This window comes from Afifella aestuarii (genome assembly GCF_004023665.1).
GTDB classification, from domain to species: domain Bacteria; phylum Pseudomonadota; class Alphaproteobacteria; order Rhizobiales; family Afifellaceae; genus Afifella; species Afifella aestuarii.
Genome location: NZ_SAUF01000005.1, coordinates 519,045 through 576,070, shown reverse-complemented (window position 1 = coordinate 576,070; position 57,026 = coordinate 519,045). Strand labels below are relative to the sequence as shown.

The 57,026-nt window shown below is 62.0% G+C and carries 56 protein-coding genes and 1 tRNA gene (2 of these 57 cut by a window edge); 26 read left to right on the top strand and 31 right to left on the bottom strand.

Annotation, left to right across the window (positions count from 1 at the left end; translation table 11 throughout):
* Both EO094_RS16830 and EO094_RS16825 read left to right on the top strand, forming a co-directional pair.
* Positions 1-30, top strand: partial view of a polysaccharide biosynthesis/export family protein gene (locus EO094_RS16830; RefSeq protein ID WP_128294033.1) — the 3' portion only. It extends 531 nt beyond the left edge of the window; 30 of the gene's 561 nt are visible here — the last part of the coding sequence; its start codon lies off the left edge, out of view; its stop codon occupies positions 28-30.
* Between the two features lie 92 nt (positions 31-122).
* Positions 123-1,643: an undecaprenyl-phosphate glucose phosphotransferase gene (locus tag EO094_RS16825; RefSeq protein WP_128294032.1), complete on the top strand. Its 1,521-nt coding sequence runs from the start codon at positions 123-125 to the stop codon at positions 1,641-1,643.
* A gap of 199 nt (positions 1,644-1,842) precedes the next feature.
* Here the strand turns inward: EO094_RS16825 and EO094_RS16820 are convergent, their stop codons facing one another.
* Positions 1,843-3,129, bottom strand: a complete 1,287-nt coding sequence (locus EO094_RS16820) for an O-antigen ligase family protein (protein WP_164879706.1) — start codon at positions 3,127-3,129, stop codon at positions 1,843-1,845.
* A gap of 197 nt (positions 3,130-3,326) precedes the next feature.
* On the opposite strand from EO094_RS16820, the gene EO094_RS16815 reads away from it, so the two are divergent.
* Positions 3,327-3,403 (top strand) — tRNA-Pro (locus tag EO094_RS16815).
* A gap of 78 nt (positions 3,404-3,481) precedes the next feature.
* Here EO094_RS16815 and EO094_RS16810 read toward each other — a convergent pair.
* The 6 genes from EO094_RS16810 to EO094_RS16785 form a co-directional block, all read right to left on the bottom strand.
* Positions 3,482-4,006 carry a MerR family transcriptional regulator gene (locus EO094_RS16810; protein WP_425455914.1) on the bottom strand — a complete coding sequence of 175 codons (525 nt, stop codon included), beginning with the start codon at positions 4,004-4,006 and terminating at the stop codon, positions 3,482-3,484.
* Between the two features lie 2 nt (positions 4,007-4,008).
* Positions 4,009-4,425: an integration host factor subunit alpha gene (locus tag EO094_RS16805; protein WP_128294325.1), complete on the bottom strand. Its 417-nt coding sequence runs from the start codon at positions 4,423-4,425 to the stop codon at positions 4,009-4,011.
* A gap of 83 nt (positions 4,426-4,508) precedes the next feature.
* Complete coding sequence (locus tag EO094_RS16800) at positions 4,509-5,480, bottom strand: beta-ketoacyl-ACP synthase III (RefSeq protein ID WP_128294029.1); 972 nt, start codon at positions 5,478-5,480, stop codon at positions 4,509-4,511.
* The gene (gene plsX / locus EO094_RS16795; RefSeq protein WP_128294028.1) at positions 5,477-6,550 is read right to left on the bottom strand and encodes a phosphate acyltransferase PlsX; all 1,074 of its coding nucleotides are present in this window, start codon (positions 6,548-6,550) and stop codon (positions 5,477-5,479) included. The genes EO094_RS16800 and plsX overlap by 4 nt, the downstream gene beginning before the upstream one ends.
* A gap of 91 nt (positions 6,551-6,641) precedes the next feature.
* Entirely contained in the window at positions 6,642-7,100 is a 459-nt protein-coding gene (locus EO094_RS16790) for a YceD family protein (protein ID WP_164879705.1), read from the bottom strand.
* Between the two features lie 100 nt (positions 7,101-7,200).
* Positions 7,201-7,749 (bottom strand): ubiquinol-cytochrome C chaperone family protein, encoded by a 549-nt coding sequence (locus EO094_RS16785; protein WP_128294026.1) that lies wholly within the window; start codon positions 7,747-7,749, stop codon positions 7,201-7,203.
* A gap of 109 nt (positions 7,750-7,858) precedes the next feature.
* Here EO094_RS16785 and EO094_RS16780 point away from each other — a divergent pair, with 109 nt between their 5' ends.
* Entirely contained in the window at positions 7,859-8,299 is a 441-nt protein-coding gene (locus tag EO094_RS16780) for an outer membrane protein assembly factor BamE (RefSeq protein ID WP_128294025.1), read from the top strand.
* A gap of 408 nt (positions 8,300-8,707) precedes the next feature.
* On the opposite strand, the gene EO094_RS16775 is transcribed toward EO094_RS16780, so the two are convergent.
* The 15 genes from EO094_RS16775 to EO094_RS16705 form a co-directional block, all read right to left on the bottom strand.
* Positions 8,708-10,822, bottom strand: a complete 2,115-nt coding sequence (locus tag EO094_RS16775) for a sodium-translocating pyrophosphatase (RefSeq protein ID WP_128294024.1) — start codon at positions 10,820-10,822, stop codon at positions 8,708-8,710.
* Between the two features lie 152 nt (positions 10,823-10,974).
* On the bottom strand, positions 10,975-12,054 hold the full coding sequence (locus EO094_RS16770; protein ID WP_246008607.1) for an MFS transporter: 1,080 nt from the start codon (positions 12,052-12,054) through the stop codon (positions 10,975-10,977).
* Positions 12,055-12,197: 143 nt separating this feature from the next.
* Positions 12,198-13,169, bottom strand: a complete 972-nt coding sequence (thiL, locus tag EO094_RS16765; RefSeq protein ID WP_246008578.1) for a thiamine-phosphate kinase — start codon at positions 13,167-13,169, stop codon at positions 12,198-12,200.
* A 6-nt stretch (positions 13,170-13,175) separates the two neighbouring features.
* A complete protein-coding gene (gene nusB / locus EO094_RS16760; RefSeq protein ID WP_425455913.1) occupies positions 13,176-13,706 on the bottom strand; it encodes a transcription antitermination factor NusB in 531 nt (176 codons plus the stop codon).
* Entirely contained in the window at positions 13,666-14,112 is a 447-nt protein-coding gene (ribH, locus tag EO094_RS16755) for a 6,7-dimethyl-8-ribityllumazine synthase (RefSeq protein ID WP_092812403.1), read from the bottom strand. The genes nusB and ribH overlap by 41 nt, the downstream gene beginning before the upstream one ends.
* Positions 14,113-14,130: 18 nt before the next feature.
* The gene (locus tag EO094_RS16750) at positions 14,131-14,730 is read right to left on the bottom strand and encodes a riboflavin synthase (RefSeq protein WP_128294023.1); all 600 of its coding nucleotides are present in this window, start codon (positions 14,728-14,730) and stop codon (positions 14,131-14,133) included.
* Complete coding sequence (ribD, locus tag EO094_RS16745; protein WP_128294022.1) at positions 14,731-15,834, bottom strand: bifunctional diaminohydroxyphosphoribosylaminopyrimidine deaminase/5-amino-6-(5-phosphoribosylamino)uracil reductase RibD; 1,104 nt, start codon at positions 15,832-15,834, stop codon at positions 14,731-14,733.
* Positions 15,827-16,351, bottom strand: a complete 525-nt coding sequence (nrdR, locus tag EO094_RS16740; protein ID WP_128294021.1) for a transcriptional regulator NrdR — start codon at positions 16,349-16,351, stop codon at positions 15,827-15,829. Before nrdR ends, ribD begins: the two co-directional genes overlap by 8 nt.
* 10 nt (positions 16,352-16,361) lie before the next feature.
* Positions 16,362-17,669, bottom strand: coding sequence for a serine hydroxymethyltransferase (glyA, locus tag EO094_RS16735; protein WP_128294020.1), 1,308 nt, complete (start codon positions 17,667-17,669; stop codon positions 16,362-16,364).
* A gap of 177 nt (positions 17,670-17,846) precedes the next feature.
* A complete protein-coding gene (locus EO094_RS16730; protein WP_128294019.1) occupies positions 17,847-20,036 on the bottom strand; it encodes an esterase-like activity of phytase family protein in 2,190 nt (729 codons plus the stop codon).
* Between the two features lie 144 nt (positions 20,037-20,180).
* Positions 20,181-21,092 (bottom strand): DMT family transporter, encoded by a 912-nt coding sequence (locus tag EO094_RS16725; RefSeq protein ID WP_128294018.1) that lies wholly within the window; start codon positions 21,090-21,092, stop codon positions 20,181-20,183.
* 166 nt (positions 21,093-21,258) lie between these two features.
* Positions 21,259-22,509, bottom strand: a complete 1,251-nt coding sequence (locus EO094_RS16720) for a L,D-transpeptidase family protein (protein ID WP_164879704.1) — start codon at positions 22,507-22,509, stop codon at positions 21,259-21,261.
* A gap of 241 nt (positions 22,510-22,750) precedes the next feature.
* Positions 22,751-23,266, bottom strand: a complete 516-nt coding sequence (gene ldtR, locus EO094_RS16715) for a transcriptional regulator LdtR (protein ID WP_128294017.1) — start codon at positions 23,264-23,266, stop codon at positions 22,751-22,753.
* 255 nt (positions 23,267-23,521) lie between these two features.
* A complete protein-coding gene (locus EO094_RS16710) occupies positions 23,522-23,929 on the bottom strand; it encodes a DUF6163 family protein (RefSeq protein ID WP_128294016.1) in 408 nt (135 codons plus the stop codon).
* Positions 23,922-25,022 (bottom strand): enoyl-CoA hydratase/isomerase family protein, encoded by a 1,101-nt coding sequence (locus EO094_RS16705; RefSeq protein ID WP_246008577.1) that lies wholly within the window; start codon positions 25,020-25,022, stop codon positions 23,922-23,924. The genes EO094_RS16710 and EO094_RS16705 overlap by 8 nt, the downstream gene beginning before the upstream one ends.
* Positions 25,023-25,278: 256 nt before the next feature.
* On the opposite strand from EO094_RS16705, the gene hemB reads away from it, so the two are divergent.
* The 5 genes from hemB to EO094_RS16680 all read left to right on the top strand — a co-directional run bounded on the left by hemB (position 25,279) and on the right by EO094_RS16680 (position 30,490).
* Complete coding sequence (gene hemB / locus EO094_RS16700; protein ID WP_128294015.1) at positions 25,279-26,310, top strand: porphobilinogen synthase; 1,032 nt, start codon at positions 25,279-25,281, stop codon at positions 26,308-26,310.
* Positions 26,311-26,380: 70 nt separating this feature from the next.
* Positions 26,381-26,872, top strand: a complete 492-nt coding sequence (locus tag EO094_RS16695; protein ID WP_164879703.1) for an RDD family protein — start codon at positions 26,381-26,383, stop codon at positions 26,870-26,872.
* Between the two features lie 92 nt (positions 26,873-26,964).
* Entirely contained in the window at positions 26,965-28,767 is a 1,803-nt protein-coding gene (locus EO094_RS16690) for a sodium:proton antiporter (protein ID WP_128294014.1), read from the top strand.
* An 11-nt stretch (positions 28,768-28,778) separates the two neighbouring features.
* A complete protein-coding gene (locus tag EO094_RS16685) occupies positions 28,779-29,525 on the top strand; it encodes an arginyltransferase (RefSeq protein ID WP_092812433.1) in 747 nt (248 codons plus the stop codon).
* Positions 29,519-30,490: an endonuclease/exonuclease/phosphatase family protein gene (locus tag EO094_RS16680; protein ID WP_128294013.1), complete on the top strand. Its 972-nt coding sequence runs from the start codon at positions 29,519-29,521 to the stop codon at positions 30,488-30,490. The genes EO094_RS16685 and EO094_RS16680 overlap by 7 nt, the downstream gene beginning before the upstream one ends.
* 6 nt (positions 30,491-30,496) lie before the next feature.
* Here EO094_RS16680 and parC read toward each other — a convergent pair whose 3' ends face one another.
* Positions 30,497-32,764 carry a DNA topoisomerase IV subunit A gene (gene parC / locus EO094_RS16675; protein ID WP_128294012.1) on the bottom strand — a complete coding sequence of 756 codons (2,268 nt, stop codon included), beginning with the start codon at positions 32,762-32,764 and terminating at the stop codon, positions 30,497-30,499.
* 64 nt (positions 32,765-32,828) lie between these two features.
* Between parC and ruvX the strand changes: the two genes are divergently transcribed.
* On the top strand, positions 32,829-33,311 hold the full coding sequence (gene ruvX, locus EO094_RS16670; RefSeq protein ID WP_128294011.1) for a Holliday junction resolvase RuvX: 483 nt from the start codon (positions 32,829-32,831) through the stop codon (positions 33,309-33,311).
* A gap of 3 nt (positions 33,312-33,314) precedes the next feature.
* On the opposite strand, the gene EO094_RS16665 is transcribed toward ruvX, so the two are convergent.
* Positions 33,315-34,970 carry an isovaleryl-CoA dehydrogenase gene (locus tag EO094_RS16665; RefSeq protein WP_246008576.1) on the bottom strand — a complete coding sequence of 552 codons (1,656 nt, stop codon included), beginning with the start codon at positions 34,968-34,970 and terminating at the stop codon, positions 33,315-33,317.
* 163 nt (positions 34,971-35,133) lie between these two features.
* On the opposite strand from EO094_RS16665, the gene EO094_RS16660 reads away from it, so the two are divergent.
* The 4 genes from EO094_RS16660 to dprA are packed head-to-tail and all read left to right on the top strand — an operon-like array spanning position 35,134 to position 39,156.
* Positions 35,134-36,075, top strand: a complete 942-nt coding sequence (locus tag EO094_RS16660; RefSeq protein ID WP_128294010.1) for an aspartate carbamoyltransferase catalytic subunit — start codon at positions 35,134-35,136, stop codon at positions 36,073-36,075.
* 4 nt (positions 36,076-36,079) lie between these two features.
* Complete coding sequence (locus EO094_RS16655; RefSeq protein WP_128294009.1) at positions 36,080-37,387, top strand: dihydroorotase; 1,308 nt, start codon at positions 36,080-36,082, stop codon at positions 37,385-37,387.
* Positions 37,388-37,411: 24 nt separating this feature from the next.
* Positions 37,412-38,026, top strand: coding sequence for a glycerol-3-phosphate 1-O-acyltransferase PlsY (gene plsY / locus EO094_RS16650; protein WP_246008575.1), 615 nt, complete (start codon positions 37,412-37,414; stop codon positions 38,024-38,026).
* Positions 38,023-39,156, top strand: coding sequence for a DNA-processing protein DprA (dprA, locus tag EO094_RS16645; protein WP_128294008.1), 1,134 nt, complete (start codon positions 38,023-38,025; stop codon positions 39,154-39,156). The genes plsY and dprA overlap by 4 nt, the downstream gene beginning before the upstream one ends.
* A gap of 27 nt (positions 39,157-39,183) precedes the next feature.
* Here dprA and EO094_RS16640 read toward each other — a convergent pair whose 3' ends face one another.
* The gene (locus tag EO094_RS16640; protein ID WP_128294007.1) at positions 39,184-39,384 is read right to left on the bottom strand and encodes a hypothetical protein; all 201 of its coding nucleotides are present in this window, start codon (positions 39,382-39,384) and stop codon (positions 39,184-39,186) included.
* Between the two features lie 178 nt (positions 39,385-39,562).
* Between EO094_RS16640 and topA the strand changes: the two genes are divergently transcribed.
* From topA to rpmG, 6 genes are all read left to right on the top strand, one after another.
* Complete coding sequence (gene topA / locus EO094_RS16635; protein WP_128294006.1) at positions 39,563-42,196, top strand: type I DNA topoisomerase; 2,634 nt, start codon at positions 39,563-39,565, stop codon at positions 42,194-42,196.
* Positions 42,197-42,198: 2 nt separating this feature from the next.
* Entirely contained in the window at positions 42,199-44,496 is a 2,298-nt protein-coding gene (gene rnr, locus EO094_RS16630; protein WP_246008574.1) for a ribonuclease R, read from the top strand.
* Positions 44,497-44,510: 14 nt separating this feature from the next.
* Positions 44,511-44,921, top strand: a complete 411-nt coding sequence (locus tag EO094_RS16625) for a DUF983 domain-containing protein (RefSeq protein ID WP_128294004.1) — start codon at positions 44,511-44,513, stop codon at positions 44,919-44,921.
* Positions 44,918-45,664, top strand: a complete 747-nt coding sequence (locus tag EO094_RS16620; protein ID WP_164879702.1) for an NUDIX hydrolase — start codon at positions 44,918-44,920, stop codon at positions 45,662-45,664. Before EO094_RS16625 ends, EO094_RS16620 begins: the two co-directional genes overlap by 4 nt.
* 9 nt (positions 45,665-45,673) lie before the next feature.
* Complete coding sequence (locus tag EO094_RS16615) at positions 45,674-46,858, top strand: MFS transporter (protein WP_128294002.1); 1,185 nt, start codon at positions 45,674-45,676, stop codon at positions 46,856-46,858.
* A gap of 62 nt (positions 46,859-46,920) precedes the next feature.
* Positions 46,921-47,088, top strand: a complete 168-nt coding sequence (gene rpmG, locus EO094_RS16610; protein ID WP_128294001.1) for a 50S ribosomal protein L33 — start codon at positions 46,921-46,923, stop codon at positions 47,086-47,088.
* A 464-nt stretch (positions 47,089-47,552) separates the two neighbouring features.
* Here rpmG and EO094_RS16605 read toward each other — a convergent pair whose 3' ends face one another.
* Together EO094_RS16605 and EO094_RS16600 are read right to left on the bottom strand one after the other, a co-directional pair.
* Complete coding sequence (locus tag EO094_RS16605) at positions 47,553-48,917, bottom strand: PleD family two-component system response regulator (RefSeq protein WP_128294000.1); 1,365 nt, start codon at positions 48,915-48,917, stop codon at positions 47,553-47,555.
* Between the two features lie 10 nt (positions 48,918-48,927).
* On the bottom strand, positions 48,928-49,299 hold the full coding sequence (locus tag EO094_RS16600; protein WP_092812467.1) for a response regulator: 372 nt from the start codon (positions 49,297-49,299) through the stop codon (positions 48,928-48,930).
* A gap of 96 nt (positions 49,300-49,395) precedes the next feature.
* On the opposite strand from EO094_RS16600, the gene EO094_RS16595 reads away from it, so the two are divergent.
* Positions 49,396-49,692: a DUF3572 domain-containing protein gene (locus EO094_RS16595; RefSeq protein WP_128293999.1), complete on the top strand. Its 297-nt coding sequence runs from the start codon at positions 49,396-49,398 to the stop codon at positions 49,690-49,692.
* Positions 49,689-51,008, top strand: a complete 1,320-nt coding sequence (locus tag EO094_RS16590) for a DNA polymerase IV (protein WP_128293998.1) — start codon at positions 49,689-49,691, stop codon at positions 51,006-51,008. Before EO094_RS16595 ends, EO094_RS16590 begins: the two co-directional genes overlap by 4 nt.
* A 23-nt stretch (positions 51,009-51,031) precedes the next feature.
* Here the strand turns inward: EO094_RS16590 and EO094_RS16585 are convergent, their stop codons facing one another.
* The gene (locus EO094_RS16585; protein ID WP_128293997.1) at positions 51,032-51,895 is read right to left on the bottom strand and encodes a cell envelope integrity EipB family protein; all 864 of its coding nucleotides are present in this window, start codon (positions 51,893-51,895) and stop codon (positions 51,032-51,034) included.
* A gap of 124 nt (positions 51,896-52,019) precedes the next feature.
* Between EO094_RS16585 and EO094_RS16580 the strand changes: the two genes are divergently transcribed.
* From EO094_RS16580 to EO094_RS16565, 4 genes are all read left to right on the top strand, one after another.
* On the top strand, positions 52,020-52,481 hold the full coding sequence (locus EO094_RS16580) for a RidA family protein (protein ID WP_128293996.1): 462 nt from the start codon (positions 52,020-52,022) through the stop codon (positions 52,479-52,481).
* Positions 52,482-52,485: 4 nt separating this feature from the next.
* Positions 52,486-53,205 (top strand): glycerophosphodiester phosphodiesterase family protein, encoded by a 720-nt coding sequence (locus EO094_RS16575; RefSeq protein WP_128293995.1) that lies wholly within the window; start codon positions 52,486-52,488, stop codon positions 53,203-53,205.
* A gap of 66 nt (positions 53,206-53,271) precedes the next feature.
* Positions 53,272-54,447 carry a GNAT family N-acetyltransferase gene (locus EO094_RS16570; protein ID WP_128293994.1) on the top strand — a complete coding sequence of 392 codons (1,176 nt, stop codon included), beginning with the start codon at positions 53,272-53,274 and terminating at the stop codon, positions 54,445-54,447.
* A gap of 33 nt (positions 54,448-54,480) precedes the next feature.
* Positions 54,481-54,912: an HIT family protein gene (locus EO094_RS16565; protein WP_128293993.1), complete on the top strand. Its 432-nt coding sequence runs from the start codon at positions 54,481-54,483 to the stop codon at positions 54,910-54,912.
* On the opposite strand, the gene EO094_RS16560 is transcribed toward EO094_RS16565, so the two are convergent.
* From EO094_RS16560 to clpA, 3 genes are all read right to left on the bottom strand, one after another.
* Positions 54,913-55,257 carry an AzlD domain-containing protein gene (locus EO094_RS16560; protein WP_128293992.1) on the bottom strand — a complete coding sequence of 115 codons (345 nt, stop codon included), beginning with the start codon at positions 55,255-55,257 and terminating at the stop codon, positions 54,913-54,915.
* Positions 55,254-55,979 (bottom strand): AzlC family ABC transporter permease, encoded by a 726-nt coding sequence (locus EO094_RS16555; RefSeq protein ID WP_246008572.1) that lies wholly within the window; start codon positions 55,977-55,979, stop codon positions 55,254-55,256. Before EO094_RS16555 ends, EO094_RS16560 begins: the two co-directional genes overlap by 4 nt.
* 160 nt (positions 55,980-56,139) lie before the next feature.
* Positions 56,140-57,026, bottom strand: partial view of an ATP-dependent Clp protease ATP-binding subunit ClpA gene (gene clpA / locus EO094_RS16550; RefSeq protein ID WP_128293990.1) — the final stretch only. 1,531 nt of this gene lie beyond the right edge of the window; only the last 887 of its 2,418 coding nucleotides appear in the window; its start codon lies off the right edge, out of view; it ends in the stop codon at positions 56,140-56,142.

Genomic DNA, 57,026 nt, shown 5'->3' with positions numbered 1-57,026 from the left:
ACCGTCTATGTCGGAGAACGCCTGTTCTGATCCGAGTTGATTAACTCTAGCAGGCGGAACAGATTGAATAAAATCGCGCAAGACAGACAGCTACCGGCGAGGCCGAAGCGGGATTTTACAAAGTGACATCGAGCAATGCACCGGCGGAGAATGAGCCTGGCACAAAGCGGCCCGCAGCAGGTCGCTCGGCTCTCAACCTCGCCGCAGCGCGCGTTGCCGCGAACCTCAAGTACCGGCCTGTATCTGCTGGCTTTCTGGCGATCCTTCTGCGCCTTGCGGACTTCACGGCGCTCGTGGGCCTCGGCACCCTGATCCACAATTTCTGGGTCACTCCAACCGAAGGCGAGTTGGCTCTCCGCTATCTTCTTCCGCTCATCCTGCTGCCGTTGTTTACGATCTCGCTTATCGGCACGTTCAAAGGCTATACGCTGCCCGCCTACAGGCATCCGTTGAAACATATCGGTCGTGTGGCCGGGCTTTGGGCGGTGGTCTTTGCCTGCTTCACACTGGTCGCGTTCTTTCTGAAGATCGGCGACGATTTCTCCCGTTTGTGGCTCGGCGCCTGGTTCTTTCTCGGCTTTATCGCGCTTGCGGCGGCGCGCGTGGTGCTTGCGCGGCTCGTGCGCGTCTGGACTCGCGTCGGTCTGCTGGAGCGTCGCGCGGTTCTCGTTGGGGGCGGCCCGGAAGCGGTGTCCCTGATCCGTGCGCTCGACGCCGAACCGGAGAATGACATCCGTATTTGCGGCATTTTCGATGACCGCGGCGGTGATCGTGCGCCGGCAATTCAGGAAGGCTACCCGCTGCTCGGCCGAATCGATGAACTCGTCGAATTCGGTCGCCAGGCGCAGATCGACCTCTTGATCATCGCCCTGCCGCTGACGGCCGAAAACCGGCTCCTCGAAATGCTCAAGCAGCTCTGGGTGCTGCCTGTCGACATCCGTATGGCCGCGAACACGACGCGCCTGCGGTTCCGCCCCCGCTCCTACTCGTTCATAGGCTCGGTTCCGTTTCTGGATCTGTTCGATCGGCCGATCGCGGGATGGGATTCCGTCGTCAAGCGGATGTTCGACATCGTCTTTGCCAGCCTTGCCCTCATCGCATTGTCACCGGTGATGCTGGCGGTGGCGGCCGCGATCAAACTCGACAGCCGGGGCCCTGTTCTCTTCCGTCAGGACCGCTACGGCTTCAACAACGAGCTGATCAAGGTCTTCAAGTTCCGCTCAATGTATGTCGATCAGGTGGACCTCAACGCAGTAAAGCTCGTCAGCCGGGACGATCCGCGCGTGACGCGCGTCGGCCGCTTCATCCGCAAGACGAGTCTCGATGAGCTGCCGCAATTGTTCAACGTCTTGAAAGGCAATCTGTCCCTCGTTGGTCCCCGCCCCCACGCCTTGCAGGCCAAGGCGGCCGACCAACTTTACGAACAGGTGGTCGACGGGTACTTCGCCCGCCATCGCGTCAAGCCGGGCATCACCGGATGGGCCCAGGTCAACGGCTGGCGCGGTGAAACCGATACGCAGGAAAAGCTCGAGCGCCGCGTCGAGCACGACCAGTTCTATATCGAGAACTGGTCGGTTCTTTTCGATCTCTACATCCTGCTTTTGACGCCGATTCGGCTCGTCACCGGCGAGAACGCCTATTGAGAACTGTGCGAGGATGGAGGCCACGGGCTTCGTAAGTCCCGACAAATCTTCTGCGAGCTCGCTGCCGAGCTCCCAATTGCGGGAGATGCGCTCGATCGGAGGACGCGTCCGGAAAGACTGCGGCACAACTAATACGAACGCCGACGATCCCTTGGATGGGCCAGACGAAGGCGCCCTCCCCCAAGAGGCCTTTGCTCCTTCAAATACGATGTGACGAGACGATAGAGCGGCCGTTCTGCGCGGGGCGTTCGTTGCTCGCGATCGCGAGTTTCATCGCTTCCACGACACCGCTCCGACGAGCATTCCGCTTCATCTCAGTCGCCTTGTGGAAGCGCGCCGGATTGAAGCCCCAGAGGATGCCGAGGAGAAGCCAGAGATGGCGCCAGTGCTCGCCTTCGTGCAGCGATGCGCACATGAGTGGCGCCATGAAGGCGACCAGAACCGCGACGGCTGCCGGATGCGCCGTCATGCGGTAGTTCGCAAGGCCAAAAAGGACGGACAGAAAGATCAGGGCAACCCATGAAAAGCCGGCGACCCAGCCATAGTTCATGAAGGAGCTCAGCCAAATATTATGGATTGGCTCCACAAAAATCAGATCCTGCTGATTGATCCCGATGCCGATCGGATTGCTGAGGATGATCGGGATCGAACGAGCATAGCGGCCGTAGCGACCTTCGCGCCCTGCATCGTAAGATTCCTCCAAGGTCGCGCGCTGCTCGAATTTCTTCGTAAAGGTCGGAGAGACGACGATGGTGGTGCCGAGAATGATGCCACCGAAGACCGCCATGGCAGCAGCATAGGCGAAAAGCCTTAGGAGGTGCTTCCGATAGATGAAGACCATGTAGCCGGAACAGCAAAGGATGAGCGACACGGTCGCCGCCCTGGAGAACGACAGCAGCACGCCGAGGCAGAGGATCCCGATGATCGGGAAAAGGACGACCCGGAGCCATAGTCGCTGCTGGACCAGGTAGATCGCCATGACCACGCCTGGCACGAGGAACGACGCATACATGTTCGGGTCGTCGATGAAACCTTTCGAGCGACCGTCCCACATCAGGGCCTCGATCCCAAGGGCGAAGCCCACGATCCCGAGAATCGCCGCGATCACGCAGGAGACGACATAGACGCGCATGAAGGCATGCAGTTGCCGCGGGCCCCAATCCAGGGAGACGTAGCAGGCCGTTATGCCGAGAACCACAACGAAGGTCTTCTTGAAGGCCTCCTGCCGCACGTCAGGATCGCTGAAGAACGGAGCAGAAGCGTACAAAAACGAAAGCGTCCACAGGAGCAAAAGGGTAAAGAATATGAAGAAGGTCAGCCTGACCTTCTGCAGCACCATGATCGACAATGCGAGCGAGAGCATGAACAGAAAGTCGACGGGCGACGGCCGCGACAGCGTATAGTTCATCGCCAGCACCGCCAGAAAGAATACGAAGTTCCTCACGGAGGTCGGATAAAGACGTGGACGGTCGGCGTCTGGCTGCATGGAAGCCGGGTTCTCGCGCGGAGACGTTCTATGCGCGCGAGTTAGGCGGGAAAGCCTTAAGATTTGCTGATTCTGTGGCATATCGATGCTCGTTCTCGGCCCATATGGAACCGCGGAAAGAAGGCGAAAGAATCCCCAAAAACTGCGCCTTATGAGCATTGCGCCGAGCCTATGTGCTCTCTATAGTCCGCGCGCGTCGGAGCGTAGCGCAGCCTGGTAGCGCACTTGCATGGGGCGCAAGAGGTCGTGGGTTCGAATCCCGCCGCTCCGACCATTCCCCATTGATTTTGGAAATGAAATCACGCCGCCAGCGCGGTATGCCGCGCGGACAATGCGCGGCCGGGGTATCCGGTCAGCCGGAGATGGCGTCGTGCAGAATCCGGCGCGCCTCGAGCAGATCGCTGAGCACGGCTTGAAGACGTTCGCGACCATGGGGGTCGACGCGGCGAGACACGGGCTCTTCCGCCTCCTCGCGCAGCAAGGACGGTTGCAGTTCGTCGTCCTCGTCCTGGGCTTCCTCGCGAATCGGCTCCGCCCTCGCCGGGGCCTCATCGCTCGGCCGCTCGGTGTCAAAATCAGCCTCGGCCGGTGCCACCGTCTCCACATTGCCGCTTTGCCCAACAGCAATGACGAAGCGCACGCCCTTCTCTTTGAGAAGACGCTGCACGCCCTTGATGGTGAAACCTTCGCCGTAAAGAAGCAGGCGAATGCCGTTGAGAAGGTCGACGTCCTCAGGGCGATAATAGCGCCTGCCGCCGCCGCGCTTCAGCGGCTTGATCTGAGTGAAGCGCGTTTCCCAGAAACGCAGGACGTGTTGCGGAAGATCGAGGTCCTCCGCAACTTCGCTGATCGTCCTGAACGCGTCCGGTGATTTCACGCTCACGTCGTTGCGACGTCTGCTTCAGCAGCCTTGAGACGCCGCGCATTGCCGGCGTCGGCGCCCGTGCTGACCGCGGCTCCGCCCGTCTCTTCTTCCGGGGCGAGGCACTCGTTGATGCGCTGTTTCATGATGTTGCTTGGCTTGAAGACGGTCACGCGGCGCGGCGGAATCGGCACTTCCTTGCCCGTTTTTGGGTTGCGGCCAACGCGCTGCCCCTTGCTGCGCACGACGAAGGAACCGAACGAGGACAGCTTGACCGTTTCTCCCGATACGATCGTGTCTGAAATCTCCGCGAGCACCATTTCCACCATGGCGGCCGATTCCGTTCTGGAAAGGCCAAGCTCCCGATATACCGCCTCTGCGAGATCGGCTCGCGTGACGGTGCGCCCCTCTGGGCGTAGTTCATTTGCCTCCACGCAACACGCCTCCTGCACGTCTTTAAGCAACGTATTCGCCTGTCGAAATGAGGTCAACACGCACCCCCGATGCGTATCGCCCGCTACCAGCGTATCAGAGCTGAGCCCCAAGTGAAGCCGCCGCCCATCGCCTCAAGCAGCACCAGATCGCCTTTTTTGATGCGCCCGTCGCGCACTGCGACATCAAGCGCCAGCGGGATAGAGGCCGCCGACGTGTTGCCGTGATGCTGAACCGTCACCACGACCTTCTCTTCAGCGATGCCGAGCCGCTTGGCGCTGGCATCGATGATGCGTCTGTTGGCCTGATGGGGAACGAACCAGTCGATCGTTTCTGCCGATTCGCCGGTCGCTTCGAATGCGTCGGTGATGACATCGGTGATGGTCGCGACCGCATGCTTGAAAACCTCACGGCCTTCCATGCGCAAGTGTCCGACGGTTCTCGTCGAGCTCGGGCCACCGTCGACGAACAGCTTGTCACGGAAATGCCCATCTGAACGCAAATGCGCAGTAAGAAGGCCCCGCGGAGCCGTCTCCTCGCCCGCCTCGTGGGCTTCCAGAACGACCGCACCAGCCCCGTCGCCGAACAAGACGCAGGTGCCGCGGTCGCTCCAATCGAGAATGCGCGAAAATGTTTCGGCTCCGATGACGAGCGCACGCTTTGCCGAGCCGGCCTTCAAATGCGCATCGGCCGTGGTGAGCGCGAACAAAAAGCCCGAGCACACGGCCTGAACATCGAACGCGTATCCGTGATGCATGCCGAGCCGATCCTGCACCGTGCAGGCGGTCGCCGGAAACGTCTGATCCGGTGTGGCGGTCGCCAGGACAATGAGATCGATTTCCGCAGCGGTCAGGCCGGCATCCGCAAGCGCTTTCTCAGCTGCGGCCAGCGCAAGATCTGAGGTTGTTTCACCTTCGGCAGCGATATGGCGCTCTGAAATGCCGGTGCGCTGTACGATCCATTCGTCTGATGTGTCGACGATGCTTTCGAGATCGCGGTTGGTAAGGACTTTCTCCGGCAGGGCGCTGCCAATGCCGGCGATCAAGGAGCGTTTCATGCGGTCTGTGCCTGCGCGGCCGTTTGCTCGGCGAACTGCTTACGCATCGATCCGAGGGTGTATTCCAAATCGTTGGCGATCTTGCTGGTGAGACTTCCGAGCACCATGTCACGGCCGAGCTCGATGGCGGCGGCAAAGCCTTCCGAATCCGTGCCGCCATGGCTTTTCACGACGAGGCCATTGAGGCCGAGGAAAAGGCCGCCGTTGACCTTGCGCGGGTCCATCTTTTCCCTGAGCCGGGCGAAGGCTGAGCGCGCGAAGAAATAGCCGATCTTGGCAGACAGGGTCCGCGTCATCGCCGAACGGAGATATTCGGCGAGCTGCCGTGCGGTCCCCTCGGCGGTCTTCAGCGCGATATTGCCTGAAAAGCCTTCTGTAACGACGACATCGACGGTGCCTTTGCCGAGATCGTCGCCCTCGACGAAGCCATAATATTCGAAATTGGGATGGTCGATGGCGCGCAGAATATGGCCTGCCTCGCGCACCTCCTCGACACCCTTCACCTCTTCAGCGCCGATGTTGAGGAGGCCGACCGTGGGCCGCTCCAGCCCGAAGAGAGCACGGGCCATGGCAGCGCCCATGACGGCGAAATGGACGAGCATCTTCGCATCCGAGCCGATCGTGGCGCCGACATCAAGGACGATGCTTTCGCCGCGCAACGTTGGCCACATGGCCGCGATCGCCGGCCGATCGATATCGGGAAGCGTGCGCAGGCAGAATTTCGACATCGCCATGAGGGCGCCGGTGTTTCCAGCGGAGATGGCAACGTCCGCCTCCCCGTCCCGCACCGCCTGGACGCACCGCCACATCGACGACTTCCAGCGGCCGAGGCGGAGCGCCTGGCTCGGCTTGTCGTCCATGCGCACGGAAATCTCGCAATGCACGAAGCGCGAGGCGGCTACGAGATCGGGATAACGGGCGAGCAACGGCTCGACCGCTTCGGACTGGCCATAAAGAATGAAACGCAGATCCGGCCGACGCTTCAACGCCACGGCTGCGCCCGGGATCACCATTTCGGGACCGGCATCGCCGCCCATGGCGTCAAGAGAGATGGTGAGAGGTGACGGCATCGCTTTCTTCTGGTCGGGTCGCCGGCCGCGGGACAATACCCACTCGCCCGGTCATGACAAGCCGTTTGGAGAAAAAGGCTGGTAAGGTGCGTCAGTTACGTTGCTGCTTCAGACGCTCCAATACGGCAAATGGCGACGCCTCCGCCGTATCATCCTCCACATGTTCCTTAAATTCAGCGCCCGCAACCCTCGGATAGGGGTCGAGACCAAGCGCCACATATTCGACGAGCAAGGCGCCGAGGTCGACCCTGTCTCCGAAATAGGGCTCGGTGTCTTCCGCCCCGTCGACTTCCACGTCGAAAGGATCGTTGGAGCGATCGCCGCTCGCCTCTCCGCCTCCATCCCGGGATTCGCCGGGTTTCGGTGGCCGCAGAACAAGGCTCACATCTTCCGAAATCTCTTCCTCGACGGGGGCCAGCGTCACGACACAACGCCGCGTGACATGGCCGGAGATCTTCGCCTCGACCCGGTAGTGATCGCCAGCCATGGGTGTCACGTCAATGTCGGCCGAGAGGTCGTCGACGGAGGGGATGCCGAGTTGGTCCGCCATTTTTTCCCGTTCCGCCGGGTTCGCCTCCAAATGCAGTCTACGTCCCGAGGCGGGTATCTCGACCAAGCGTAACGGCTTGGCGAAAGACGCGGTGTTCATTTCAACTGTTCTCCGCAGCGAGGCTGATGGGATCCGGGAAGACGATGCGTCCCTCTTGCAGGGCGGCGCTGGGGACATTGTCCAGCCAGGCGAGCAACGCACGCAGATAGTCCGCGAGGCGTCGCGACGCATTCGAATCGCTTTCCTCTCCAAAGATATTGCGCGCAATCGCACCTTCAAGCGCATCGCCGCCTGCAGACAGTGCCGATCCGTAAGCTCCGAGCCTGCCACCGTATGAGGAAAACAGCGTTTTCATCCGCTTTGGGATGCGTCGATCGCTGACACCGATATCTCGATACGTGGCATCCATATCGACGACGAAGGCTTCGGTGGTCAGTCGCGCCAGCTCGGGATCTGGGTCGGGCCCAAAAGTTAGCCGATGGACGACGGCAAAAAGATGCAGCGAGAGCATCTCGAAGCGACCGTCGACCGTGTCATCGACACCATATTCTTCATAGAGTTGCGGATGACGCGCAGCAGCAGCCGCCGCGCCATAAAGTGCCGCTGCGTGCTCGCGCTCCTGCCGTTTGCGGCTTTGAAACCAACCCATCGTGCCATCTATGCCCTTCTACGCCTTCAAGACAATGCGGCAGAGCCCCGCGAAGGCCATTGCAATGCCGCATTCACCCCGCTAGCAAGCGGAGTTCAACGGGACCGCCATGACCAAAAAAACTCACGTTCTCGCCCTTCTCGTTTCGGTCGCCGCAGCCGGCGCCCTGGGGGGCTGCATCGGGGAAACCCAGCACCGCGGCTATATCGCCAACGAGCTCGCCCTGGAACAGATTCCAGAAGGATCGAGCCGCGACCAGGTGTTGATCGTGCTCGGCACGCCCTCCACGACCGCCGACTTCGGCGGCGAGGTGTTCTATTACATCTCGCAGACGGCTTCGCGCCCGGTCGCCTTCTTGAACCCGCATATCGTCGACCAGCGTGTTCTGGCTGTCTATTTCGATAAGGATCAGACGGTCACGCGCGTCGCCAATTACGGCCTGAAGGACGGCAAGGTCTTCGACTTCGTCTCTCGCACCACTCCGACGGCGGGCAAGGACTTCTCGTTCGTGTCGCAGCTTCTGTCGGCCGCTGGACGGGTCGCCTTCTAGACACGCTCGGCCATGCACGCCTGACGGCGACTGTCCAAAGCCACTGCCACAAAGAGCTTTGGTCGGGTTCGCGTTCACGCGGCATCAATCGGAGGCGGTCCCAGCGGACCGCCTTTTTTGTTGAGAGAGCCGACCGCTTCTGCGCCAACCCAAATTTGTTAGTGCAAACGACTAGAAATGCAGCTGCGTGGCCCGAATCGTATCGGCGTCAGGGCCCTGGACGAAACTGCGACGGTCTGTTGCAAGACCGCAAGTTTCAGCACGGATCCCGCCGAGATCAGGTTTCGGCGGATTGGGCACAAGGGCCAACGGCCTTTCCCCGTGCGAAGCGTATTGAGGGCTATCGCTATCGACAAAAAAGGCCCCGCGGCGTGCCGCGGGGCCTCTCTTTTGCTTGGTGCGATCTGCTTAGTGGGCCAGGACGGCCAGAAGCAGAAGCGCGACGATGTTGGTGATCTTGATCATCGGGTTCACCGCCGGTCCGGCCGTGTCCTTGTAAGGATCGCCCACCGTATCACCGGTCACCGCAGCCTTGTGGGCATCGGAGCCCTTGCCACCGTGATGTCCATCCTCGATGTACTTCTTGGCGTTGTCCCAGGCACCGCCGCCGGCCGTCATGGAGAGGGCGACGAAAAGGCCGGTCACGATCACGCCCAGAAGCATGGCGCCCAGAGAGGCAAAGCCGTTCGACTTGCCCGCGATCAGGTAGATCACGAAGAAGCAGACGATCGGCGACAGGACCGGCAGCAGAGACGGCACGATCATTTCGCGGATCGCAGCCTTGGTCAGCATGTCGACCGCGCGCTTATAATCCGGACGTTCCGTCCCCTGCATGATGCCGGGCTTCTCACGGAACTGCCGACGCACTTCCTCCACGACCGCGCCGCCAGCGCGACCGACTGCCGTCATCGCGATGCCGCCGAAGAGATACGGCAGCAGACCGCCGAACAGCAGGCCGACCACGACGTATGGGTTCGACAGCGAGAAGTCGACGCTAACACCGTCAAAGAAGGTGCCCGGCGCCGCTTCTTCGGCAAAGAAGTGGAGGTCCGAGGTGTAGGCCGCGAAGAGCACCAGAGCGCCAAGACCGGCAGAGCCGATCGCGTAGCCCTTGGTGACCGCCTTCGTGGTGTTGCCGACGGCATCGAGGGCGTCGGTCGTGTTGCGCACCTCGGCCGGCAGATCCGCCATCTCGGCAATACCACCGGCATTGTCTGTGACGGGGCCGAAAGCGTCCAGGGCAACGACCATACCGGCAAGCGCCAGCATCGTCGTCACGGCAATGGCGATGCCGAAGAGGCCAGCAAGACCATAAGAGGCCAGAATGCCCGCGATGATGACGATCGCCGGAAGCGCCGTCGATTCCATCGAGATTGCGAGGCCCTGAATGACGTTGGTGCCATGTCCGGTGACGGAGGCGTCAGCGACCGAGCGAACCGGGCGGTAGTTCGTGCCGGTGTAGTACTCGGTGATCCAGATGATGAGGCCCGTCACGGCGAGACCGACGATGCCGCAGAAGAACAGGCTGCCGCCCGAGAAGGACGGACCGACGGGGCTCGTGAACTGTGTGCCCCAGCCGGTGAAGAAGAGCACGATCAGAGCCAGAGCCACGGCCGACAGGCCGGCGGTGGCAATGAAGCCCTTATAGAGCGCACCCATGATGGAATTGTTGGCGCCGAGCTTCACGAAGAAGGTGCCGGCGATCGAGGTGATGACGCATGTCGCGCCAATCAACAGCGGGAAGAGCATCAGCGTCGTCGCCTGCTCGCCCGTGAAGAAGATCGAGGCCAGAACCATCGTGGCGACGATCGTCACCGCGTAAGTCTCGAAAAGGTCGGCCGCCATGCCCGCGCAGTCGCCGACATTGTCACCGACGTTGTCGGCAATCGTGGCCGGGTTGCGGGGATCGTCTTCCGGAATGCCGGCCTCGACCTTACCAACGAGATCGCCACCGACGTCTGCGCCTTTGGTGAAGATGCCGCCGCCGAGACGGGCGAAGATGGAGATGAGCGAAGCGCCGAAGCCGAGGGCCACGAGAGCATCGATCACGACGCGTTCAGTCGGTCCATAGCCGATGAACTGGGTCAGGATGGTGAAGTAGCCTGAGACACCGAGAAGCGCGAGACCGGCCACGAGAAGACCCGTGATGGCACCCGACTTGAAGGCGATCTCAAGACCGCCGCCGAGCGAGATCGACGCGGCCTGCGCCGTCCGTACGTTCGCACGCACAGATACGAGCATGCCGATGAAGCCGGCGGCTCCGGAGAGCACCGCACCGATCAGGAAGCCGATAGCAGCCTCTGCAGAAAGAAGCCACCACGCCAGGATGAACACGACGACACCGACGATGGCGATGGTCGTGTACTGGCGTGTGAGGTATGCGAGCGCACCCTCACGGATCGCGCCCGCGATCTCCTGCATGCGCGCATTGCCCGCATCGGCGGCCATCACGGACTGGATCGCCCAGATGGCATAGACGATGGCCAAGACACCGCATGCTATGACGAAATAAAGCAAAATCATTGATTTCCCCCGGAAGATGGCCGGCGGATTGCCGACCGGGAATGGAGGCCGATCCCTCCGACAGAGCCGGGGGCGGCTTCCTGTATCGCGGCGGGGTATTGACGAAAGAACAAGCCCCGTCAAGGGCTGCAAAATCGCGCTGCCCGCTTGGTTTAGCGGGACGCCGCCTGGCGACCACGCCGCAAAAGAAGCAATGCAAGCCCAAGAAGAGCGACGACGGCGATCGGTATCACGGTCAGCGCCACAGCAGACCAGCCGCCGATAGACAGGATTTGACCGGAAGAAAACGAAGCCAGCGCCACCGTGGCAAAGACGAGCAGGTCGTTGAGGCCTTGCACCTTCTCCTTCTCGACCGGCTCATAAGTGCTTGCAACAAGTGCTGTCGCGCCGAGAAAACCAAAATTCCAGCCAACGCCCAAAACAACGAGAGCGCCCCAGAAATTAATGAGATCTATGCCTTGAAGGGCGATGAACCCGCACAGGATGAGAAGCAGATGTCCAGCCGCAACCACACGCTCTGCTCCAAAGCGCAGTATCAATGACCCTGTAAAGAAGCTTGGAGCGAACATTGCGATGACATGCCACTGGATGCCGAGAACCGCCGCATCGGTCGGAAAGCCGCAGCCGACCATCGCCAGCGGCGCAGCCGTCATCATCAGATTCATGAGGGCATAGGCCGTCACGGCGCAGGCGACGGCCACAATAAAGCGTGGCTGTGCAGCGATCTTCCGCAACGGACGTCCTGCATGGGTGTGGGCTGCCGTGACGGCCGGAGCATGCAAGAACGCGAGGACAACTGCCGCCAGCACCATCAGTCCGGCGGCGCCGATATAGGCCCCGACGAATTCGATCGGGAAGGCTGTGCGCGTGTGGATGACGGTCTGAGGACCGATAATGGCCGCCATCACGCCGCCAATCAGCACATATGACATCGCCTTCGGCCGGAAGGACGGACTGGCCGTATCGGCGGCAGCGAAACGAAACTGCTGCACGAAGGCGGCGGTAAAACCCATCATGAAGGCGCCGAGGCACAGGATTGGAAACGAGAAGACCGTGACGGCCACCGCTTCCATGAGTGCGCCCATTGCGCCGATCAGCATTCCGCAGATGAGCCCGAAACGACGCCCGATTCGCCGCTGCAAGAGCGCGGCCGGCATGGTGCCGATCGCGGTGCCGACGACGAAGGCGCTGAGCGGCAAAGTCGCCCAGGACTTGTCCGGCCCCAACAGCATGTGAGCCGCAAGCGAAGATATGGAAAAGTTGATCGGCGCTCCGGCGCCCGCAATCGCCTGAGCCGTCGCAAGGACTATGACATTGCGTCGAGCGGCCCGGTCGTCCACCGGCGGATGCATGGCCACGTCGGGGGAGCCGTCCATCAATGGCCGCCGTGGACGAAGGAGCGACGGGAAAAGGCCATTTCCTTCCCATCTTTGAGAATCACCGCCCGGTCGCTGCCCGCCTCGACATGACCGATGGCCGTCACCGGAATGTCGGCGCGCGCCGCGGCCTCCTTGAAAGCCCCCTCCTCGCCCGGTGGAATCGCGGCTAGGATTTCGTAATCGTCGCCGCCGGTCAGCGCCTCCTCCAGTGAGAAACCGTGGCCGAAGAGCTGGCTCAAAGCCGGGTCGAGCGGAACGTCCTGCGCCTCGATCACGGCGCGGATGCCGCTTGCCGAGGCGAGCTTGTCCGCGTCGCCGGCGAGCCCGTCAGAGATGTCGAGGGCTGCACTCGCATGAAGACGGACAGCCTCTGCAAGCCCTGTGCGCGGCTCTGGCTCGCGGTAGCGGAGGACGAGACGATCCCTGTCGTCTGCGGCGAGTTCTGCCTCTGCACGGTCCTGAAGGACCGCCAGACCGGCGCCCGATCCGCCGATCGTCCCCGAGAGATACAGAATGTCACCAGGTTTCGCGCCGGAGCGATGCACCATGGTGCCCTTCGACAGCGTGCCGATCGCCGTGATCGAGACCGTGATCCGATCTGGGGATGCGATCGTGTCGCCACCGATCAACGCGATACGATAGCGTTCTTGATCGCCGGCAAGACCCTCGCAGAAAGCTTTGAGCCAGGGCTCGTCGCAATGGGGCGCCTGGGCAAGGGCAAGAAGATAGCCGAGAGGCCTTGCCCCTTTCGCCGCCAAGTCCGACAGATTGACCCGCAATGCTTTGCGGGCCACCGTTTCCGGAGGATCGCCCGGAAGGAAATGTACTCCCTCCGCGATCATGTCTTTGGTGAGGACGAGATCCCGGTCTGAAGACGGGCTCACGAAACCCGCGTCATCGAGAAGCCCGAGCGCACCATCTCCGGCGAGCGGACGGAAAAAGCGATCGATCAGCTCGAGCTCATCCATGAAGATTTAGCCGGCACCCGCTTTGCCGAATTCGTCCGGCCTGACATCCCGTGCGACCTTGTCGAGCACCGCGTTCACAAGCCCCGGCTCTTCCTTTTCGAAAAAGGCATGGGCCACGTCGAGATATTCGCTGATGACGACGCGGGCCGGAACGTCGCGACGCGACTTCAGCTCGTACACGCCGCAGCGCAACAGCGAGCGAAGCGTCACATCGAGACGCGCCAAAGGCCAGGAAGGCGGCAACGTCGCGTGAATGAGGGGATCGATGACCTCCTGCTCCTCCACGACGCCTGCCACGAGCAGACGGAAAAACGCGGCATCGGCGCTGCGCAGCGTCTCTCCTTCCATCTCCTGGCCGAGGCGGAAGGCTTCGAATTCCGCGACGACACGGGGCAGGCTCACCCGCCCGACATCCATCTGATAGAGGGCCTGCACGGCCGCGAGTCGCGCGGCGCCGCGTTGGTTGGCCCCTCGGGCCGCTATGGCTGGCTCACTCTCAGGCAAGGCCCCACCTTTCGCGCAATTCGGCCATTTCACAGGCCGCCGCAGCCGCAGCCGCACCCTTGTTCTTTCCTTCAACGCCGGCGCGGGCCCATGCCTGATCGCCGTTTTCGACCGTCAAGACACCATTTCCGAGCGCAAGGCCATAAGCAGATACCAGATCCATCACGGCGCGCGCCGATTCCACGGCCACGATATCGTAGTGCGACGTCTCTCCGCGGATCACACAGCCCAGGAGAACGAAACCGTCATAAGAGCTTATGTTTCCCTCTTCGGCCGCAATCAAGGCCATAGAAAGGGCGCCTGGGATTTCGAGGACGCCCGGGACGGCGATACGATCGTACGTCGCGCCACGACGTTCCAGCTCCGCGATCGCGCCGCGAGCGAGTTCGTCTGAGAGGTCGCGGTAGAACCGCGCCTCAATCAAAAGGAAATGACTCATCTGAGTTTTGCCGAAGCCTTATGCGCTTTGAAGACGGGCGAGGTAGCGCGCCATGAGATCGATCTCAAGGTTGACGTGATCGCCGACTTTCTTTTCGCCCCAGGTGGTGACCTGGAGCGTGTGAGGAATGAGCATGATCGTAAACGTTGCGCCTTCCACCGTGTTGACGGTGAGCGACGTGCCATCAAGGGCGACGGAGCCTTTTTCGGCGATGAAACGGGCGAGGTCGTCAGGAACGGCGAAGGTGAACTTCGCCATGTCGCCCTCGTCGGCGCGCCCGATGATCTCGGCCACTCCGTCGATATGCCCGGTCACGATGTGGCCGCCGAGTTCATCGGAGGCGCGCAGAGCGCGCTCGAGATTGATCCGCGTTCCGGTCTGCCAGCCGCCCAGGGCGGTCCGCTCCAGAGTCTCGGTCGAGGCCTCGACGGCGAACCAGCCACCGCCTTGGGTCGTGCCGAGCTCGATCACTGTCAGGCAGGTTCCGGCGCAGGCGATCGATGCACCGATCGCGATCGTTTCAGGATCATAGGCGGTGGCGATCTCGAAGCGACGTCCGGCCGCAAGGTCGGAAGTGGTCAGGACTTCGCCGACATCGGTGATGATGCCTGTGAACATTTAGGCTGCTCGTTTGTAGCGGGTGAAATCATCGGGTCCGAAACGCCGCCGCTCAACGGCCCGAAACGGTGTCATCATATCGGAAACTGAGCCGTGGGGAAAAGCGGCAATGCGCTCGTCGCCCAACAGAATCGGGCTGCGGAAAAGCAGGAGCTCATCGACGAGGCCCGCCTGAAGGAACGCCGAGGCCGTCTGCGCCCCGCCTTCGAGAAGAACCGTGTTGACCCCGCACGCTGCAAGCTGGGCGAGCGCTTCTGCGGGCGCATCGCCGTTGGCCGGGAGCTTTAGCCAGCGCAGAGCTCCATCTCGCGCATCTATTAGTTCCTGCATGACAAGAGATGGAGATTTCGGGCTCAAGACCCAGGTGTCAGGGCCTGCGACGAACATTTTGGCATGTTCGGGCAAAACGCCTGAACCGCTCAAGACCGCGCGAACCGGCGAACGCGCCAACAGGCCAGGCAGCCGGCATGTCAGAAGCGGATCGTCCGCCCGCAAGGTTCCAGCGCCGACGAGAATGGCATCGACCCGGCTCCGCAGCGCCTGCACGTGGCGTCGGGCGAGCGGTCCGGTGATGGCGATCTGTCCGCGCCCCATGAGGCCGATGCCTTCGTCGGCTGAGACCGCGAGCTTGAGAAGAACGTAAGGCTGGCCCTTTGTGGTGCGCGTCAAATATCCTTGGTGGGCATCTTTGGCGACATCAGCCAGCAGACCTTCCCGCACCTCGACGCCAGCAGCACGGAGCTTTGCCACGCCTTTGCCGTCGACCCGCGGATCGGGATCGCGGATCGGCATCACCACGCGGGCAATGCCTGCGTCAATGACCGCATCGGCACAAGGCGGTGTCCGGCCATGGTGGGCGCAGGGTTCCAGAGAGACGTACAACGTCCCTCCCCGCGCCAGGTCGCCGGCTGCGGCAAGAGCCGCCGTCTCGGCGTGCGGGCGACCACCGATCGCGGTGCGCCCTCGCCCGACAACGGCGCCATCCTTCACGACAATGGCGCCCACGGCGGGGTTTGGCGCTGCCTCTCCGAGCGACAACCGACCGAGCCTGATGGCTGCGGCAAGAAAACGACTGTCGAGATCCCGAGGCTGCGCCTCAGACATCGTCGTCGAAAGGACGCTCAGGAAGCTCCAGACGCTCCTTGATGTCGCGATTGAGATCGTCGTGGCGCCCGCCGCTGATTTCCGTCAGCAGTTCCTCGAAGTCTTTGGCTTCGCGGAAATCGCGATACACGGAGGCAAAACGCACATAGGCCACATCATCGAGACGACGCAGGCCCTCCATGAGGAGGATGCCGATGTCACTTGATGGAATTTCCGATTCACCCCGCGATTCGAGCTGTCGGACAATCCCTGACACCATGCGTTCGACGCGATCCGGGTCGACGTCGCGTTTTCGAACCGCGACCTGAACCGACCGCATCAGCTTGTCGCGATCGAAGGGTACGCGGCGACCGGACTTTTTCACCACGGTGAGCTCGCGCAATTGCACGCGCTCGAAGGTCGTAAAGCGGCCACCGCAATCGCCGCAGACACGCCGCCGGCGGATCGCATTCCCGTCCTCTGTCGGGCGGGAATCCTTCACCTGCGAATTGTCGGCCCCGCAATAGGGACAGCGCATGGCGCCTCGCTCAGTCGTTGTAGATCGGGAAACGATCGGTCAGAGCGGCAACGCGCTCGCGCACGGACGCTTCAACAGCCTCGTTGCCATCTTCGCCGTTGGCGGCAAGTCCATCGAGCACTTCCACGATCAGCTCACCCACCTCTTGGAATTCCGCCGCGCCGAAGCCCCGCGAGGTCGCGGCCGGCGTACCGAGGCGAATGCCGGAAGTGACCGTTGGCTTCTCCGGATCGAAGGGAACGCCATTCTTGTTGCAGGTGATATTGGCGCGACCGAGGGCCGTCTCGACCACCTTTCCGGTCAGGCCTTTGGGGCGCAGATCGACCAGGAGAAGGTGCGTATCTGTGCCGCCGGAGACAATGTCGCATCCACCGCGCTGAAGCGTTTCTGCAAGCATTTTCGCGTTCTCAACGACGTTCTTCGCATATTCCTTGAATTGCGGGTGAAGTGCCTCGCCGAACGCGACGGCCTTCGCCGCGATCACATGCATGAGCGGTCCGCCCTGCAGGCCGGGGAAAACCGCCGAATTGATCTTCTTGGCGATCGTCTCGTCATTGGTCAGAACGAGACCGCCGCGCGGGCCGCGCAGCGTCTTATGTGTCGTGGATGTCACGACATGCGCGTGCGGGAACGGGCTCGGATGGACACCGCCCGCGACGAGGCCAGCGAAGTGGGCCATGTCGACCATGAAATATGCACCGACCTTGTCGGCGATCTCGCGGAACTTCTTGAAATCGATCTCGCGGCTGTAAGCCGAGCCGCCGGCGATGATGATCTTCGGCTGATGTTCCTGCGCAAGCTCGGCCACGACGTCTTCGTCGATGCGCCCATCCTGCTTGCGGACGCCGTACTGCACGGCGTTGAACCATTTACCGGAAAGGTTCGGCTTGGCGCCGTGGGTCAGATGCCCACCGGCATCGAGGCTCAGCCCCATGACGGTATCGCCGGGGCTTGCAAGCGCGAGCAGAACCGCCTGATTGGCCTGACTGCCGGAATTCGGCTGCACGTTGGCGAAGTTACACCCGAAGAGCTTCGTTACGCGCTCGATCGCCAGGTTTTCGACCACGTCGACATGCTGGCAGCCGCCGTAATAGCGACGGCCCGGATAACCTTCGGCGTATTTGTTGGTCAGAACCGAGCCCTGCGCTTCCAGGACGGCGCGCGAGACGATGTTTTCAGACGCAATCAGCTCGATCTCGTGTTGCTGACGACCGAGCTCGGCCTTGACGGCCGCGGCGATATCCGGATCGGAATCGCGCAGAGAGGCAGAAAAGAAATCAGAGGGCGTGGCGCTCACAGGCCGGGCGACATCTTGCATGGGCGAAAATCCGTTGGCTGGCATCGGCCGTTATGCGCCACGAATGCGCGGCAGGCCGGCAACGCGGCGATAACACAATCGCCCGGGGACGGAAAGCGCAGAGGCCCGGAGTCGCTCCCCCGCATGGACGGCGACGTCGCGGGATGCTCGAGGCCATCCGAAATGCGGTTCCTGCAATCAGTTGGTGAGACCGACATCCTCCAGGCGCATGAAGATCGTCTCGCCATTGGACTCGTCGGCCCCATCGTTGTCGGTCACGATGTAAGCGGTTCCGTCCGTGTCACGTGCGAAGCCTTCGACCTTGTCAACGACATAGCCGTGGGTCGACTTGAGGTCGTCCAAGAGATCGCGCACCAGCGTCTTTTCGACGATCGGCGTCTTGTCTTCTGGGGCGGCCGGCGTCACCCCCTCGAGCGACACGGCATAAAGCCGTTTGATCCTGGCAGCCTCGCCAATCTGATTGTCGCGCTCGATCACCAGGAGACGTCCCTCTCCCGCCGCCGTGACTTCGGACAATCCGACCCAACCATTTTCGGTCTTTTCAAGCGGATAGTGCACGACGCCCCAAGTGGCGCTCGCGGGCTTGTAGGAGAGGAGTTTGACGAGATCCTCTCCGTCATCACCCCATGGTCGCTGAACAGCGAGCCACACCGTCTCGTCATCGCCGCTGCCGATGACCGTTACACCTTCAAGACCGAAACGCGACGCCTTTGAGGCGATCTCTTCGGGAAGCAAAATGTCGTCCTCGACTTCACCCTCGGCGGAAACGCGGAGGAGCCTGTTGGATTTTTCTTTTTCCGGATTTCCTTCGGAGACAAGCCAGAAACCTCCGTCGCGGCGGGCGGCGATGCCCTCCAGATCAAGATCCTCAACGGGCTTCCCGTCCTTGGTGACGGTGACTGCAGCGGTTATCCGCGCGGGAGTTGCGCCGGCATCGAACGTGAAGATCTTGGCCTCGTCGTAGAAGCTGTCGGAGACGCCATAGAGTCTGTCGGCAACGTCGGGATCCGCCGTCAGACCGGAGAGCGCTCCCCAGCCACCCACATCCTCAGCCGCCTCGATCATCGGATATGAGGCAGCTTCCCCACCCTGCTCATAGATCATCACCGTGGCACGGGCGCCGCCGTCCTCGACCAGATCTTCCTCATTGGCGGTGACGATGAGCTTGCGTGCGGGAATGGCGAGAAGCCCTTCCGGGCCGATGCCCGACGGCAGCACTTGGAGAAACTGCGGCGCGGCGCCGGTGTCCCGATAGACGGCAACGAACGAAGACCGCTCCGTGCCGACAAAGATCAGCCGATCGTTGCCGAATCTCCCGACTTCGATGGCCTCCGGCTCGGTTCCTTTCTTGGCCGAGCGCTTTTCCGGATAATGCCCGATGCGCATTGCGAGACGCTCGATCGCATTGCCGGAATCCCAAAGGACGCTGCCGCCCTTTTCGAAAATCGTGAAGCCGCGCGAGCCACCTTCGTAATCGCCTTCGTTGGCGGTCACGAAGCGATCCTCATCCAGCCATTGGACGCCATCGGGCTCGCGCTTGACGGCCTTCAGGCAGCCTGTCGGCGAGATGCGGCCATCCTTTTCGGTATCGATTCCATCGACATCGACGGAGCCGGCCGAAAAGCCGCCTGTGACATCGCCCGTCGCCATGTCGACGATGGCAATGGCGTTATTTTCCTGAAGCGTTACGACGGCTTCGCCCGCCTCGTTCACATCGACGAATTCCGGTTCGGCATCGTCCGGGGCAATCTCCGAGATACCGGTCAGATCGATCTCCTGCATTCCGGCGCAATCGACTGCACCTTTGTCGACCGGGAAGGTCACGAGAAGACCGGTGGGCGCCTGCGGGATCGCTCCCTCATTCAGATCTTCATCGCGCTCGTTTTCGATGACCACTGCAATCTTCGTGGCATCCGCCGTCAGCGCAACGGAATCTGGCTGACCGGGAAGCGCGCAGCTCGCCGCCACGGATTTCGTGGAAATGTCCACCATGGCCAGCTCACCGGAAGGCTTCGCATAGCTTTCCGAGGTCACGACAGCCACGAGCGCCTTGCCAGACGTCACAGCAACAGAAGTCGGCTCACCCGCCAGCGCCACGAAGCCTCCGGGCTGCGGCGCATGCGCGTCGGTGATATCGATGATGCCGACGGCCTCCTGGGCTGCGTCGGTGTAGACCAGCGTCTCACCATCCTCGGTCGCCGCAATGATCTCCGCCACAGTGGGTAAGGCCGCATCGCGGTCGGCCGGCATGTTGGCGGCGACGGGAAAGGTCGCAATCCGATTGAAGACTTCAGGGTTCTGAGCCGCCGCCGGCAGGCTCCAGGCCGCAGCGAGGGCGAGCGCGCTGGTGGAGAGGAAGAGGCGCATCGGATCTCCGTTCAATCGGGATGGGCATCGAGCCGTTGTGGCTTCCAGCCTCTTATGATCGGGAGATCACGCTTCGATGACAGAAACGCCCCCGGGAGCCTGAGTATCTAGCCAGGCTTGGCACACGATTGACCGGTTAATCGGTCACCGTCGAAGGGCGAGAATGCCGGCGCCAACGATGAGCGCCATGCCACCAAGGGTGATGAGCGAGGGAATCTCCTGAAACAGCAGGAGACCCCAAATGGCGGCGAAACCGACATAGGAAAAATCGAGCGTGCCAATCACGTTCGACGGCGCGCGCTGATAGGAAAAAGCTGCACCCAGACTGCCGATGATCATCGCCGCGGACAGGAGGACGAGCGTACCGATCTCGGCGGCACCGAGCGGCAACCAACCGGTGGTGAGGTAGCCTCCCTCCCCGCCTCTCTCCTGGAAGATGCCGACACCGCCGAGACCCACCACCACGAATGCGAGATTGAGTGCGAGGGACAACGTCAGAGGATGTTCCTCGCGGCATTTCGTACGCGTCAGAATCATCGCCAAGGCGTAGAGGACCGCCGAGAGAAGCGGCAGCAGGGCATAAGCGTTGAACGCCGCCGCGTCCGGCCGCAGAATCAGGAGGACGCCGGCAAGGCCCAACGCGACCGCCATCCAACCGATCGGCCCGACACGTTCGCCGACGAACAGGGCAGAAAACAAGGTGATGAAGACCGGCAGCGTATAATAAGAGACGGCGGCCACAGACAGCTGAAGATGGGGAAGCGCCGCATAATAGGCGAGCCACATCAAAACCAGCATCAGACTGCGCAGCGTCGTCCACGCCAGGGCCCGCGGCCGAAGCGTCGCGCCCGAGCTTGCCAGGACCGCCGGAACGAGCAGCGGCAGAGCCATCAGCGAGCGGAGAAGGAAGAGCTGCCAGACGGCGATCGTCCCGCTCGTCAGCTTGATGAGCGCATCGCCGAGCGACAATGCGAGGTCGGTCATCAAGATGACGGCCGCCGCCGCGGTGAGATTGTCGGCGGTAGCCGGCTGCTTCCGCGAGGTTCGTACCGTCATCACGTCCCTGGTTCGTTCAGGAACACGTAAAGGGAACTCCTGCGGCAGGTCAACGCACGCCGGCCCGCCCAACGCAAGGGTACCTTCCACGCAACCGCCACGTTTCAGCATACAAAAAACCCCGCGAGACGCGCTCGCGGGGTCGGAAATTCGATAGAGCCGAGGCTTATTGCGGCAGCGGCGAGCCGATCAGTTCTGACGGCTGATTGAGCGCCACCTCGCCCGGAGCATCGAAATTGTAGATGTCGTCGCGGAAATGAACGACGCCGTCACCTGTCGTCCAGGCCGTGAAATAGACCGTGTAGAGGGCCGGCGGGTTGGCCACATCCACATCGAGACGCTCGCCGGAGCGGATCGTCTGATCGACCGTGGCACGCGTATAACCGTTATCCCGCAAAATCCAGGCAACGAGCTCGCGCACATTCATCACACGCACACAGCCCGACGATTCGAAGCGATAGTCGGAGCCGAAGAGGCCTTTCGACGGCGTGTCGTGCAGAAAGACCGAATACGGATTGTAGAAGTTCATGCGCACCGATCCGAGCGAGTTCTGATCGCCTGGGTCCTGCTTGAACATGTAATTGGTCGCTTCGTCGGAATGCCAGTTCACCTGGCTCGGCTGTAGCTCTTCGCCCTTCTGGGTGAAGATACGAATACGGTTGCGCGTCAGATACTCCGGATCCTTCTGCATCTTCGGGATCAGATCCTTGCGGATGATGGAGTTCGGCACCGTCCAGTACGGGTTGAAGTTGATCTCGTGGATCTTGCTGGACAAAAGCGGCGTCTGCCGGTCGACCTTGCCAACCACCGCAGTGTGCCTGGAGACGACCTGTCCGTCCTCGACCACCTCGATCTGGGCACCAGGGACGTTGACCATCACATACCGGCTGGCAGGATCCTTCATCGCAGCGATGCGCTCGCGATTGACCCGCAATTGATTGAGGCGAACCTCGGCCGGAACGTTGAGCGCCTTGAAGGTGCCGGCACCGACGACGCCGTCGGCCGGAATGCCGTGGCGTTCCTGAAAGCGCATGACGGCCGACTGCACATAAGAATCGAAGGCATCGGAGCCTGTCGTCTGGCGCAAATCGCCGGACGCGATGAGACGCTGACGCAGAGCCACGACATTCGGATGGCGCATGCCGATTTTGAGCGCCGGCTCGGAGGGCACGGAATTCCAGCCGCCTGCATCGACCAGGCCCTGGTACCATTCGATCGCCTGATCCATGGCAGGAACCGTATAGGGCGACAGAATCGGGACGGTAGAAGTGACCGGCGCAGCCGTCCGGGGTCCCGTATCAAAGGATTCGCTCCATTCCGACTGATTGACGGGCATCATGTTCTGCGCCTGTGCGGCCAGCGGAAACAGAAGCGCTGCGGCGCAAAGGGAGGATCGCAGAAGCGAAAAAGCGGTCATAGGAATGGTGTGCCTCTCGTCAGACAAATGCCGGTGAATGCGCCCCCGAACGCACCCTTTGAGAACGGGATTACCATCAAGGACCCGTTCTCCACAAATGCATCGCACCCAGCGATCAACACTGTGAATCATTCGAAGCGCTCAAATGCCCACCTTTCATGGATTTATGGCCAATCCGTGATCGAAAACAAAAGGGCCCGGTCATGCCGGGCCCTGTTGCAAAGATGTCAATGTGGGTCTGTCAGAGACGATAGAGAATCTGATCAGTCCAGAACCGCTCCAACCGATGCAGGGTCTTGTTGAGGCGCTTGAAATCGTCCTCCGAAACGCCTCCGACCTTTTCGATCGAACCGATATGGCGCTCATAGAGGCGGTCGACGACATCGGCGACCTCCTTGCCCTTCTCCGTCAGCGAGACACGCACCGACCGACGGTCGACACGCGAGCGCTCGTGATAGATGTAGCCGGCGTCGACGAGCTTCTTCAGGTTATAGGAAACGTTGGAACCGAGATAATAGCCACGGGTTCGCAACTCGCCGGCTGTCAGTTCCGCATCCCCAATATTGAACAGAAGCAGCGCCTGGACGCTGTTCACGTCGGAGCGGCCCATCCGATCAAATTCATCTTTGATGACATCAAGCAGCCGCCGATGCAGCCGCTCCACCAACGTCAGAGCATCAAGATAGAGTGTCTTGAGGTCCTCTGGCTCAGACTCGCCCCTCTCGTAGGCGAGCGCTGTCCGCTCTGCTAGCAACATTACGCCTCTCCGTCATTTTTCTTCAGCCTTCTCCCCGTTACTTGTGCAGGATAGAGAGCCAATTTAAATGGAGATTTAAGCGTCAGCATGAATGAAATCTTGCTCGAAAAAGGGTAAATTTTCTGTGCCGCACGGGAACAGGCTCTGAACGCCGACATCCGGCACCTTTTTGGGCCCCTTCGTCCGTCGACACGAAACAAAACGCCGTCATCTTTCGTGTCTCGTCAACCTCCACGAGCAGGCGTCACAGCCTTGCTACTCGTCCCGACGGCGGCGGCGGTCGCCCAGGAGAACCGCGATATAGAGGCCCATCAAGGCCGCGTGTGCGAGAATTCTCTCCTGGTGGTGTCCGTAGATATCCCGGAACAGCGTGTACATCGCGATCTCGGTAATCGCGGCCACGGCCCAGATCACCGGCCCCCATACGGCGCTAATCCACAGGCCAACGGCCGCGAGGAGGTCGAGAATGCAAAGGACGATCATGGCGGCCTGCCAGGGTCGCTCGAAGGTCAGGAAGTGACCGGCATCAACGCCGACACCCATGATCTGCGCCGCCCTCACGAGTCCCGCAGAAAGCAGCAAGAACGCAACGACCCGCAGATAATAGCGTGTCAGGCGGCCGCGATTGGGGTCGTAGTCAAGGAGATCGACAGCGTCACTCATCCCGATCTCCCGATAAAGCGAGCTCTTCTTCGAGCGGCGCGAAATAGGCGTTGATCTCGGTCTCTTGCACATCGGCAAGATCGGCAGGATGCCAGCGCGGAGCATGGTCTTTGTCGATCAGCTGCGCCCTCACCCCTTCGTAAAAATCCTCTCCGGCAAGGATGCGATTGACGATGCGGTATTCCAAACGCACCGCCTCGGCAAAATCCATTGGAAGACCGAGCCGCATCTGACACAGCGCGATCGCCAGGCTTGTCGGCGACATCCGGGCGATCGCCTGCAATGCCTTCTGGCCACGTTCCCATTCCGGCCGGTCGGCAAGACGGCTCCGAATCTCCGCAATCGAAGTTGCTGAAAAGACGCTGTCGATCTGCTCGGCATCGTCTGCCAGGCCAGATCGGACCTCCCCTTTGGCCTGCGCATATCTCTCGATGATCTGCCGATGATCGTCCTCGCGTGCGAGCTCGTCGATCAGGGCGTCGAAACTTCGCCCTGGCACGGCATGCGTGGCGACACCGCTCCAGAGGCAGTCATCTCGACCAATGCGGCTTCCGGTCAAAGCGAGAAAGGTCCCGGTGGAACATGGCAGCCGGGGAAGAAAATGCGTCGCGCCGACATCGGGGAAGAAACCGATGCCGACCTCAGGCATGGCGAAGCTGATACGTTCGCCGGCAAGACGCACGCTTCCATGAACCGAAATGCCAAAACCTCCGCCCATGACGATCCCGTCGAGCAAGGCGATGTAGGGTTTCGGATAGGTCTTGATGAGGTGGTTGAGGCGGTATTCCTCTTGAAAGAACGTCAGGGGGAGCGGTCCACCTTCCGACTTCGCCCAGAATCCAGCCTCCCAAAGGCGGTGCAAATCGCCGCCCGCTGAAAAGGCTTTCTCATCGAGCGAGCGGATCGCCACATGCGCGACCTCGTCGTCGTCACGCCATGCGTTCAGCGCCCGCAGCAGGGCCTGGACCATATCAAGGTTAAGCGCATTCAAGGCGCGGCCGCGGTTGAGGCTGATGAGACCCAGCCGGCCACGTTTCTCGATACGGATGTCGTCGTCGGCTTTCAGCATCTCAGCGGCCATTTCGTCTGGCATCCGTTCTTCATCGTGGGCGAAAGCGACGGAGACGCTTCGGTGAGCTGTTCCGCAGGCAGCGCTATTTTGTCGCGCTCGATGCTCTGCATTCCCGCCATGAGCGGGAGCTGATCGCCGCAAAGGTCAAATTCCATGCCGGAGCTTTATGCAGCACCTGATCGAGCGTCAATGACGCCCGCGGTTTTGCAAAGGAGCCATTCCCTTGGCGCGGCCTTTACGCGGGGCTATGGTCCGCGCGACGAAACCGGGGGTTTCCATGAACTTGTCCTTTCATAGTGACGCGCTGCCCGATGTCGACCGCATCACCGGGCGGCGGCGTATGCGCCGCAATCGCCGCACCGACTGGTCGCGTCGTCTTATTCGCGAAAACCGCCTCTCACTCGACGATCTGATCTGGCCGATCTTTGTCATCGAAGGCGAGAACACATGCGAACCCGTCCCTTCGATGCCGGGCGTGGAGCGCTTTTCGGTCGATCTCGCAGTCAAAGCCGCAGAGCGTGCGAGAGATCTCGGCATTCCGGTACTCGCGCTCTTCCCGAATACGCATCCGGAAAAGCGTGACGATCAAGGCAGCGAGGCGCTCAACGATTCCAACCTCATTTGCCGCGCATGCCGGGAGATCAAGAAAGCGGTTCCCGAAGTCGGCCTTTTGACCGACGTCGCGCTCGATCCCTATACGAGCCACGGTCATGACGGCCTTCTGCGTGAAGGTCAGATCATCAACGACGAAAGCGTGTCGGTGCTTGCCCGTCAGGCATTGGTGCAGGCGGAGGCCGGCTGCGACATCGTCGCGCCGTCCGACATGATGGACGGGCGCGTCGGCGCCATCCGCGAGACGTTGGACGCCGCCGGCTACGGTCATGTGCAGATCGTCGCGTACACGGCGAAATACGCCTCGGCCTTCTATGGCCCGTTCCGCGACGCCGTCGGCTCGGGAACCATGCTGTCGGGCGACAAGAAGACCTATCAGATGGATCCCGCCAATTCGGACGAGGCTTTGCGCGAGGCCGAACTCGACATCGCCGAGGGTGCCGACATGATCATGGTGAAGCCAGGGCTTCCCTATCTCGACATCATCCGACGCCTGAAAGACACGTTCGGCATGCCGACCGTCGCCTACAATACGTCTGGCGAGTATTCGATGATCCAGGCAGCCGCCGCGAATGGCTGGCTCGATGGCGAGCGGGCGATGATGGAGCAGCTGGTCGCGTTCAAGCGGGCGGGTGCCGATTCCATCCTCACCTATTTCGCCCCGCGCGCCGCAGAGATCCTGCGCGCCAGCCTCTAGAAGCTGCGTCTGGCAGAGCTTGAAGCCGAGCATGGGCCTCCCCACTTCCTCAGGATCGAAGGAGAGGCCCATGACTGCAATCCACGACGCGATCGACCTGGACGAGACGCGGATGCTTGATCCGACACAGCATCCCGAGCTCTACGACAACGTCAGAACGCGCCGTATTTCGGCCTTTCTGGTCGATGCCGTCATCATGGTCGTGCTGATGACCGTATCGTTCGTTGCCATCACCTTCCTTGGCCTTTTCACACTCGGCCTCGGCTGGCTTCTCTTCGGGCTGATCTGGCCCGTCGTCCCGATCCTCTACACGATGTTCACCCTCGGCAGCTCCGAATCGGCCACACCCGGGATGCGCGCCATGGGGATCGAGATGCGCACCTTCGACGGCGGGCGCATGTACAGCCTCCTCGCCTTCGTTCATGCTGTCCTCTTCTGGTTCTCGGTGACGGTGCTCACGCCCTTTGTTCTGCTTGTTTCCCTTTTCTCTCCGCGCAAAAGGCTTCTCCACGACATCGTTCTTGGAACGACGGTCATCCGCAGGGATGACGGCCGGCTTTGAGGCGCGCCAAGCGTCCCTCCCTCGCCGATCGTCGCAACAATCTGGGATTGTAGGGCCTTGACTCCGCCGGTACTTTGCCGACGGAGCCGGGCATGACTTTTTCCGATTTGCAGATGTGGCTCACCTTCGGGGTGATCGCACTGACCATCGTTGGCTTTTCGCTTGAGCGCGTGGCGGTCGAGACGACTGCGCTCGCCTCGCTGGTTCTGCTGACGCTCATCTTCGTCGTTGCGCCTGGGGCTTTCGGCCTGTCCTCCCCGTTATCGTTTGAAGATCTGCTGCAGGGCTTCGCCAACCCCGCACTCGTGGCCGTGCTCAGTTTGATTGTCGTTGGACAGGGGCTGTTTCAGACCGGCGCTCTCGATGGTCCGAGCCGGCATCTTGCACGCAACACCCGCCTGCCGCCATCTGCGGTCTTCATACTCCTCATCGTCTTTGCGGGCGCACTTTCGGCCTTCCTCAACAACACGCCCGTCGTGGTGATGATGATCCCGGTGCTGATGTCACTCGCCCGTGAGCAGCGGATCTCACCGGCGAAGCTTCTCATGGCAATGAATTTTGCGACCATCATCGGCGGCTCGACGACATTGATCGGCTCGTCGACCAATCTTCTGGTCGCGCAGGTGGCGCATCACGAAGCTGGCATCAGTCTCAGGCTCTTCGATCTTACGGCCCCCGGACTTGCGATCGCTGCGATCGCGGTCCCCTACATCCTGTTCGTCATTCCCCGCTTCTTCGGGAAACGCCCCCAGGAAGCGGTCAAGTTCGCGAGCGGCAAGCAGTTCATCACAGAAATCGTTCTGCCGGAGGGGCATCCGCTCGTCGGCATGCGCTCGGTTGCCGGCCTGTTCCCGGGACTTCGCGACATCACCGTCCGGCTGGTGCGGCGCGGCGGCACCATCCATCTGCCTCCCTTTGAAGATATCGAGCTGCAGCCGGGCGATCTCGCGGTTTTCAGCGGCATCCGCGAGGATCTCGCCCGTCACGGCATCATCAAGCCGGCGCGCGGCGAACGCAGCACCGAGACCGCCGGTGGCGGCACACATTCCGTCGGCGAAGCAATCGTAGCGCCCGGCGGCCGCATCATCGGTCGCTCGCCGGCCGAGACGGGTATCGAGCAGACGAGCGGCATCAGTGTCGTCGCCGTCGAGCGGCGCGGCCGCATGTCCCGCCAGGCGTTCTCCGACGTGCGGCTGGAAGAAGGCGACGTGCTGCTTCTTTCCGGTACGGACGCCGCCTTCGATCGGCTGCGCGGCAGCCGTGATCTGCTTCTGCTCGAAAAATCGTTCGCGCCGCTGCCGGCGCGGAGGGATACACTTCGCTCAATCCTCATCTTCACAGGGCTGATCGTCCTCGCGGCGACCGGGCTCGTCCCCATCGCGATTGCAGCGCTTGGTGCGGCCCTCCTGATGCTCGTCTTCGGCTGCCTCAACATTCGCCAAGCGCGGCGGGCCTTCGACAGCCGCATTTTCATGTTGATTGGCGCCTCGATCGCCCTCGCGACCGCGCTGGAGCGAACAGGCGGCGCACAATTCCTGGCGGAGCACCTCGTCGCGATAACGGAACATGGAGGCCCGCGTCTCCTGCTCTCGGCGCTCTTCGCGTTGATCGCGATCCTCACCAACGTCTTGTCGAATAATGCGACAGCCGTGCTTTTTACCCCGATCGCGGTCTCAGCGGCCGCGGCCATCGGGGCTCCGGCCCTGCCCTTCGTCATGGCCGTGATCTTCGCCGCCAACGCCTCGTTTGCGACACCGATCGGTTACCAGACGAATCTCCTCGTCATGGGCCCGGGAAACTATCGTTTCGTCGATTTTCTCTTGGCGGGCGGACCGCTCACCATCATTTCATGGCTTGTGTTTTCACTGTTCGCGCCGTGGTATTATGGCATCTGAGTGAGGTTCATATGACGCGGCCGATTGCAGAAGCTCAGCAATTCTATCTCACTGCCCCCGGCCCCTGCCCCTATCTTCCCGGTCGGCAGGAACGCAAAGTCTTCACCCAACTCGCGGGACCGCATTCGGCGCCTTTGAACGACATTTTGAGCCAGGGCGGCTTCCGGCGCAGCCAGACGATCGCCTATCGACCGGCCTGTGACCGTTGCGCGGCCTGCGTGTCGGTTCGGGTCTGTGCCGACCTTTTTTCTCCGACGCGCTCGATGCGTCGAATCACGCAGCGCAATCGCGATCTCGTCTCCGACTGGCGCGACAACATCGCAACCACCGATCAGTATTCTCTCTTCTACCGATATCTCGAAGAGCGCCATTCCGGTGGCGGCATGCTGCAGATGACGGTTCTCGATTATTCACTCATGGTCGAAGACAGCCATGTCGAGACGAAGCTCGTCGAATACCGGCGGCGCACCGCCGACAGCGCCACCGGACGGCGAGGCGACGGCGAACTCATCGCCTGCGCTCTGACCGACGTGCTCGCCGACGGGCTCTCGATGGTCTATTCGTTCTTCGACCCGGAGGCGAAAGACCGCTCCCTCGGCACCTTCATCATCCTCGATCACATCGAGCGCGCCAAGCGGCTCGGAAAGCCCTATGTCTATCTCGGCTATTGGGTCGAGGGTTCCCGAAAGATGGCGTACAAATCGCGTTTCCGACCGCAGGAACGGCTGACCATGCGAGGCTGGGAACGCTTTTGCTGAGATTTCTCGTGTGGGTGGGGCTCGTCGGTGTGATGCTGGCGAGCCTGATCAGCTTTGGCGGCTATTGGTGGCCGTCTCTCGACAGCATCAATCACTTCCGGCCCTTTCTGTTTGCTGGGTTCGCGCTTGTCGCGGCACTCGCCCTCTTTGCCCGCTTGAGGCTGGCCTTCGCACTCGGCGTCTTCCTCGCGCTCGCCCAAGGCTGGTTCCTGATCGCGGAGATCTTGCCCGAAGCGCATTTCGGAAGCATCGCAGCCGAGACCGCTGGCGTTCCTCTGAAAGTGATCAGTTTCAACATGCTCGACAAACGCGTCGACGCTGCGGGCCTCGCCCGGATGGTCGAGCGGGAGCGCCCGGACGTCCTCGTCTTGATCGAGGCCTGGCCCAATACGGCGCATGTTTTGGCGGCGCTGAAGCCTTTTCTACCCTATCGGCTCGATTGCTTCTCAGCGCATTTCTGCGACGTCGCGATCCTGACCCGCCATCCGTTCACCAAGACCTATGTGTGGGATCCTCCCGCCGGAGAGCCTCGGGAAAACAACGTCTCACTCATGAGCGTCACGTTTGAGAAGGACGGCATTCCCGTCACCGTCTGGGGCACGCATCTCGACTGGCCGGTACCGGCGCGCGGCCAGACGATGCAGTTTGAGGCCATGAGGAAGGATCTTCAGGATGCCGGACCCAACACGATCCTCGCAGGCGACTTCAATTCAACGCCGTGGTCCTTTGCCTTGCAGAGATTCGGCGCGGCGATCCCGTTGCACCGTATCACGCGCGCCATGCCGACCTGGCCGAGCGAAAAGGCCGTCTTTCGCGGCCGTCACTCGGTTCGCGCCTTCGGCCCCTTCATGCCGCTCGACCATATCTTCATCGGAAAAGCCATCCGCAAAACCGATGTGAGACGGGGCCCCTATCTCGGCTCCGACCATTACCCGGTGATCGCCGACCTCAAACTTGTCGACTGAGCACCCTCAGGAAGCGGGGCTGAAGCGGTTCGACTTCGGAAAACCCTGCGGTGCCATCCGTCCCGCCTGCGCGCGTTCGCCGAGCCACTCAGACAGATCGCCATAAGAGCGCGCATGCGTACGGCCGGCAGAATCGCTCCAGGAGAGTCCCTGTTCGCCTTCAAAGACGCGCACGTCCGAAATGCCGCCATCCTTGTAGCGCTGCAGCCTGACGCCCTTGCCGCGTGTCATTTCCGGCAGCTGCTCCCTCGGGAAAATCAGAAGCTTCCGGTTTTCTCCGATGACGGCCACATGATCGCCGGCGGCCGGAACGCAAATCCGGGCCTCATCCGATCCGGATACATTCAATATCTGCCGGCCTTTACGAGTGTTTGCTACCATATCAGTTTCGGCGATGATGAAGCCGTTTCCGACGGATGACGCGACGAGGCGTTTTACCTGCGGGTCGTGCACGAAGGCAGCAAGGATGTCGCTGTCCTTGTCCATCTCCACCATGAGCCGCACCGGCTCTCCCTGGCCGCGGCCACCGGGCAGCCGGGCGGCCTCGAGGGTGAATGCCTTACCGCCGGTGGAAAAGAACAAGATCTTGTCGGTCGTGTGCGCCGGGAACGCGATCTTGAGACGGTCGCCTTCCTTGAAGCTCAGCGACGAGAAATCGGTCATATGGCCACGCATCGTGCGCAGCCAGCCCTTTTCAGACAGGATGACCGTGATCGGCTCGCGCTCGATCATCGCCTGCTGGATCTCCTCGACGTCGATCTCCGGGGCATCGGCAAACGTCGTGCGCCGGCGACCGATCTCGGTGTCCGGACCGAACTTCTTCTTCACCGAAGAGATTTCGAAAGAGACGCATTTCCACTGACGCTCTTCCGATTCAAGGAGGCCCGTCAGATCCGTCTGCTCGGCGGTCAGAGCCTCGTGCTCCTTGCGGATCTCGATCTCTTCGAGCTTCCTCAAAGCGCGCAGGCGCATATTGAGGATCGCCTCCGCCTGAACATCGGTCAAATCGAAGGCCTGCATCAGCTCCGGCTTGGGCTCGTCGCTTTCGCGGATGATGCGGATCACCTCGTCGAGGTTGAGATAGGCGATCAGATAGCCGCCCAGAATTTCCAGACGGTGGGCGATCTTATCCAAACGATGGCGGGTGCGGCGCAGAAGCACGTCGCGCCGGTGGTGCAACCATTCGTTCAAGACATCTCGCAAGGACATCACCTTCGGCACACGGCCTTGCGAGATGACGTTCATGTTGAGCGAGAAGCGCACTTCGAGATCGGCACGCTTGAAAAGCGATTCCATCATCAGGTCAGGATCGACCGTGCGGCTCTTCGGCTCGATGACGATGCGCACGTCCTCCGCGCTCTCGTCCCGAACATCGCCCACGAGGGGCAATTTGCGGGCCTCGATCTGGCTCGCGATCTGCTCGATCAGCCGCCCCTTCTGCACCTGATAGGGGATTTCAGTGATGATCGCCGACCAGGCGCCGCGGCTGCCTTCCTCTTTTTCCCAGCGCGCACGCACGCGCATCATGCCGCGCCCGGTCGAATAGGCTTCCAGCCGATCGGAGGCGGGAGAGACGATGACGCCACCGGTCGGGAAATCCGGACCCGGGACGAATTCGAGCAGCTTCTCCGCACTCGCATTCGGGTGCTTGATGAGGTGGAGAGCCGCATCGCACAATTCGGCCGCGTTGTGCGGAGGAATGTTCGTCGCCATGCCGACGGCGATGCCCGATGCGCCGTTCGCCAGAAGGTTCGGGAACGCTCCCGGAAGGACGACCGGCTCCTCGTCCTCGCCATCATAGGTGGCGCGAAAATCGACGGCGTTCTCGTCGATGCCTTCAAGCAGAAGGTTCGCAACCTCGGTCAGCCGCGCTTCGGTGTAGCGCATGGCGGCCGCGTTATCGCCATCGACATTGCCGAAATTGCCCTGCCCGTCGACGAGCGGATAGCGGACCGCAAAGCTTTGCGCGAGGCGGACCATGGCGTCGTAGATCGCCTGGTCGCCATGCGGGTGAAAATTACCCATCACCTCGCCGACGACCTTCGCCGACTTTTTGAAGCCCGAGCCCGGCAGAAGCCGCATCAGACGCATGGCATGCAGGATGCGCCGATGGACAGGCTTCAGCCCGTCGCGCACATCCGGCAGCGCCCGATTCATGATCGTCGACAGCGCATAGGCGAGATAGCGCTCTTCAAGCGCTTCACGCAGATTGATGGGGACGATGTTCTCGTCGCCCTCGCCTCCGCCTGGAGGCGGAATCAGTTCCTTGCCCATGGCGCCCTATGTGGCGAATTCTTGAAGCCGCGACAATGCACGCGGGCCGTGCTAGGCGAATCGAATGGCTGCTGACCTCACAATCGAAGAGTTTTCCACCGCCGCCCCCATGGGAACGCGGCTTGCGGGTCTCGACCTCGGGACAAAGACTATCGGGATCGCCGTTTCGGATCCAGGACAGAACGTCGCGAGCCCCGTGACGACCATCCGTCGCGTCAAGTTCGGACAGGACGCGGCGAGCCTCCTGTCACTGTGCACGACGGAGAGAATCGGCGGTCTCGTCCTCGGCCTGCCCGTCAACATGGACGGCAGCGAGGGCCCGCGCTGTCAGGCGACGCGTGCGTTCGTCCGCAATCTGAAGACGCTCACCGACTTGCCGATGACCTTGTGGGACGAGCGCCTGTCCACGATGGCGGTCGAAAGAGCGATGATCGAGGCCGACCTGTCACGGCGCAAACGTGCCGAGCGGGTCGATGCCGCGGCGGCCGCCTATATTCTGCAAGGTGCACTCGACCGGCTGGCGACATTGCGGCGCCAGCGCGTCTGAGGATCAAGGCTCCGGAAACGCATAATCCAGGAGCGCCCGCATGTTGAAGCGCCGGTCCAACATTCCATAGGTCGAGCGCCAGGGCCGCCCGAGCCGCGTCTCGATGAAGGCATCGGCGAAGACGGGCGGGAAATCGCGTCGGAGCGCGGCCGCAGCTGCCGTCAGCGCCAATTGCTCGGTCAGCACACGCGCGCTTCCTTCGTCCTCCATGGCGACCTCGGCTGCCGCCGCGAGCACATCGACCGCTGCGCGACCGTTGTGGCCGAGTTCCTGACGGAAGTTCTCAAGAACCATCGCCAGGATCTGAGGATCGCGGCCCAGTACGCGCAGAACGTCGAGCGCCATGACGTTGCCGGAACCTTCCCAGATGGCATTGACCGGCGCCTCACGCACCAGGCGCGGCATGATGCTTTCCTCGACATAGCCATTGCCGCCGAGGCACTCCATCGTCTCGGCCAGGAAGGGCTGCGCCGATTTGCAGATCCAGTATTTTGCGACCGGTGTCATCAACCGCGCGAAGGCTTCTTCCTCGGGCCTGTCGGCGGCAAGATCGAAAGCTTCCGCAAGACGGAAGGACAAAGCGACTGCCGCGGCAAGATCCAGCGTCAGATCGCACAAAACCCTCTGCATCAGAGGCTTATCGAGAAGTTCTGAACCAAAGACATGGCGGTGGCGACAATGGTGGACGGCTTCGGCAAGCCCGGCGCGCATGAGCCCGGTCGAGGCGACAGCGCAATCGAGGCGCGTATAGGTCACCATTTCGATGATGGTTCGCACGCCCTTGCCTTCTTCGCCCACCATCCAGGCATGAGCGCCATCGAATTCCGCCTCCGACGAGGCGTTGGAGCGATTGCCGAGCTTGTCCTTCAAGCGCTCGAAGCGGATGGCGTTCGCCGTTCCGTCCGGCAGAAAACGCGGCATCAGGAAGCAGCTCAAGCCGTTTTCAGTCTGTGCTAGGACGAGGAAGGCATCCGACATCGGGGCCGACATAAACCATTTGTGGCCCGTCAAACGGTGGAAGCCTTGGTTCGTCGGCTCTGCATGGGTGCGGTTCTGGCGCACATCCGTGCCGCCCTGCTTTTCCGTCATGCCCATGCCGATCGTCACGCCCTGCTTTTCGGCAGGATTGCGCGAGGCACGGTCGTAGGTACGCGACAGGAGCCGCGGTCCCCATTCGCTCAAGAGATCCGGGCTGTGGCGCAAGCTCGCGATCGACGCATTCGTCATCGTCATCGGACAAATATGCCCGCACTCGGCCTGCGCAGTCATATAGAGCCGAGCGGCACGGGCCCGGTGGCGGACGGGTTCTTCCTCGCCGCCGCGCTCCCAGACCGAGCAATGCAGGCCCGAAGCGACCGAGCGACGCATCAAGGCGTGATAGGCCGGATGGAATTCGACCTCGTTGATGCGCCGGCCCCAGGCATCGTAACGCTTCAATTCCGGCAGATCGCTGTTGGCGAGGCGAGCGAATTCGCGGGCCTCGCCGCTCCCCCAGAAGCGGCCGTTCTGCTGCAGATTCTCGCGGATCGGATCGGCGAACCCGGCGCACATCAGATCGAGGAGCGGGTCCGTTTGAAACAGGTCAAGATTGATGCGCGGCGGCGTCTGATTGAACACCGCATGCGTGGCATCCCGGCCCGGATTCATTGTCTCTGTCATAGGGTGAGCCTGCACGAATCTGCATAATATTAAAGCTTTTTCCGCAGCGCTTTAAGCGGCGCTCACAGGCCCGTGTCGGGACTGTAAACGTAGGGGAAAAACGCCGCGGTCGGCGGCTCCCATGTTGCCGTCTTGGACGATTGTGCCTATAGGCACCCCTTTAATGACCCCAGCATCCTCTTTCCCCCATCAGCACCTTCTCGGTATTGAAGGGCTGTCTCCGCTCGAGATCGGTTCGCTTTTAGATCTCGCTGAGGAGCAAATCGCCGTCTCTCGCCAGATCGAAAAGAAGAAGCAGACCCTGCGCGGACGCACGCAGATCAATCTGTTCTTCGAGGCGTCGACACGAACGCAATCGAGTTTCGAGCTCGCAGGCAAACGGCTCGGCGCCGATGTCATGAACATGGCCGTCTCGTCTTCCTCCGTGAAGAAGGGCGAGACCCTGATCGACACGGCGATGACCTTGAACGCCATGCGACCGGACATTCTGGTGGTCCGCCATCATGCGGCGGGCGCCGTCGAGCTTCTCGCGCAGAAAGTCGAATGCTCGGTAATCAACGCTGGCGACGGTGCCCACGAGCATCCCACGCAAGCGCTCCTCGATGCTCTCACGATCCGCCGCCACAAAGGCCGCCTCGACGGGCTCACCGTCGCGATCTGCGGCGACATTCGTCATTCGCGCGTCGCACGCTCCAACATCCTGCTGCTCATGGTGATGGGCGCACGGATCCGGCTGATCGCGCCGTCGACATTGCTGCCGTCCAACATCGAATGCTACGGCGCGGACGTCTTCAACGACATGCGCACCGGCCTCAAGGACGCCGACGTCGTCATGATGCTGCGCCTCCAGCGGGAGCGCATGACCGCCGCTTACGTCCCGAGCATCCGAGAGTATTTCCGCTATTACGGGCTCGACGAGGAAAAGCTCGCCCTCGCCCGCCCGGATGCGCTGGTCATGCATCCAGGCCCGATGAATCGCGGCGTTGAGATCGATCCACTCGTCGCCGATGGCCCCCAAAGCGTGATCCGCGAACAAGTGGAGATGGGCGTGGCCGTGCGAATGGCCGTCCTCGAAGCCCTCGCCCAACACCTGCCCAATCACTGATCCAATGGCCCGTCCAATTCTTCTCACCAATGCCCGCATCGTCGATCCCGCACGCGGTCTCGACAGCCCAGGCGCCGTCGTCGTCTCCGACGGGCGCATCGTCGCCGCGGGTCCCGAAGCTCATAACCACGGTGTCCCCGAAGGCTGGGAGGTGGTCGACTGCACCGGCAAGACGATCATCCCGGGCCTGGTCGATATGCGGGTCTTCGTGGGCGAACCCGGCGCCGAACATCTGGAAACGCTGGAAACCGCAAGCCGTGCGGCGGCGGCCGGCGGCGTCACCACAATCGTCACCATGCCGGACACGGATCCGGTGATCGACGATCCCGCCCTCGTCGATTTCGTCCTGCGCCGCGCCACGCACAACGCGCTCGTGCACGTTCATCCGATGGCGGCGATCAGCAAAGGCCTCAAGGGAGATGAACTCTCCGAGTTCGGTCTCCTCAAGGACGCCGGCGCGGTCGCCTTTTCCGAGGGGCGAAAATCCCTTCGTTCCGCCCAGGTGATGCGCAATGCCCTCACCTATGCGCGCGATTTCGATGCGCTCATCGTCCACCACACCCAGGATGCCGACCTCGCCCGTGCGGGGGTCATGAATGCCGGCGAAGTCGCGACGCGGCTCGGGCTTCCGGGGATTCCGCGGGAAGCGGAAACGATCATGCTCGACCGCGACCTGCGGCTGGCGAAACTCACCCGCGGGCGCTACCACGCCGCCCAGCTTTCCTGCGCGGATTCTATCGCCGTGCTGCGCCAGGCGAAAGAGAATGGTGTGGGCGTGACAGCGGGAGCAGCGATCGCCCATCTCGCTTTGAACGAGGGCGATATCGGATCCTACCGAACGTTCTTCAAAATGTCGCCTCCGCTCAGAAGCGAGGATGACCGGCAGGCGATGGTGGCAGCACTTGCCGACGGCACGCTCGACGTCATCGTCTCGGGCCACGACCCACAAGACGTGGAAGGAAAGCGGCAGCCATTCGCGGAGGCAGCGGACGGAGCTGTGGGCCTGGAAACCCTCCTCTCGGTCGGCTTGCGTCTCGTCCATAGCGGCGAGGTCCCTCTGATACGTCTCATCGAAGCGATGGCGACGACGCCCGCCCGCCTTCTCGGTCTGCCGGTTGGGACACTTCGCCCTGGCGCGCCGGCGGATCTCGCGATCGTCGATCTCGACAAGCCATGGGTCGTGAAGGAAGAAAGCCTGCATTCCCGCTCGAAGAACACCTGCTTCGAAGGGGCGCGGCTGACTGGCCGGGTGGTTCGCACACTGGTTGCCGGCAAAACCGTCTATCCTTATGGAGAAGGGCAACGGAATTAGGCCACAGAAACGGGGGCAGAAGCTGTGACCGCCGATGCGAGCAATTGGACACTTCTCCTGCCAACCCTGATCGGCGGCCTTGTTCTCGGCTACCTCTTCGGGTCCATCCCCTCCGGCCTGATCCTCTCGCGGCTGGCCGGGTTCGGCGACATTCGCAAGATCGGCTCCGGCAATATCGGAGCCACCAACGTTTTGCGGACCGGCAACAAGAAGCTCGCGGCAGCGACACTTCTGGCGGATGCGCTCAAGGGTACGATCCCCATTCTCATTGCCTGGCAATGGGGCTTTGGGCCAGCGCTGGCCGCGGCCTTCGGCGCCTTTCTCGGGCATTGCTTTCCGGTCTGGCTCGGCTTCAGGGGTGGCAAAGGCGTCGCCACCTTCTTCGGCATTCTTCTGCCGCTCTCATGGCCAACGCTGATTGCCGCAGCGGCGATCTGGATCGGGACCGCCTGGTTCACGCGCTATTCGTCCCTTGCAGCGCTGCTGACGAGCGCATTGACGCCTGTCATCCTCTTCCTCAGCGGCCAGACACTCCTGGCCGAGCTCTTCCTCGCGGTCACTTTCATCTTGTGGTTCCGGCATCGGGAGAACCTTCGTCGTCTCCTCAACGGCACCGAATCGAAGATCGGGCAGAAGTGAGCACGCCACCCCCGGAAGGCGTTCGCCTGACGGCAGAGCAGCGACGGGCCTGGCTGCGTCTCATCAGGAGCGAAAATGTCGGTCCGCAGACATTTCGTTCTCTTATCAATCATTTCGGCTCAGCCTCTGCGGCCCTCGAAGCGCTTCCTGATCTCTCCCGTCGGGGCGGCGCGAGACGCAACATCCGGATCGCCAGCGAGGACGATATCGACCGCGAGCTCGCCGCGGCAGAGCGCGCCGGCGCACGCTTCATCGGCATGGGTGAGCCGGACTACCCGCCGTGGCTGCGTCATGCCGACCAGCCACCGCCGCTTATTTGCATGCGGGGCGCATCCGAGGTTCTGGCCCGCCCGGCCATTGCCATTGTCGGCGCCCGCAATGCCTCCCTCGCCGGACAAAGGATGGCGCAGCGTCTCGCATCCGGGCTTGGAGAGGCCGGTTTCTCGATCGTTTCCGGCCTCGCCCGCGGCATCGATCAAAGTGCACACCAGGCCGCTCTTGCGACGGGGACGGTCGCCGTCTTTGCCGGCGGCGTCGACGTCGTCTATCCGGAGGAACATCGTCCACTACTCGACAAGATCCTCGCGCAGCGGGGCGCCGCTATCAGCGAGATGGCGATGGGCTGGCAGCCGCGGGCACGCGACTTTCCGCGGCGCAACCGAATTATCGCAGGCATGAGCCTTGCGACCGTCGTCGTGGAAGCCGCAGAAAGGTCGGGCTCACTCATCACCGCACGCCTCGCGCTCGAACAAAACCGCGAGGTCATGGCCGTCCCGGCATCGCCCCTCGACCCTCGTGCGGCCGGCACCAATCGCCTCCTAAAACAGGGGGCCCATCTGATCACGGAGGCTGCCGACGTCATCCAGGCCTTGCCGCAAATCCTTGCACCGCCGACGCGAGAGGGTTTCGAACTCCCACCAGAGGAGTCCGAAAAGCAACCCCTGATTGAACCCGTAAACGATGATCGCAGTCGCATCCTCGAGGCGCTCGGGCCGACGCCGGTGCATGTCGACGAGTTGATCGCGCATACAAGGCTGTCTGCCCGCCTCGTGGCTGTTGTCCTCTTGGAACTCGAGCTTGCCGGGCGCCTGGAGCGTCATCCGGGAGGCCGGATCTCACTTATCTACTGAAGCAGGGCCGCCACCTACCCTCTGCGTTCAGTTTTGAGGATTGATATCATTCACATTTTCTTCTGTGGCTTCCCGCCAGGCCTCAAGGACGACCATCTCGATGAGATAAGCGAGAAATGGCAGATTCGCCTCATCGGCGCGGCGGCGCCATTGGCTTGCCTCGACAGCGATATCCTCGGCTAAATCCCGCCGTTCCTGTTTATTCAATGTCTGCAAGGCGCGGTGCATCTTCGGCGCGATTCGTAAATCAATGCACACGCTTTAGTTGATTTTAAGCTACGAGAACAGGGGGCGAAAGTGCGCCGCCGGCCCACCTTGTCGTTCCGTGGCCTTGACCGCGCCTGTTTCCCAATCCAAGTGAGGCCGTGCGCGTGCCGCCTTTTTCCCCGCCCAATGGAGTACCCGTATGGACCTCGTGATTGTCGAATCGCCCGCTAAGGCGAAGACGATCAATAAGTATCTCGGCCCCGATTATCGGGTGCTCGCCTCCTATGGGCATGTGCGAGATCTGCCTTCCAAAGACGGCTCGGTGCGGCCCGACGAGGACTTCGCCATGTCGTGGGAAGTCGCCGACAAGGCCAAGAAGCGTTTGAGTGACATCGCGGAGGCGGCCAAGTCTGCCGACCGCATTCTGCTCGCCACTGACCCCGATCGCGAAGGCGAAGCCATTTCCTGGCACGTGCTCGAGGTGCTGCGCTCCCGCAAAGGCTTGAAGGACAAGCCCGTGGCCCGCGTCGTCTTCAACGCCATCACGAAGCGCGCAGTGGAAGAGGCGATGGCGCATCCGCGCATGATCGACGATGCGCTGGTGGAGGCTTACCTCGCCCGCCGCGCACTCGACTATCTCGTCGGCTTTTCCCTGTCGCCGGTCCTATGGCGCAAGCTGCCCGGCGCGCGTTCCGCCGGACGCGTGCAATCGGTGGCGCTGCGTCTCGTCTGCGAGCGCGAATCGGAAATCGAACGGTTTCGGCCGCAGGAATATTGGTCGCTGGCGGCCAATCTCGCGACACCGGCCAAGGATACCTTTGTCGCCCGTCTCGTCGCTGCAGACGGCAAGAAGCTGACCAAGCTCTCCATTGGGGACGAGGCGCAGGCAAAAAGTCTGAAGACCCTTCTCGAAGGGGCGGATTTTTCCGTCGCGAGCGTCGAATCGAAACCGCATTCGCGCAATCCGCAGCCGCCTTTCACCACCTCGACCCTGCAACAGGAAGCACAGCGCAAGCTCGGCTTCGATGCGAGCCGCACGATGCAGGTCGCCCAGCGCCTCTATGAGGGCGTGGATATCGGCGGCGAGACGATCGGCCTCATCACTTATATGCGAACCGACGGCGTCGACATGGCACCGGAAGCGGTCGCGGCCGTGCGCGATCTGATCAGTGGCGATTTCGGCAAGCGCTATCTGCCCGACCAGCCGCGGCGCTATTTCGTCAAGGCAAAGAACGCGCAGGAGGCGCACGAAGCGATCCGGCCGACAGATCCGGCGCGCTTGCCCGCCCATGTCGAACGTCAGCTCGATCGCGATCAGGCCAGGCTCTACGAGCTCATCTGGAAGCGCACCGTCGCCAGCCAAATGAGCTCTGCGGAGATGGAGCGCACGACAATCGAAGTCGATGCGAAGAACGGCGAGCATCGCCTCGGCCTTCGAGCGACGGGTTCGGTGGTGCGCTTCGACGGCTTTCTGACCCTCTACCAGGAGGGTCGCGACGACCCCGACGAGGAGGAGGATGGGCGTCTGCCGGCCGTCACCGCCGGCGATGGTCTCGACGCGAAATCCGTCAGTGCCGACCAGCACTTTACCGAGCCACCTCCCCGCTACACGGAAGCCTCTCTCATCAAGAAGATGGAAGAGCTCGGTATCGGCCGCCCGTCCACTTACGCGCAGACGATGACCGTTCTGCGCGATCGCGGCTACGTGCGGATGGACAAGCGGCGCCTCATGCCGGAGGACAAGGGCCGGCTCGTGACGGCCTTCCTGGAGAGCTTTTTCCGGCGCTATGTGGAATACGACTTCACCGCCGATCTTGAAGAGAAGCTCGACAAGGTTTCCGCCGGCGAACTCTCCTGGCAGGCGGTGCTGCGCGATTTCTGGCGCGACTTTCAGGGCAATCTGGACGACATCAAGGACATCCGCGTGTCGGAGGTTCTCGAAGCGCTCAACGAAATGCTGGGCGACTTCGTCTTCCCGCCGCGTGAAGACGGCAGCGACCCCCGCAGCTGTCCCAGCTGCGGCGACGGCAAGCTATCTTTGAAGCTTGGGCGTTTCGGCGCCTTCATCGGCTGCTCCAACTACCCCGAGTGCCGATACACGCGCCAGATCACCGAGCCCGATGCGGAGGGTGAGGTCGCGCAACAGGCGATGACGGCGGAAGGGATGCCGCTCGGCGAGGATCCGGAGACCGGAGAATCGGTGATTTTGCGCTCCGGCCGCTTCGGCCCCTATGTTCAGCTCGGTCCCGATCCCGCGAAAGGCGAAGAAAAACCGAAGCGCTCGAGCCTGCCGCGCGGCTGGCAGGCCGACGAGATGACGCTCGAAAAAGCCCTTCAACTGCTCTCGCTGCCCCGCGAGATCGGCAGCCATCCGGAAACCGGCAAGCCGATCACGGCGGGTCTCGGGCGCTACGGCCCGTTCGTCTCGCATGATGGAAAATACGCCAATCTGGAGAGCATCGAAGACGTTTTCACTGTGGGCGCAAACCGGGCCATTTCTCTCCTCGCCGAGAAGAAAGGGCGCGGACGTTCCGGGGCGAAAGAGCTGAAGGCACTTGGCGAACATCCCGATGGCGGCGCTGTCGCTGTGATGGAGGGGCGCTACGGCCCCTACGTCAATCACGGCAAGATCAACGCGACGTTGCCCAAGGACAAGGATCCGCAAACGATCACGCTGGAAGAAGCGCTCGAGCTGATCGAGGCCAAGGCGGCGAAGGGTGGCAAGACGAAGAAGGCCACCGCTCGCAAGACGCCAGCCAAGAAAAGCACGGCGAAGAAGCCGGCTGCATCCAAAACCAAAAGCGCCAAGGCGAAAGCCAAGGCAGAAGGCTGAGCTTGCCGAAGAAACCCAAAAGCACACGTCCGCGCCTGCCAAGCGAGCAGGATATCCTGAACTTTGTCCAAGAAGCCGAGGGCAAGGTCGGCAAGCGGGAGATTGCGCGTGCTTTTGGGATCACCGGCCCCGACCGCGTGGCGCTCAAGCGCACCCTCAAGGAGATGGCGGACGAAGGTCTGATCGCCTCACCTCGGAAGGCGATCAGGGCCTCCGGCACCCTTCCCTCCGTCACCGTGTTGCGCGTGATCGACGTCGACGACGATGGCGATCTGGTCGGAACGCCGGAGCAATGGGATGAGGCGGAAGGCAAACCTCCGCGGGTGAGATTGCCGTTGCCACCAGCCGGCAAGCGACGCGGCAAGCCCACGGCAGGCGTCGGCGACCGGGTTCTGACCCGCATCGAGCGAAGCGGACATGACGGCCCTTATCGCGGCCGAATCATGAAGCTTCTGGAGCGTGTGCCCGACCGGATTGTCGGCATCTTCAAAGCAGATGCCGGAGAACAGGGCGGCGGACGCATCGTGCCCACGAACCGGCGCGCAAAGGAATACATCGTGCCGCCCAGCGAAGCTGCCGGCGCGGTGGATGGTGAGCTTGTTGCCGTCGAGCCGCTGTCCAAAAAGCGTCTCGGGTTGCCGTCGGCGCGGGTGTCGGAGCGCATCGGCGATGTCTCTTCCGAGAAGGCAATCAGCCTGATCGCGCTTGAGGAAAACAATATCCCTTACGTCTTCCCTCAGCGGGTGATCGACGAGGCGGAGGCCGCAAAGCCGGCCGGGATGGAGCACCGGAACGACTGGCGCGATCTTCCTCTCATCACCATCGATCCGGCCGATGCCCGCGACCACGACGATGCGGTGTATGCGAAGCCCGATCCCGACAACGAGGGCGGCCATATCGTCACCGTGGCGATCGCCGATGTGGCCTATTACGTGCGCCCCGGCTCGGCCATGGACAAGGAAGCCGTGAAGCGGGGCAATTCCGTCTATTTTCCGGGACGAGTCGTGCCGATGCTGCCGGAGCGCATCTCCAACGATTTGTGCTCGCTGCGGGAGGGAGAAGACCGGCCAGCGCTCGCTGTGCGCATGGTCTTCGACAAGAACGGCCGCAAGACCTCGCACCGCTTCACCCGCATCATGATGCGCTCTGCCGCGGCCCTCTCCTACGAAGAGAGCCAGGCGGCGATCGACGGACGTCCCAACGAGCGGACTCAGCCGCTTTTGGACACCGTCCTGAAGCCGTTGTGGGATGCCTACGAGGTGTTGAAGGCAGGGCGGGATTCGCGCGAACCGCTCGAACTCGACGTGCCGGAACGCAAGGTCCAGCTCGACGAGAGCGGCGCCATTCAGCGGGTCTATGTGCCGCCGCGCCTGGACGCACACAAGCTCATCGAAGAATTCATGATCCAGGCGAATGTGGCAGCGGCCGAGGAGCTGGAAGGCCGCAATTCTCCGCTCGTCTACCGGATCCACGACGAGCCATCCTTCGATAAGCTCGAAGGGCTGCGCGATTTCCTCGGGTCGCTCGATATGAGCCTTCCGAAAAAGGGCAATCTGCGCCCGTCCGAATTCAACACCATTCTGAAGAGCGTCGCCGACACCGCGCATTCGATTCTGGTCAACGAAGTGGTGTTGCGCTCGCAGAGCCAGGCGCAGTACTCGACCCAGAACATCGGCCATTTCGGTCTCAACCTGCGCCGCTACGCACATTTCACCTCTCCGATCCGACGTTATGCCGACCTGCTGGTGCATCGCGCGCTGATTTCTGCTCTCGGCGCCGGCGAAGGCGGCCTCGGCAATATGGATGAAGCGGCGATGGAGAAGGTCGCGGCCGAGATTTCGCTCGCCGAGCGCCGCGCGATGACGGCCGAGCGAGACACGCTCGATCGTCTCGTGGCCTCCTGGCTTTCAGAACGCGTGGGTGCGCGCTTCTTCGGCCGAATCCGCGGCGTGACCCGAGCCGGTCTTTTCGTCGAACTGGAAGAAAGCGGTGCGGACGGATTCGTGCCGATCTCCACGCTCGGCAGTGAGTTCTTCATCTATGACGAGACGCTCCACCGGCTCTACGGCGCCGATAGCGGCGCCACGTACCAGCTCGGCGATCGTGTGGAAGTGCGCCTTGCCGAAGCGACCCCCTATGCCGGGGATCTGAGGCTCGAGATGTTGAGCGAGGGCGCACGCGGCAAGCCCGGCGGAAGGCCCTCGGGGCATAACAATGCCGGACGCAAACGCCCGGGCACCACGAGACCACGGGGACCACGAAGTCCCAAAAGGGGAGCCCCGTCTCGAAAGCGCAAATAGCGGAAAGGACACCTATGAAGCGACCACGCCCAGTGATCGGCTCCATTCTCCGGGGGCTCGCCGGCCGGTGTCCGCAATGTGGAAAAGGTTCCCTCTTCCGTGGCTTCCTGACGGTGCCCGACGCCTGCTCGGTCTGCGGCGAAGAGCTGTATCACCATCGCGCCGACGACGCCCCGCCCTATTTCATCATTCTCATCGTGGGGCATGTGATCGTGGCGATGGCGCTTGCCGTGGAGCTGATGTTTCAACCTCCGATCTGGGTGCACATGGCGCTGTGGGTGCCGCTCGCCACGCTTCTCTCGCTTGCCCTTCTGCGTCCGGTCAAAGGCGGCGTGATCGGCCTGCAATGGGCGCTACGGATGCACGGCTTCGACCCGGAGAACGCCGATGCCGCCGACAAGAACGTCGATACGGCCTGGCAATGAGCGCGCCGCAAGAGCTGAAGGAGCCGCAACAGGCGTCGGCCTCGGAAAAACTGCCTCGGCTGCGCCCGAAACCCGCCGCCACCTTGATCATTCTGAGCGGCGAGCGGGGCAAATGGCGCGTCCTCATGGGCAAGCGCTCCGAGCACCACGCCTTCATGCCCGGCAAGTACGTCTTTCCCGGAGGGCGCGTCGAGCGTAGCGATTATTCCGCAGCGATGGCGAGCGATCTCGACCCGGTGGTGGCGGCCAAACTGAAAGCGGGGCGAGCCGGATGCGCGACACACCGCCAGGCGCGCGCACTCGCGCTTGCTGCGATCCGGGAGACCTTCGAAGAAACCGGATATCTGGTGGGCGAGAAAGCCGAGCCCGCAGCCGATGCGGCGAGGCCATCCAATCCGGCTTGGCGGGCCTTTACGAATGCCGGTGCCCTTCCCTCACTTTCTCCAATGCGTCTTATCGCCCGGGCCATCACGCCGCCGGGTCGGACACGGCGCTTCGACGCACGGTTTTTTGCGGTGTTCGAAGATTCGATCGTCGGCCGTCAGGAGAGCCTCGACAAAGAGCTGTTGGAACCGCGCTGGCTGACATTCGAAGAGGCCTACGAAACCGGACTGGCAAATATCACCCGGCGCGTCCTGACCGATCTTGCAGCGCGTCTGGACGAGGATCCCGACCTGCAGCCGGGAGCTGGCGTTCCCTTCCATTTTATGCATTACGGTCGCAGACAGAGCGAGATTCTCTAGGAGTTTGAGGTGAGCTTGAGCACCGCGCTCGGTGGACGCCTCGCTGCACTGGGGCTGACCAGGGGCGCGATCGCGGCAATTTCCACCATGATCGCCGTCGGCACGGCAATCAGCCTGTTGTCTCCTCTCGTTGCCTTGACCTTGTCCGGCCGCGGCGTGTCGGAGCGCACGATCGGCTTTCTTGTGGCGACCCTTGCGCTTTCGGCTCTGTTTTCGACGCCATATGCCCCAGGGATTGCGCATCGCTTCGGAACCGCGAGAACCATCTCGTATCTTCTCCCGGCAGCGGCGTGCCTCATTCCCTTCGCATGGTACGTGACGGCTTTGCCCGTCCTGTTCGTGCTCTTGTTCGTCTACGGCATGTGCGTGTCGATCTGCTTTGCGCTGTCGGAATTCTGGATCAACGCCGTGACACCGCATCATCGACGCGGCATCGTCATGGGCATCTACGCCACTTGCCTGTCGATTGGATTCGCCTTCGGGCCGGTCCTGATCTCGATCACGGGGCTCTCCAGCCCCCTTCCCTTCTTCCTGGGCTCGGCCCTATTCTTGATTGCCGTCATACCGACATGGATGGCGCGCGACGTTTCTCCCGATTTCTCCGAGAAACCCTCAGGTTCTTTCTTCTCCTTTATCTTCGCGGTGCCGATCGCAACGTTCGGCGTGCTGGTCTTCGCCATGGCCGAATCGTCCGGCTTCGCCTTCCTCCCACTCTGGGGTCAGCATCTCGGATATGCGCCAGCTATTTTTCCGCTGCTCGCCTCGGCGATGACGCTCGGCAATGTCGTCTTCCAGATCCCACTCGGCCTCGTCGCCGACAAGATCGACAAGCGCCTGATCCTGCTCGTCTGCGGACTGGTCGGCTGCCTCGGCATGGTGATCGCGAGTGCGGCGACAGCGAACTGGCTTGTGCTTGCCGCCGTCCTGTTTCTTTGGGGCGGCGCATCGGCGGGTCTCTACACGGTCGGGCTGGCGCATCTTGCAGCGCGATTCTCAGGCGGTGATCTCGCCTCTGCCAATTCCGCGTTCGTCTTTTGCTATGCTCTCGGGATGCTGATCGGCCCGGTCATGGTGGGCGACGCGATGAATCGCATGCCCACGACCGGCTTCCCGATCGCGATCGGGGCCGCCTTCGGCGCCTATTGCATCATCGCCGCAGCACGCCTGGTACGTTCGCGCGCCGAGACGCCTTGACTTCCGAAGCCAGAGGGGTCATGTCACCCTCAAATTCCCGCCATTGAGCAAGGACTGAAGCGATGGCCAAGGCCGCGACCATTAAGATTCGTCTGGTGAGCGAGGAAGGTACAGGCACCTTCTACGTCACCAAGAAGAATGCGCGCACGATGACCGAGAAGATGACGAAGCGGAAATATGATCCGAAGCTCAAGAAGCACGTCCTCTTCAAGGAAGCGAAGATCAAGTAGCTTCGCTGCATCAGCGGATTCAAGAAAGGCGCCCTGCGGGGCGCCTTTCTTTTTGTGCGTTCGGATTGCTCTGACTGGGAAAAAGTGGCCGGCCGGTCGCGACAATCGAGGAGGCCACGTGTCGCGGCCGGACCGGCCGACCCCACGGCGCCCAGGAGATGCGGCGGACCTGAGCAAGTCCATGGGGTATCTCGCAAAACCCTAAACCCGATCGGTGGGCTCAATGTGCAATTGAGCGCAAGGGACGACGCGAATCCAGCCTGCGGTAAACAATTGGTAAATTCTAACGTGCACAATTGTACCAAAATGGAACAGACCCGCTCCGCTTCCCGAAAAGCGGTTGTTTTATAGCAGCTTAAGATTCCCCCAAAAGTTGGGGACAACTGCGCGCGAGCCTTCAACAGGCGAAATGGTCGGACAGGACAGGTCGCCAGCTGATAAGCTCGGGTCTCGCGGCGCCTCGCTCAGGCGGCCTGGGCCACGCGATTACGGCCGGCAGCTTTCGCCTCGTAGAGCGCCTTGTCGGCGCGTTTGATGAGTTTGCCCGGGGTGTCCTCGGGCCCTTCCAAGCGAGACAAACCGATGCTCACCGTCACGGGGAGCTTTTGCCCTTCCCGGGTGGTGAAAGGCTCCGCTTCGACATCACCGCGCAAACGCTCGGCAATCAGCACGGCCTGCTCGATGGCCGTCTCCGGCATGACGACGAGAAACTCTTCTCCGCCGAATCGGACGATGAGATCGATGCCCCGCACGCCTTTCCGCAGGCGCGTGGAAAACTCCCGCAACACGTCATCGCCGGCATCATGGCCGTAACGGTCGTTGATGCTTTTGAAGAAGTCGATATCGAAAAGAAGGATGGAGACCGGCTTGCCGTGCTCGACCGAACGGCTGAGCAGCGACACGAGATGGCTGTCGAGATAACGGCGGTTGTGCAATCCGGTCAGGGGATCGGTGATGGCCAGCTCGACGGCGTTGGTGACCATCGAGCGCAGCCGATCCGAATAACGTTTGCGCCGCAACTGGGTCGTCACGCGCGCGCGGAGTTCTGCTTCGTCGAGCGGACGGACGATATAATCGTTTATTCCGAAATCGAGTGCGCGACGCAGCTTCGCGCTTTCGTCGGGATCGGTCACGATGAGGATCGGAACGTAACGCAGATGATCGATCGATTTGATCTGCGAGCATAAACGCAGACCGTCCTGACCCGACAACGAGAGACTCACGATGAGAAGGTCGTAGACCGATGTCTCGACGGCCGCGAGAGCCTCCGGAGCCGTGGTGACGAAATCGGCGTCGACGTCGCGACCAAGCGCCTTGCGCAGATGGCGGGTGGAACTTTCGCGGTCATCGACAACCAGAATCCGCGACCCTTTAAGCTGCGGGCTCGTGAAGATGGCTCGCGAATCGACCCCGACAGACTGCATGGCAGCGGCGCGCAGATTGAGCTCGTCGGTCACGCTCTTCAGCCGCACGAGACTGCGCACGCGCGTAAGGAGTTCGATCTCGCTCACCGGTTTCGTCAGGAAATCATCGGCCCCACAGCGGAGCCCTTTGACCTTGTCTTCCGCAGAATCGAGGGCGGTCACCATGATGACCGGGATATCAGCCGTTTCCGCCTGGTTCTTAAGCGCTTTGCAGACATCGAAACCGGTCAGCCCCGGCATCATCACATCGAGGAGAATGAGATCGAGACGCTCGCGCGAGGCGATCTCGAGAGCCTCCTCGCCGGAAAGAGCGGTCCGGACGTCGAAATAGTCCAACTGAAGCCGCGCTTCGAGCAACCTCACATTCGCGGCAACATCATCGACGACCAGGATACGCGCTGTCACGTTTCAGCCCTCATGCGTCGCCGATGTAATTGCGAACATTCTCGATGAAGGAGGCGACAGAGATCGGCTTCGACAAATAGCCTTCGCATCCCCCCTGCCGTATGCGCTCCTCGTCGCCCTTCATGGCGAAAGCTGTTACAGCGATAACGGGAATGTGCTTCAGCTCATCGTCTTGTTTGATGAGGCGCGTGACCTCCAGCCCGGAAATCTCCGGAAGCTGGATGTCCATGATGATGAGATCGGGCCGTTCGGTCTTCAGTGTCTCCAGCGCTTCGTACCCGTTGCGCATGGGGAGAGTCCCGTAGCCCTTGGCCCTCAAAAGATCGTTGAAGAGCTTCATATTGAGCTCATTGTCTTCAACGATCATGACTGTCTTCGGCATGAATACGCCTCTTTGGACGATGGGTCGAAGCGGTTGAGGATCCGCCGAAACCGCGCATAATTTGACATAAGCCTTTTAAGGAAAGGCAAACACAACATGATCAGAGCCCGCCGAATATCCAGAGACCGCGCCGAGGAAATCGCGGTCATGGCCCTCGGCCATATCGCCTCCAGGCCAGACCTGCTTGGACGTTATCTCGACCTGACGGGTCTGCGGCCCGACGGCCTTCGACAAGCCGCGAGCGAGCCAGGTTTTCTCGCCGGCACTTTGACCTTTCTGTTGGCACATGAGCCGGACCTCTTCGATTTCGCCGAAGCCGCAGAGCTGCACCCGGAGGAAGTCGTCGAAGCAGCGCGCCAATTGGGGGTTAAAGAGCTGCCACAGGTGGGATGAGCGGGACTGTGCCAGAGGCTTCCTCAAAGACGCTGTGCCGCGACTGCCTCGCCCGCTACGACGTGCCCTTGTCGCGCTGCCGAGCTTGTGGAAGCCCACGGGTCGTCCAGCATGGCGAACTCTTTGACCTCGCGATCGCGCATATCGATTGCGACGCTTTCTATGCGGCGATCGAGAAGCGCGATGATCCCAGCCTCGCCGATCATGCTGTCATCATCGGCGGGGGCAAACGGGGCGTCGTCGCAACCTGCTGCTATATCGCCCGAATCAAAGGCGTGCGCTCGGCGATGCCGATGTTCAAGGCGCGCCAGCTCTGCCCCGAAGCCGTCGTCATCCACCCCGACATGGCAAAGTACGCCGCCGTTGGCCGCGACGTTCGAGCGATGATGCTGGAATTGACGCCGGCCGTCGAACCCCTCTCGATCGACGAAGCCTTCCTCGACCTCTCCGGGACGGAAAGGCTGCATCATGCCCCGCCGGCGGCGGTTCTCGCCGCCTTTGCGCAGCGGGTGGAGAGAGAGATCGGCATCAGCGTCTCCGTCGGCCTCAGCCACAACAAGTTCCTCGCCAAGATCGCGTCCGATCGCGACAAGCCACGCGGCTTTTCCGTTCTCGGCCGAAACGAGACGATGGACTTCCTCGCCCGCCAAAAAGTGACGGTCATCTGGGGCGTCGGGGCCGCCATGCAGCGCCGGCTGGAGAAAGACGGCATCGCCACGATCGGCCAGATTCAAGGCATGGAGGAAAGCGTTCTGGCGCGCCGCTATGGCGCCATGGGATTGCGGCTCGCCCAGCTTTCGCAGGGTCACGACGCACGGCCCGTCAAGTCCGAGCGGGAGGCGAAAAGCATTTCGGCCGAAACCACATTCGAAACAGACCTCGCTCTCGAGAGCGAATTGATGCCCGTCCTGCGGCGACTCTCCGAAAAGGTTTCGGCCCGCCTCAAGGAAAAGACGCTTGCCGGCCAGACCGTCGTGCTCAAGCTCAAGACGTCAGATTTCCGCACGCTGACACGCAGTCGCGCCCTGAGCGATCCGACGTCGCTCGCCGACAAGATCTTTCGCAACGGGCGCGAGCTTCTTCTCAAAGAGCTCGACGGCTCGTCCTACCGGCTTCTTGGCATCGGCGTCAGCGAGCTCCAGGATGCCGCGCGGGCCGACCCGCTCGATCTTCTCGATCCGGAAGCCGGCCGCCGCGCTCAGGTGGAAGAAGCGATCGACCGGATTCGCGCAAAATTCGGCGCACACGGTGTCGATTTCGGACTCACCTTCGAGGCGGGAAAGCCCAAGAAGCCAGAAGGCGACACGCGCATCTGATCCTGTGCTTTTTGTGAGCTGCGCTACTGGCTCTTGCAGGGCTTGCTGGCGAGTGGCTCAATCCGCTGGAGCTCCCCGTTGAGAACATAGTCGCCATAATCCATCACCAGATTGCGCGTGACACCGTTCTCGTAGAGCGTGAAGCTCATCTGATAAGCCGGCATTTCTTCACCGCTTTCCGGCTTCGCTTCCTCGCCATCCTTGAAGTAGGCGACCGATACCGGCCAGTGCCGGCACTTAACGAGCGGACTGTCCGGCAGACCAGAAGGAGTGCCATCGGCCGTCAGTTTGTCCGGCAGGCCGATGACTGCAGTCGCCGTGTCCGCTGTCTCACCTGAGCCCGAGCCTTCATAGATCACGCTCGATAAAAAACGTTGATCGGTACGGGCAGCAGCAAGCAGCGCGTTGAGATGCTGGCCCGGAAAAAGCGGGGCTGCGCCGAGCTCGACCGTCTTGTCCTTTGGCGTCGTCAGGTCGACGACCACTTTGCCGTTCTGTCGGTGCGCCACGCCCTCGATCTGCTCAACCACCTGATCATTGAGATAGGTGTCCGAGGAAAAGCGGTAGAGGCCACCCTGCCCGTCTTCGAACGTCGACACGCGGAAATCGAGGAGGCGATCTCCCCCCTCTCCGCCGACCAGATTGACGACGAGGCGCTGCGTCATCGTATAGCCTTCGCAGGCGTTGCCGGAGACCTCGAAAACCATGCGCCCGCGAGCATCGGTGATGCCTGACGCATCCGTCGACTTCGCCAGCGTGATGGCGTAGACGGCGCGATGCGGCACCGGAGCAGTCACCGGCTGAGGGGCTGGCAGAGGCGTCGCCGCGGTCAGAAAACCCACGGCGAGCATCGAGACGGCAAGATGAACAGGACGGATCGTCTGCATGGGCGGCTTCAAGACCAGGAGTGCGGCGAAAGCGAGACGGCTTTCGCTTCAGCCGTCAGAATGAACGCGACTGGCAGAAAATCAACCGAATAGACTGCAGCGCGCAATGCGCGGGAGATATGACATGAGCGTCACGGACAAGCTGGCATCCCTGGGTATCACACTGCCGAAGGCAGCGGCACCAGCGGCCAATTACAAGAGTTATAGCCGCCATGGCGACCTCCTGTTCATTTCCGGCCAGCTGCCGATTGAGGCGGGCCAGCTCGCCGTGACAGGCAAGCTTGGCGGCGCGCTCGCCGTGGCCGATGGCCAAAAGGCAGCCCGTCTCTGCGCCATCAATATTATGGCACAGATCAACGCCGCCCTTGATGGCGATTGGGACAGGCTCGGGGCTCTTGTGAAGATCACTGGATTTGTGGCGAGCGATCCCTCGTTCGCCGAGCAGCATCTCGTGATCAACGGCGCCTCCGATCTCCTCGCCGAGGTGCTCGGTGAACGCGGGATGCATTCCCGTTCGGCGGTCGGCGTACCCGCGCTGCCCCTCGACGCAGCGGTCGAGATCGAAGCCATCGTGGCGATCGGCTAAAGCTATGTCGCGTTTCGGCTCCCTCTCGTTCATCGCATCGCTTCCCCTCGCCCATCGCGGACTGCACGACGTCTCGAAGGGCCGGCCTGAGAACTCGCTCGCGGCTTTCGAGGCCGCGATCGAGCACGGCTACGGAATCGAATGTGATGCGCATCCCTCTGCCGACGGCGTTGCAATGGTTTTTCATGACGACGAGCTGGCGCGCATGACGGGAGCCGAAGGCGCGTTTCGCGACCGGAAGGCGGAGGATCTGGTGCCCCTTCGGCTTTCAGGCACCAAAGAGACCATCCCGAGGCTGTCCGACCTCTTCTCGCTCGTCGGGGGCCGCGTGCCCATCGTCCTCGAGCTGAAGAGCATCCCCTCGCGGGACGCAGGATTTGCGGAAGTGATCGGAAAAGCCATCGCCGATTACGACGGGCCGCTTGCCATCATGTCGTTCGATCCTTTTTTGCTCCACGATATGCAGCGGGTGACGCGCACCCGTCCGCTCGGGCTGACCCTCGAAGGCAACGTCACAGCCTGCCATTGCCATATCGCGGCGATCCAGCGACTGGGTCTCGATTTCGCCTCGTGCCGGGTCGCCGACCTTCATCATTTCGCACCGCTTTTCCGAGAGGCGGCACCCGACAACCCGCTCATCTGCTGGACCGTGCGCAACCGGAGGCAGCGGGAGACAGCCGAGAGGTGGAGCGATCAGATCACGTTCGAGGGTTTTCTGGCCTGACACGCTTCTTGCGATTCTTGCCTCCCCGGCATTGCGGCAGCCTTCTTTCGCATTACCATTGCCCGCATGGAGAACGGCTCCTCTTCCATCAATCTGCGTGTGATCTCCGGCTTGCGCGAGATCGACCGCCTGGCGTGGGATCGCTGCGCCAATCCACCTGGCACCGACGTGAACCCGTTCCTGTCCTGGGACTTTCTGGAGGCACTGGAGCGGGCTGGCTGCGCCACGGCCCGCACCGGATGGGCGCCTCGTCACCTCATTGCAGGCGGTGAGAGCAGCGAGGTCTGGGGCGTCGTCCCGTGCTATCTGAAAAGCCACTCGCAGGGCGAATACGTCTTCGACTACGGCTGGGCCGATGCGTTCGAGCGCGCGGGCGGCCGCTACTATCCCAAGATCCAGATCTCCGTCCCCTTCACCCCTGTCACCGGCCGCCGTCTTCTCGTGGCGCCAGGCCCCGAAGCCGAGGCGCGGCGTCAAATTCTTGCGGCCGGCATTGCCGAAGTCACCCGGCTACACGATGCCTCCTCGGCCCATGTCACCTTTCTGCCGGAGGCGGAGGCGTCAGAACTGGAAGATGTCGGCTTCCTCGTCCGTACGGACCAGCAGTTTCACTGGACGAACAACGGCTATGAGACGTTCGACGATTTTCTGGGCGACCTCTCCTCGCGCAAGCGCAAGGGCATCCGGAAGGAACGCCGCGACGCCCTCGAAGACGGCGTGGAGGTGGAATGGGTTTCAGGCGCCGACCTCACCGAGGCGCATTGGGATGCCTTCTTCGAGTTTTATATGGACACCGGCGCCCGAAAATGGGGCCGCCCTTATCTCAATCGCAGGTTCTTCTCGCTGATCGGCGAACGCATGGCCGACCAGATCGTCTTGATCCTCGCCAGACGCGCCGGTCGCTACGTCGCGGGCGCGCTCAACTTCATCGGCAGCGATACGCTTTACGGACGCTATTGGGGCTGCATCGAAGAGCATCCCTGCCTGCACTTCGAGCTCTGCTATTATCAGGCGATCGACTATGCCCTCGCGCATGGGCTCACGCGCGTCGAAGCGGGGGCCCAGGGACCCCACAAGCTCGCCCGAGGCTACGTGCCGGTCACCACCTACTCGGCTCACCTCATCGCCGAACCGAGATTTCGTCGCGCCGTAGCGGATTACCTTGCAAGCGAGCGGCGACACGTGGAATTGGAAAATCGCATCCTCGCCGAGCACACGCCATTCCGAAAGGGAGAGGCCTGAGGCGAGCCCAGCGGCATATTCAAGGAGCGCGCAATGAGCCAGCCCTACGACAACGACAATGTCTTCGCCAAAATCCTCCGCGGCGAGATCCCGGCGATCAAGCTCTTCGAGGACGACCACACGCTCGCCATCATGGACATCATGCCCCGTGGCGACGGTCACTGCCTGGTCATTCCGAAGGCGCCGTCGCGCAACATTCTCGATATCGACCTGAACGATCTGCAGAACCTGATGGCCACCGTGCAAAGGCTCGGCCGCGCCGTGGTCAAAGCCTTTGAAGCGGATGGCCTGACGATCAGCCAGTTTTCCGAGCCGGCCGGCGGTCAGGTGATTTTCCACACGCACTTCCACGTTCTGCCGCGCTTTGAGGGCGTCGAGTTGAAGCCGCATAGCGGCGACATGGCCGATCAGGCCGTCCTTCAGGAGCAGGCGATGAAGATCAAAGCCGCCCTTGGTGGAGCTTGATCACAGAGCGCTGAAAGCCCAGGCGGCGCCGAGCAGCGCCGCCTCTGCGGCGAGCACTCCGACAAGAACGCTCTTCCGGCCGAACCAGAAAGCCACATAGCCAAAAGCGCCCGCCCCCAGTCGGATCAAAAGCGGCACTTCAGCGAGAGCCCCGCTCGGCGAAACGATCAGATTGCCGATGACGCCAGCGACAAGAGCCGTCGCGACGGCCCGCACCCATAAGAGAAGGTCCGATTCTTCCTTGAGGCGCGCGCCGACGAGGACGCCGAGCCAGCGCCAGATATCTGTCGCGCATGTGCCGGCGATCAGAATGAAGAGATACGGGCTAAACTCGCTTTGCGTCATGAGCCGGCCTGCTTGGCGTGCAGAAGCTTGTGGGCTGCAAAGGCGAGAGTTCCGCCGATCACTCCGGCCCAAAGGAGATCGAGGCCAATCCCTGACGCCCGCAAGACAGGCCCCAGCACAAGCCCAAAGACGAGCGCGAAACGCTCGGCGGCAAGGCGCGCAGAGGCCGTCAGAGCCGTCAAAAAATACATCGGCGTGAGGAAGAAGAGGCCAGCCGCTAACAGCGGCGGCAGAGAGGCGGCACTCACGTAGCTGATCGCAGTGATGCAGACATTCACGGAGATGAGGGTCGCACCAAACCCGGCGAAATAGGCCGCACGCTTGTCCGGCGGCGTATCACGCAGGCGCATCACGCTCCATACCCAGGCCGTCACCGCAACGCAGTGAGACATGAGGACGAGCTGCCATTTGCGGGTCTTCGGGCCACGCACAAGTGGCACCCATGCGGCCGTCATCGGCATCAGGCGGATGGCAGAGAGCGCAACGGCAACGCCTGCAACGACGACGGATGTTCCAGCCGCCATGGCGCCCACGAGCACGAGCTGGCTCGGCAAAGCCCAGACGAAGCCTGTCATGAAGACGGCCTGCCCGAGAGTGATCCCCGATTCCCGGCACAAGACCCCGAAACCGATAAAAGACGCCATCAGAATAAAGGCTGGCACCGAGACGATGCCGCCCACTCCGCGCAGGAACCAGCGCAGTCCTGTATCTTCGTCGCGCATTGGCTCCTGCATTCTTCGGGAGATGGCGGGAGGATCGCGAACGTCCCGAGACGGAACATCGCCGGGCGCTGCATGGAAAAGCCGGCGCGCCAGAAGGCGAACCGGCCCGCTTTGGAGAAGAGGACGATGGGCCTGCCGCCCACCGTCCTCTTTGAGGGTCTTACTCCACTTTCAATGGCACGCTCGGCACCGAGCCTCCGCCCTTCTTCGGCGGTTTCTTGCTTTCGGCCTTGGTACGCTTGGTCGAACTCTTGCTCTTCAACGCGGGCTTCGGCTTCGGCCGGGCATTTTCGTCCGGGATCGATTCGAGCTTCAGGCCCGAGGTCCCGTCTTCCTTCTCCTCAACCGTCACCTTGACGATGCCGCCCTTCTGCAAGCGCCCGAACAGCACCTCTTCGGCCAGAGGCTTTTTGATCACCTCCTGGATGAGGCGGCCAAGCGGGCGAGCGCCCATGCGTTCGTCGTAGCCGTTCTCGGCAAGCCAGGTCGTGGCCGCCTCGTCGAGCTCGAAGGTGACGCCGCGATCGGCAAGCTGTGCCTCAAGCTGCAGAATAAACTTCTGCACGATCATGTTGACCACCGCCGGGGGCAGCGAGCCGAACGCGATCGTCGCGTCGAGACGGTTGCGGAATTCCGGCGTGAACAGGCGGTTGATCGCCTCCTCGTCGTCGCCGGTGCGCTTGCTCGATGCAAAGCCGATCGCCGGCTTGGCGAGATCGGCGGCTCCCGCATTGGTCGTCATGATGAGGATGACGTTGCGGAAGTCGACCTGTTTGCCGTTGTGATCGGTCAGCTTGCCGTGATCCATCACCTGCAGAAGGATATTGAAGATATCCGGGTGCGCCTTCTCGATCTCGTCGAGCAGGAGCACGCAATGCGGGTGCTGGTCGATGCCATCCGTCAGGATACCGCCCTGATCGAAGCCGACATAGCCTGGAGGCGCACCAATCAGACGCGAGACGGTGTGCCGTTCCATATATTCCGACATGTCGAAACGCAGGAGATGCACACCGAGCAGATCCGCGAGCTGACGCGCCACTTCCGTCT

Bases quoted from the DNA above. Each gene is read 5' to 3' on its own strand.
- EO094_RS16820 (WP_164879706.1), bottom strand. From the start codon at position 3,129: ATGCAGCCAGACGCCGACCGTCCACGTCTTTATCCGACCTCCGTGAGG.
- EO094_RS16800 (WP_128294029.1), bottom strand. From the start codon at position 5,480: ATGAAACGCTCCTTGATCGCCGGCATTGGCAGCGCCCTGCCGGAGAAA.
- plsX (WP_128294028.1), bottom strand. From the start codon at position 6,550: ATGCCGTCACCTCTCACCATCTCTCTTGACGCCATGGGCGGCGATGCC.
- EO094_RS16790 (WP_164879705.1), bottom strand. From the start codon at position 7,100: ATGGCGGACCAACTCGGCATCCCCTCCGTCGACGACCTCTCGGCCGAC.
- EO094_RS16785 (WP_128294026.1), bottom strand. From the start codon at position 7,749: ATGGGTTGGTTTCAAAGCCGCAAACGGCAGGAGCGCGAGCACGCAGCG.
- EO094_RS16780 (WP_128294025.1), top strand. From the start codon at position 7,859: ATGACCAAAAAAACTCACGTTCTCGCCCTTCTCGTTTCGGTCGCCGCA.
- EO094_RS16775 (WP_128294024.1), bottom strand. From the start codon at position 10,822: ATGATTTTGCTTTATTTCGTCATAGCATGCGGTGTCTTGGCCATCGTC.
- EO094_RS16770 (WP_246008607.1), bottom strand. From the start codon at position 12,054: ATGCTGTTGGGGCCGGACAAGTCCTGGGCGACTTTGCCGCTCAGCGCC.
- thiL (WP_246008578.1), bottom strand. From the start codon at position 13,169: ATGGATGAGCTCGAGCTGATCGATCGCTTTTTCCGTCCGCTCGCCGGA.
- ribH (WP_092812403.1), bottom strand. From the start codon at position 14,112: ATGAGTCATTTCCTTTTGATTGAGGCGCGGTTCTACCGCGACCTCTCA.
- EO094_RS16750 (WP_128294023.1), bottom strand. From the start codon at position 14,730: ATGTTCACAGGCATCATCACCGATGTCGGCGAAGTCCTGACCACTTCC.
- ribD (WP_128294022.1), bottom strand. From the start codon at position 15,834: ATGTCTGAGGCGCAGCCTCGGGATCTCGACAGTCGTTTTCTTGCCGCA.
- nrdR (WP_128294021.1), bottom strand. From the start codon at position 16,351: ATGCGCTGTCCCTATTGCGGGGCCGACAATTCGCAGGTGAAGGATTCC.
- glyA (WP_128294020.1), bottom strand. From the start codon at position 17,669: ATGCAAGATGTCGCCCGGCCTGTGAGCGCCACGCCCTCTGATTTCTTT.
- EO094_RS16730 (WP_128294019.1), bottom strand. From the start codon at position 20,036: ATGCGCCTCTTCCTCTCCACCAGCGCGCTCGCCCTCGCTGCGGCCTGG.
- EO094_RS16725 (WP_128294018.1), bottom strand. From the start codon at position 21,092: ATGACGGTACGAACCTCGCGGAAGCAGCCGGCTACCGCCGACAATCTC.
- EO094_RS16720 (WP_164879704.1), bottom strand. From the start codon at position 22,509: ATGACCGCTTTTTCGCTTCTGCGATCCTCCCTTTGCGCCGCAGCGCTT.
- ldtR (WP_128294017.1), bottom strand. From the start codon at position 23,266: ATGTTGCTAGCAGAGCGGACAGCGCTCGCCTACGAGAGGGGCGAGTCT.
- EO094_RS16710 (WP_128294016.1), bottom strand. From the start codon at position 23,929: ATGAGTGACGCTGTCGATCTCCTTGACTACGACCCCAATCGCGGCCGC.
- EO094_RS16705 (WP_246008577.1), bottom strand. From the start codon at position 25,022: ATGCCAGACGAAATGGCCGCTGAGATGCTGAAAGCCGACGACGACATC.
- hemB (WP_128294015.1), top strand. From the start codon at position 25,279: ATGAACTTGTCCTTTCATAGTGACGCGCTGCCCGATGTCGACCGCATC.
- EO094_RS16695 (WP_164879703.1), top strand. From the start codon at position 26,381: ATGACTGCAATCCACGACGCGATCGACCTGGACGAGACGCGGATGCTT.
- EO094_RS16690 (WP_128294014.1), top strand. From the start codon at position 26,965: ATGACTTTTTCCGATTTGCAGATGTGGCTCACCTTCGGGGTGATCGCA.
- EO094_RS16685 (WP_092812433.1), top strand. From the start codon at position 28,779: ATGACGCGGCCGATTGCAGAAGCTCAGCAATTCTATCTCACTGCCCCC.
- parC (WP_128294012.1), bottom strand. From the start codon at position 32,764: ATGGGCAAGGAACTGATTCCGCCTCCAGGCGGAGGCGAGGGCGACGAG.
- ruvX (WP_128294011.1), top strand. From the start codon at position 32,829: ATGGCTGCTGACCTCACAATCGAAGAGTTTTCCACCGCCGCCCCCATG.
- EO094_RS16665 (WP_246008576.1), bottom strand. From the start codon at position 34,970: ATGACAGAGACAATGAATCCGGGCCGGGATGCCACGCATGCGGTGTTC.
- EO094_RS16660 (WP_128294010.1), top strand. From the start codon at position 35,134: ATGACCCCAGCATCCTCTTTCCCCCATCAGCACCTTCTCGGTATTGAA.
- EO094_RS16655 (WP_128294009.1), top strand. From the start codon at position 36,080: ATGGCCCGTCCAATTCTTCTCACCAATGCCCGCATCGTCGATCCCGCA.
- EO094_RS16640 (WP_128294007.1), bottom strand. From the start codon at position 39,384: ATGCACCGCGCCTTGCAGACATTGAATAAACAGGAACGGCGGGATTTA.
- topA (WP_128294006.1), top strand. From the start codon at position 39,563: ATGGACCTCGTGATTGTCGAATCGCCCGCTAAGGCGAAGACGATCAAT.
- EO094_RS16625 (WP_128294004.1), top strand. From the start codon at position 44,511: ATGAAGCGACCACGCCCAGTGATCGGCTCCATTCTCCGGGGGCTCGCC.
- EO094_RS16620 (WP_164879702.1), top strand. From the start codon at position 44,918: ATGAGCGCGCCGCAAGAGCTGAAGGAGCCGCAACAGGCGTCGGCCTCG.
- rpmG (WP_128294001.1), top strand. From the start codon at position 46,921: ATGGCCAAGGCCGCGACCATTAAGATTCGTCTGGTGAGCGAGGAAGGT.
- EO094_RS16600 (WP_092812467.1), bottom strand. From the start codon at position 49,299: ATGCCGAAGACAGTCATGATCGTTGAAGACAATGAGCTCAATATGAAG.
- EO094_RS16595 (WP_128293999.1), top strand. From the start codon at position 49,396: ATGATCAGAGCCCGCCGAATATCCAGAGACCGCGCCGAGGAAATCGCG.
- EO094_RS16590 (WP_128293998.1), top strand. From the start codon at position 49,689: ATGAGCGGGACTGTGCCAGAGGCTTCCTCAAAGACGCTGTGCCGCGAC.
- EO094_RS16585 (WP_128293997.1), bottom strand. From the start codon at position 51,895: ATGCAGACGATCCGTCCTGTTCATCTTGCCGTCTCGATGCTCGCCGTG.
- EO094_RS16580 (WP_128293996.1), top strand. From the start codon at position 52,020: ATGAGCGTCACGGACAAGCTGGCATCCCTGGGTATCACACTGCCGAAG.
- EO094_RS16575 (WP_128293995.1), top strand. From the start codon at position 52,486: ATGTCGCGTTTCGGCTCCCTCTCGTTCATCGCATCGCTTCCCCTCGCC.
- EO094_RS16570 (WP_128293994.1), top strand. From the start codon at position 53,272: ATGGAGAACGGCTCCTCTTCCATCAATCTGCGTGTGATCTCCGGCTTG.
- EO094_RS16565 (WP_128293993.1), top strand. From the start codon at position 54,481: ATGAGCCAGCCCTACGACAACGACAATGTCTTCGCCAAAATCCTCCGC.
- EO094_RS16560 (WP_128293992.1), bottom strand. From the start codon at position 55,257: ATGACGCAAAGCGAGTTTAGCCCGTATCTCTTCATTCTGATCGCCGGC.
- EO094_RS16555 (WP_246008572.1), bottom strand. From the start codon at position 55,979: ATGCGCGACGAAGATACAGGACTGCGCTGGTTCCTGCGCGGAGTGGGC.